Origin of the sequence: Porphyromonas circumdentaria (genome assembly GCF_900167105.1) — a bacterium.
Lineage (GTDB): Bacteria > Bacteroidota > Bacteroidia > Bacteroidales > Porphyromonadaceae > Porphyromonas > Porphyromonas circumdentaria.
The window spans coordinates 1-57,671 of sequence record NZ_FUXE01000009.1 but is presented as its reverse complement, the minus strand read 5'-3'; the positions used below and the strand labels follow the sequence as shown (position 1 = coordinate 57,671).

The following is a 57,671-nucleotide window of genomic DNA, read 5'->3' as shown; positions in this document are numbered from 1 at the left end:
CACAATCGCTTGTTTCAATTCTATTATAGTGCGATTAGTACGCCCTACAAACTTCCCTACCATTACAACTAAATCAGTTTCAATTCTATTATAGTGCGATTAGTACACTCTTGCGATACAGAAGTCTGTATCTATGCTTAGTTTCAATTCTATTATAGTGCGATTAGTACATATAGATAGCTGAAGCGGTTGAAAGGTCAAGAGGTTTCAATTCTATTATAGTGCGATTAGTACCATGCCGTCATAAATAGCAGTAGAGGGGGTCTGCAAGTTTCAATTCTATTATAGTGCGATTAGTACTCATCGACAAGCTTCTTAGAGATAGCCTCAATAGGTTTCAATTCTATTATAGTGCGATTAGTACTGATATAGCTAAGAAACACGCAGAAAGGATTAACAGTTTCAATTCTATTATAGTGCGATTAGTACTTAAGAAAGAAAGAACATACATAGTCATGCTTATATCGTTTCAATTCTATTATAGTGCGATTAGTACTAAAACACCCCATGAAATAATCATGATTGAAGTTTAGTTTCAATTCTATTATAGTGCGATTAGTACAGAGGCAGAACATTTTTTTCGCTCCGCGCTTCGCGGTTTCAATTCTATTATAGTGCGATTAGTACGGTACCCTAAAGATGTGTATGTAACACACTTAGAGAGTTTCAATTCTATTATAGTGCGATTAGTACCTTATATAAGTCTCTGTAAAGTTATTGTCAAAAGGGTTTCAATTCTATTATAGTGCGATTAGTACGTATCTTTTACTTCTCTTAACACAAGTCCCAACCCGTTTCAATTCTATTATAGTGCGATTAGTACTCATTGTCGAAAATCTTGCTAAATACTACAAGAAGTTTCAATTCTATTATAGTGCGATTAGTACCCCGCAAAGTTACAAGAAAAAAAGACGAAAATACAAGGGCTTTAAAAGAAAAAAGTGTTGTTTCTCTTAGTGAAAAATCGTCGATATCTAATTCTATGAAAATGCTTGAGATTCGACAACTTTAAATCCTATTTGAGAATAGCAAATTAGCATTGGACTTCCCAACAATGTCAGAAATCTCTATTATTTCTGGCAAACTTACATACAGTTCTTGTATAAAAAAGTGCCTCGAGAAATTGATGTTTTAGCCCGAGAAGCAATTTTTTAGCGGAGGAGAGTGTTGTTTCATCTCTACTATAAGAGAGATAAAACCTCGGGAGAGGAAAGCTGTCCTACATGGGCAAAATGCAGAGAGTAATAGGTGAGAAGATAGTTTAGGATGCGTCTTCTTTCCGTTACAGAGAAGTGGAAGACTGACATGTTTTTATAGGTAATCCGTTGAAATGTCGGCAAAAAATAAACTTCTTCGGGAGGAATACAAGGGCTTAAAGGAGCACGCTCCACAAAGCGAGCTTCGGCAAGATCAAACCATCCTCGAGGAAAATGAGAGTGATATTGCGAGGGGGCAATGCCGACGAAGTCTAGTAAATGATATAAAAAAGTTAGATGGAAGTTGGCAGTACCCAAATGGCATTCCTCTAATACATCTAAAGAGTGGGTAATATAGGCAAATAACTCCTCCTCTCCAGGAATATCTCTTAAGATATGTGTAAGTACTTCCGATAGAAAATGAGCGATGGAAAGTTTGACGGGATGGCTGAGTAGATTTAAACGTATTCTAGCGTGTTCTGCTTCTTTGATTTCTTGTAAAGCTCTACCTTCTCTATGCTCTGCAATAATCTGCAGTTCGCTCAAAGGTGCTATTAGTCGCCGTAAGTTTTGCGCTTTACCTTTTTTATTCCCAGACCCAAGTGGAATACGGTAGCCCATCATTCCCATACTTTCTGTAAATAAGTGGGCGATACAAAAGTTGTCACTGTAGGGATGTTTTGAGAGGACTATGGCACGAGTGGATAGTAACATAATGAAGCAAAGTTAAGCATCTGTACGAATAAAAAAGCAGAAGATACCTTTGTGTGGTCTCTTCTGCTCTAAAATTTATGGGATTAAAGACTATTCCGCTTCGACCGCAACTTTCGCATTGTGCTCAAACAGTTTGCGCACGTGCACCTCTTCGGCTCCAGTGTCTACCAAGACTTTTTCAAGAGCATTATTATTCTCTGCAATAAAGTACTCTGCCTCTTCATTATAGCCTTTGTTGCGCAGGTTGATACTCTTTAGCTTAGACATATTGATAGCTTCAATAGATGCGATGGCAGAGCTTTTCCCTAAATCCAATATTTCTAAGAGCGTGTTGCTAACAAATAGTTGGAAGAGTTCTTTCTGTTGCGATAGATCCAATGACTCCAACGGATTGTTGAAAAGGAAAAGGAACTTTATTTTGGAGAGTTCCGAAAGATCTATTTGGCACAATTCATTACTATACAGATTAAGGCGTTCCAATCGGGGTAAGTTTTTCAACTCTACTTTATTGATCCCATTGCTGTTGGCATGTAGCTCTTTTAATTGTGGAAGATTTTTTGCGGTTACCTCTGTGAGTCGGTTCTCTACCATATCTATACGTTCTAAAAGAGGTAAGTTCGAGAATTCTACTCGTTCCAACGCTCCTTTGTTGAGGAGTGCTTTGGTTAGTTTTTTTAGAGGAGTTAAATCGAGTCGAGCTACAGATACATTTTGTAGATAGAGTTCTCTTAGCTCCCCGTTGTGCGAAAGGTCTAACTTTTGTAGACGAATGTTCCCATAGGCGCGGAGGTCTACTAACTTTTTCATCGAAGAGATGTCAAGTGCTGCGACATCATTGTTCCCTAAGTGCAGATAGGTTAAATGCTTTAATTTGAAAATGGGCGAAGCGTCCGTTACGAATTGGTTTTTAAGTCCTAATGAGTCAAGGTTGACAAAATGCTCAAGCCCTCTGAGACTTTTGATTTTATCTTTTTCTGCAATCTCTTCTTTAGTATTAAACTCAAATAACAGAGATTTTACTTCTTCAGCTTCTTGAGGTGTTATCTCTCCATTTTTATCTTTGTCTATACTGCTGTATCGCTCTAAAATGAGACGTTTTAGGTTAGCATCTTCAAATTGGATATAGGGGGTATTCCCTTTCTGTACAATAACTTGGCAGTTTAATTGCTTTGTTTTTCCACAAGGACAGTCTACTCGTACTGTAACGATGGCTTCTCCAATTGATTTGGCAGTCACTTTCCCATTTTCTACTGTAGCTATTGTTGGTTTATCGACCGACCAAAAGATTTTATCCTCTTTACCATGGCCAGTTAGCACTAGTGTCTTACTCTCTCCGATTGATAGGGTTAGAGAGGATTCAGATAACTGAAGGGTGCGAGGTTCCTTCTTTTTAGGACCACAAGAAGTAATAAGTCCTACGCAAATTAAGATAGCTGGAAGCACTATCTGAGAGATGATTTGTTTCATGTTTTTGTGATTAAAGGATTAAAAAATATAGTTTGATTTATATGGGATTGGCTTCTTCTAATAGAAGTTCATTCCCATCCCATGTAATATATTCGCCTGTTTTGTACCAGTCCCCCATGACCAATAACCTCTGCCCTGAGGGGAGTAGGTAGTCAAATGGGAGGTGGCGATGTCCGAAAAGGAAAAAATCTATTTCAGGATGCAATGGAGCTTTTCGCTTAACCCACTTTACAAGCCATTCTTCCTCCAATGAAAAGTAGGGGTTATAAGTGGTATGTGCCACCTCTTTTTCTTTTTGTCCGTGGCGACGGCTTTGTAGAGAACATCCAAGGGCAAAGCCCACAGTCCATCGAGGATGAATGGCAGAGAATAAAAACTGTGCAATACGATTACGAAAGAGACGATATATAAGGTCGTTGATTCTTTTTTGGTAACGATACTCTTCATCTCCGTGTGCTAAACGGAAGCGTTTCTCCTTTAGCGTAACCTCGATGGCTTGGTAATGGATTTGCACTCCCAATTCCTTTTGAAAGTAGTCTTTCATCCATACATCATGATTGCCTGTCAGAAAGTGTATCTCCACACCTTTGTCTACCAACTCGGCAATCTTACCCTGAAAGCGCACAAAACCTTTAGGTACCACATAGCGGTATTCGTACCAAAAGTCAAACATATCTCCCAGGAAATAAATGGCCTCCGCATCGTGAGCAATACGATTTAACCATGCTACCAAACGCATTTCTGTAGCGCGGGGGTCGTTGTGGTAGGGAGACCCTAAATGGGCATCACTGGTAAAATAGATCATACTCAATTCGGGGCTTCTCGTTTTGATTTTCGTTTTAATGGGGCAAAGGTAAGGTTTTATTCAGCGAATACATAGTCCCAGAGACACTTGATTCACTATTATGAGGTATTCATGGTGTGGTAATACCCTAAAAATGGTGATTGTGCTTTTTGGGGGGCTACTCTACCTTTGCGATTGGAATTTCAAGTTCAGAAACAAATAAACCACAATGAAAAAAATCGGAATTTACTTCGGTTCGTCTACAGGGACAACCGCAGATGTAGCAAAAACTATTGCAAAACGCCTCAATGTAGCAGACGCTGATATCTTTGATGTAGCAAGCGCAGACGCTGCGTCTATGGCTAACTATGACGTATTGGTATTGGGTGGCTCTACTTGGGGTATGGGCGATCTTCAAGATGATTGGGAAGGATTTTTACCTAAGGCTAAAGGTCAGAACCTTGCTGGCAAGAGCGTAGCTCTCTTCGGTTGCGGAGATTCTTCTGCTTATAGCGATACTTTCTGCGATGCTTTGGCTACAATTAAGGAAGAGTTAGAGGGTACTGGTTGCTCTTTTATCGGTGAGTATGCTCCAACAGATTACGGATATGATGCTACTCGCTGTGAGCAGGGAGGTAAACTCATCGGTCTCTTGATTGACGAAATCAACGAGTCTGACAAAACATCTGATCGTATCGATACTTGGGTAGCTGCTCTTCAGCCTAACCTCTAATAGAAACATTTATCTCTTCGGATAGAGTTATGGAATCATTGTCGTTACACCACCTTGCACAAGATGCAGATATAAAAGTCTTCTCGCATCTTATCTATGAGTTCGAGAAAGGAGTGCGTCATTTAGTTCTTTACACTCTTGCTGAAGAGTATGTCTCTTTTGCAACACGCAAATTGACCAGTAGAGGAATAGATTATTTTTTGCAACCTGTTCCCGAAAGGACAAGCATAAATATCTTTTTTGGTAAGGAGGAGTGCCTTCGCACCTTGAAGAAGTTTCTTAAGGAGCGTCCGCTGAATAATCTGTCACCCGAAGAAGATTTTATTTTGGGAGCTTTGTTGGGTTATGATTTGTGCAGGCAGTGTGAGCGATACTGTCAGAGAGTAGAACTTTCTGTACAGAACCTCGAGAAGAGACAAGCTATTGTAGTTGATCTATAGTAACTATAGTTGTTCGTAGCAGCTATTAGATCGTTTGAATATTTCAGAAACACTTCATCACTTATAGGGGTGGAGTGTTTTTGCTATTTCTACGAAAGACTCAGAAGAGAGTTGCCGTTGCTTTTTGTCCTGAAGAGAGAGGTCGTAAAAAGAGCCTAACCTGCATATCTTCTTCAATGGAATTCTTTTTTTATAGTTAAAAGTAAATATCAGGAAGAGACACTATGATAGTGGTAGTGCATCTCAAAATAAGATGTACCTTTGCGAGCGTTAATGAATCTGCAAGTTTCTAATGATACAATTCGATTATATCGTCGTGGGAGGGGGGCTTGCAGGGCTTTATACCTCCTACAAACTATCTCATCTTGGAAGAGTTGCTTTGGTTGCCAGAGCTTCTCTCGAAGATAGCAACTCCTTTTATGCCCAAGGAGGGGTGGCTGCTGTAACCGAAGAACAAGATACTCCTACCGACCATCTAAAAGATACACTCGTGGCAGGGCGGGGTTTGTGTATTGAGAACTCTGTGAAGATTCTGACCGAGGAGGCACCTCGCAGAATCGAGGAACTTATTTCTTTGGGTATGAACTTCGATACCCAAGATGGGCATCTTGCCTTGGGATTAGAGGGAGGTCATCATCATAAACGTATTCTTCACGCGGGGGGCGATGCTACGGGACGTATGCTTTCCTCTTTTATGATTTCTAAGGTAAAGCAGAACCCCTCTATCTCTATATTGGATCATCACCAAGCCATAAAGCTATCTGTAAGTAATGCTTCGTGTCGAGGGCTTTGGGTTTACAATGAGTTTTTTCATCGGATAGAGTATTTAGGAGCAAAAGCTATAATACTTGCTACAGGGGGGGCTGCCGCTCTTTATCACCCGACTACAAATCCTCCTACTGCTTTAGGGGATGGATTGGCAATGGCTTTATTGATAGGAGCAGAGCTCAGGGATATGGAGTTCATTCAGTTCCACCCAACGGCTCTTTATGCTCCTCAGCATGGTTCTTTTCTTATCAGTGAAGCTGTTCGCGGAGAGGGGGCTTATCTACTGAATGCTCGCAAAGAGCGTTTTATGCTTGATAGACATCCTCTGGCAGAGTTGGCTCCGAGGGATACCGTCGCTTACGAGATATTCCATGAAATGCAACAGGGAGGAGAGAAGCATGTTACTCTATCTCTAAAGCACTTAGATGCAGCTTATATCCGTAATCGCTTCCCTACGATTAGTCGTCGGTGCGCAGAAATTGGGTTTGATTTCACCCAAGAGATTCCTGTTGCACCTGCAGCCCATTATACCGTAGGTGGAATAATAACCGACCTCTACGGGAAAACAAATATCCAAAATCTATTTGCAGTCGGAGAGATTGCATCAACGGGTGTTATGGGAGCCAATCGTTTGGCTTCTAATTCACTCATAGAGTGTTTAGTTTTTGGTAAACGCATTGCCGACTATATAGCCCAAGGCACGCTTTCGTTGCCCCCTTCTTTGGAAGATCCTCCTATGCTTGATGTTACTCTTTACAGTAAGGACGAAGAGCATGATTGGGAGCGTGTAGAGGGAGTTCGTATTATGGATATGCTGGGAGAAGTTCTCATGCAAGAGGTGGGCATCATTCGTTCTCAAACTTCTTTACAAAGAGCTTTGGATAAGATAGACCTATTATTCACTCAGATAGATGCCTCTGAACGAAGAGATTCTCTACAGGCCTATATACACCGCTCTCGTCTCTTTTTGGCACGAAGAATAGTTATGTCGGCTCAGGTAAGGGAAGAGAGTAGAGGGGGGCACTTCCGTTCTGACTATCCAGACACATTGCCTCCAGAAGAGGCTTATCATACAATAATGTCAAAAGATTTAATCAAAAAAATATATATCAGTCGATGAAAGATTTGCTTTTCTCCCGTCCTGCGGAGATGGCTCAAATAGCCCATCTTATAGACCTTGCTTTTGAAGAGGATATTGCTCACGGAGATATCTCGACTCAGTCAATATTTCCTGCCCAAGAAACAGCTACGGCACTTATCACAGCGAAAGAAGTTGGTGTTGTTTCAGGTATTGCAATAGCTCGTATGATTTTAGATAAAATGGGGGATTACTCCATGGAAACGTTTGCTAAAGATGGAGACCTCCTTGATAAAGGGGACAAAGTACTTGCTATAACGGCTCCTTATACTACCTTGCTTTCCTGCGAGCGAACCTTACTAAACTTCATGCAAAGAATGTCGGGGATTGCCACCGAAACACGTAAATATGTATTGGCTACCGAGGGCACAAAGACACATATTTTGGATACACGTAAAACCGTGCCAGGACTTCGTCTGTTAGATAAAATGGCTGTACGTCATGGCGGAGGGCATAACCATCGCATGGGATTGTACGATATGGTTATGCTCAAGGATAATCATATAAAGGCCGTAGGAAGTATAACTGAAGCGGTAAAGATGGTACGCCAAGCTCTCCCCTTGTCTATTAAGGTAGAGGTGGAAACAACAACCCTGCAAGAGGTGGAAGAGGCTTTGCGAGCAGGAGCCGACATCATTATGCTGGATAATATGTCTAACGACCTTATGGCACAAGCCATAACTATGATTGATGACCGTGCTGCGGTGGAAGCATCTGGTAATATGACTATAGAGCGCATACCTTCTGTTGCGGCTCTTGGAGTCAATTACATAAGTGTAGGAGCTTTAACCCACTCCGTAAAGGCGTTGGATTTAAGTATGAATTTTGTAAAATAAGAAAGAGAACCCATCAATAAGGATAAAGAGAGAAAATGATACCGACAACGACGAAAGAGGATTTCTCAGCTTTGTACGAAGAGATAAATGCCCTGAAAAAGCAGCATAACGCTATTGTTTTGGCGCATTACTATGCGCGCCCCGAAGTGCAGGCGGCTGCCGATTTTTTGGGAGATTCACTGGCTTTGTCTCAAAAAGCGGGAACCACAGATGCCGATATTATTGTCTTCTGCGGTGTACATTTTATGGCAGAGACAGCTTCTATTATATCTCCCCAGAAAAGGGTTTTAATCCCCGCTCAAAACGCAGGGTGTACCTTGGCAGAGAGTGCCACTGCTGCGGGATTAGCTACATGGAAGAAGTATCACCCCAATGGCTTGATTGTGAGCTATGTTAATACTTCTGCCGAGGTAAAAGCAGAAACCGACTATTGTGTAACCTCATCTAATGCCCTCAAGGTAATAGAGTCTTTACCCAAAGATTGCCCTATACTTTTTGGACCTGATCGTAATTTAGGGGCTTATATTATGCAGAAAACGGGGCGTACTATGGAACTTTGGCAGGGCGATTGCTATGTGCATCGTCATATAACAAGTGAACTTATACAGGCTTTTCTTGATGAATATCCCGAGGCTGATGTGCTTATACACCCCGAGTCTGTAGCCTGCAATGACGAAGCAATTCTATCTCATCCGCGTTGCTTTGTAGGCTCCACATCGGGTATCTTGGAGCATCCACAGAAAACGGACAAAAAGGAGTTTGTCATAGCTACAGAAGCGGAGGCCATTGTTGAGTTGGCTCGCCGCTATCCCGATAGAACTTTTATCCCGATAGCTCCCGAGCATCGCTGTGAATACATGAAGCTGACCACGCTCGAAGATCTTCGAGATGCTTTGAAATATATGCGCTACGAGGTTACGGTTCCCGAGGAGATACGTTCTAAGGCTTTATTACCCATTCAAAGGATGTTATCCATTCACTAATACCTTGTCTGTATGCTTTAGTTTGGGATTACTCCTTTTACACTGAGAAACCTCTATACCAACGGTATAGGGGTTTTTTGTGGATTTGTCCAAAGCGCGATTATTATTCAGCTCCCGAAAAAGTTCTTCTAACACTCTAAAAAATGGATGGAAACGATCTAAAATTGCTGAACATCTATTCTTTTTTCTATATTCAATCTTAGTATATATATATTCAGATTGCATATATGTATATTTAGCTTGAATATATGTATTTTGAGATTGAATATATAGATTTGCACGAGTCTTTATGAATTTCTTCATGAGACTAAAAGAGTTTTTCCATACGTGTAGGATAACTTTACCATTGATGCAAAAGATAGTAATCGAACTGTTTTCCCATACTTACAGTATAACTTCCCCTCCTGCTTTTAATGTGTGAAGAGTTATAATTACCTTTGCGAAAGGTAAGAAATAACTTGTTTTTCAATGGAAAGGGTAGAGTACAAACCTTTAGCAGAGCGGATGCGTCCGAAGTCTTTAGAGGAGTATGTGGGGCAGCAACATTTGACCGATGCAGATTCTTCTTTGGGGCGTATGATTCGCTCGGGAACAATACCCTCTCTTATTCTCTGGGGACCTCCAGGAGTGGGAAAGACTACTTTGGCCGAACTTCTGGCTCTCTCGGTCGAAGCTCCTTTCTACAAACTTAGTGCCGTGGGGTCGGGAGTTGCCGAGGTACGTAAGGTTTTGGAAGAAGCTGCCCAAGTAACCTCTGGGCTCTTTGCTACTAAGAGTAGACCCTTACTTTTCATAGATGAAATCCATCGTTTTTCAAAAAGCCAGCAAGACTCTCTTTTGGCTGCCGTGGAGCGTGGTTTAGTAACCCTTATCGGAGCTACAACCGAGAATCCCTCTTTTGAAATTATACGTCCCCTTTTATCACGTTGTCAGGTCTTTGTTCTTAATCCTTTGGGAGAAGAGGAGCTTAGGTGTCTTTTACAGAGAGCCATTACAACAGATACACTTCTCAAAGCACGAAGAATAGAGCTAAGGGAAGATGCGCGTCTTATTGCCTACTCTGGCGGAGACGCTCGCAAATTGCTCAATCTGTTGGAGATGCTTGTAAGCTCTTCGCCACAAACGCCTTTAATCGTAGACAATCAGTTGGTAGAGGCTACGGTCGCTCGTCAGCCTATGGCTTTTGATAAAGGGGGCGAATTGCACTACGATATAGCCTCCGCATTTATCAAAAGTATTAGAGGGAGTAATCCCGATGCAGCACTCTATTGGATGGGAAGATTGATAGAGGGGGGAGAGAATCCTCGCTTTATAGCAAGGCGTATTGTGATTTCTGCTGCCGAAGATATTGGGTTAGCCAATCCGAACGCCTTAGTTATAGCCAATGCTGCTGCACAGGCGGTTGATTTTATCGGGTGGCCTGAGGGGCGTATACCGTTGGCCGAAGCTGTTATTTACTTGGCTGCTTCTCCCAAAAGTAATTCTGCCTACATGGCTATCAATAGTACTCTCAAATATGTGCGAGAAACGGGTAATCTGCCTGTTCCTATGCACCTCCGTAATGCTCCTACCGAGCTTATGGAAAGTTTGGGATATGGGGAAGATTATAAATATCCTCACGACTACGATCGACATTATGTGCAACAGGAGTATATGCCCGATAAAGCGAGAGATATTAGATTCTATTATCCTCAATCAACGGGAGCTTCGGAGCGTCATCTAAAGGATTATCTTGATTTTATACAGGGCGAAACTGTAGATGTGAAATAGCAATGAGTAAAAGGAAATTATTAGCATGAGAAGAAAATATTTATCAAGAGGGTTGCTCCGTTTACTGTTGGCCACCTTTCTGACCAGCACCTTTTTTAGTGCCTGTCGTACGGTGCCAGTTTCTGGGCGCAGGTCGCTCAACTTGGTCAGTGAGACCGAAATCATTCAGACTAGCAAGGCACAATATGTTAGCTATATAGCCGAAATGCCCCATAGCAACGACCCTGCTAAAGTGAAGCGTGTGGAGAAAGTGTGTAGAGATATAGCCGATGCGACTACAAAATATCTTCAGAGTAATGGAATGGAGGCTCTGGCCCGACAAATGGAGTGGCAGTTTACACTTATAGCCGACAGACGTGTCAACGCTTTTTGTATGCCTGGAGGAAAGATTGTCATCTATACGGGTATTCTTCCCTTGTGCGCTACCGACGCAGAGTTAGCTACCGTTGTTTCTCATGAGGTCAGTCATGCCATAGCCCAGCACAGCAATGAGCGTTTGAGCACAGAGATTCTTCGCCGTATGGGGGCGAGTATTTTGGGTCAAGCGGTAGGGTCTACCTCGGCATTGACAAAGACTGTTATCCAACAAGCGTATGGATTGGGCTCACAGGTGTTAATCTCTCTGCCTTATAGTCGCACGCAGGAGCACGAGGCAGATCAGATAGGATTGGTTTTTATGGCCATGGCGGGGTATAATCCTCAAGAGGCTATCTCTTTTTGGACCAAGATGTCGCAGCAGGGAGGTTCTAACTCTTTCGATTTACTAAGTACGCATCCGAGTGATGAGAAGCGTATCCAGAAAATTAAGGAGTATATGCCCAATGCCTTGCCTTACTATGAAGAGTATAAGAGGAATAATTCTATAAAAAGTCTTCCCGTAGAGGGGAAGAAAGAAGAGACGAAGAAAAAGGCGCAGTCCCGCCCGCAAACGAAGAAAAACAATCCAAAGAAATAAGTAACTACGACCCAAAGGAGACGAATAAATGAAACCGTACGAACTCTTAGAGAGACTTTTACCAGAGATAAATGCTTTTGAACAACTCTATGCCGATAGGGATACTTGTTCCTTAGATGATTTTGCTGCTTTCCTTTCGGAGCGGGCGAAAAAAGAGAACCCAGCAGAGGAGTATTCTTTTGGCGTAACTGCAAGAGGTACCACGATTGACGCTCTGATAGCACAAGACTTAAGCTTTCTTTTCCGTTATCTGAGAGGGTACTTCAAAAAAGCACTAAGGGGAAGTGCTCTGCTAACCATGGAGGAGTATACTTATTTGGTCTGCTTGTTACAAAATCCTATGATGACTAAAACAGAATTGAATAACATCAATGTGATGGAGAAGACTTCTGGTGCCGAGGTAATCAATAGGCTTTTGAAAAATGGATTAATCTCACAAAGAGTAAACGAGAACGATAGACGTAGCCTTTATGTGTCTATTACCGAGAAAGGGCGGGAAGAACTTGCTCAACTCTTCCCTCAATTGCAACTGGCCGTGAAGATACTCTTCTATCCTTTAACGGATGCACAAAAGAGAGTCTTACATCGGATGCATCATTTATTAGATGCACACAATAGAATGCTCTTTATGGAGCATCACGATGATTCGCTTTTAGAAATGAATAACCTCTTTACAGAGGAGCAAAAAGCGCAATAGTATTAAATACAAACGAACAATTTAATTATTATAAGGAACTATGCTAACAGTCAATCAGAAAAAAAGTTTCGACGTAATTGTTGCAGAACAACATTCTGCTATAACAGTAGGCTCTGGAGATTTGTCCGTACTGGGAACTCCTGCTATGATAGCTCTAATGGAACAGGCATCGGTACAGTTGGTAACTCCTCTTTTAGAGGAAGGTACGTCTACAGTAGGTATCCATTTGTCGGTAGAACACCTAAAAGCTACTCCTATGGGAGCTAAGATTACAGTATCTGCCGAATTGACAGCGATTGATGGTCGCAAATTGACTTTTGCTCTCAAAGCTGTAAACGCAGAGAATGAGACAATCGGCGAGGGTACGTTGGACCGATTTATTATCGACAAAGAACGCTTTATGGCTAAGCTCTCGTAAGAGAGATTGCGCCCCTGAGGCTGGCATTATAAAATCTAAAGACTGTTGCAGAGATCTTATATTTGGCACTCCGCAACAGTCTTTTTGTGTATGATTATATTTCTTATACGTTGAGTAACTTCTTCTCAGGGAAAGGGTAAAAAGCTTCCTTTACGGCTTTATTATATCAAGAAGACGGTCGATAAGTGTACGGTCGTTTTTGAGTCGAGGTACTTTGTGTTGCCCCCCTAATTTCCCCTCAGATGCCAGATAAGCATTGAATGTACCCGAGGGTGCTATATAGATTTTTAGTGGTAGCAAGGTCATGTTATTGTAACTTTTGGCATCATAATCGGAGTTTTCCAAGCGCAACAGCTCATGCAGACGCAGGGCAAAAGCCTCTACATCTTGTGGAGCCTCTTCGAACTCTATAACCCAATCATGCCTTCCTTTGCCCTCTTCGTTGAGAAAAAGAGGAGCAGCAGTATAGTCCCGTACAGTAACGCCGAATTCTTGGGCAACTTTAGAGAGAGCAGCATCTGCATTAAAGACCATAAGTTCCTCCCCAAATGCATTGATGTACGAGGCGGTACGCCCTACAATTTTTATCTTGTAGGGGTGAGTACTTGTAAAAGAGATGGTGTCCCCAAGCATGTAGCGATACAACCCTCCGAGAGTGCTTATAACAAGGGCATAGGTAGTGCCGACTTTGACCCCTTCTAAGGGAACGGCAGAGGGATGCTCTTTGTCCAATTCGCTTAAGGGAACGAATTCATAGTAGATCCCATAGTCGAGCATGAGTAGGAGTGAAGTGTCGGAGGGATCGTTCTGTATGCCGAAAAAACCTTCTGAGGCGTTGTAGGTCTCGCGGTACTGCATTTTGGGAGAGGGAATCAATCGACGATACTCCTCTTGGTAGGGCAGAAAACTGATACCTCCGTGGAAAAATACCTCCAAGTCGGGCCATACGTCAGATAAGCTTTCCTTGCCCGTATACTCCAATACGCCTTTTATAAGGTGCAACATCCACGAGGGAACTCCTGATATGCTCCCTACTCGAGCGTAGGCAACCTCTCGTATAATTTGCTCCATTTTAGCATCCCACTCTTCCATGAGTAGTGTTTGCTTCGAGGGCACTCTGATCATATTACCCAAAGAGGGCATCTTCTCGATGAGTATGGAGCTAAGGTCGCCTTGCGATATGTTCTCCATCAGAGATACGGGTTTTTGACTTCCTCCCAGAGTGAGACCTTTCGTTGCAAAGAAGCGACTGTCGGGTCGGGTCGAAAGATAGAGCCAGAGTGTATCGGAAGCCCCTTTGAAATGGCATGCTTGCAGATGCAGTGCGTTGACGGGAAGTCGTTTGCTCCTACCTGCAGATGTTCCGCTCGATACGGCAAATCTATCGCACCCTCCTTTGACTAAAAGATTACGTTCGCCAGTGAGCATACGCTCTGTATAGGAAGCTATGTTGTCGTATGACACGATGGGAAGAGCCTTTGCATAGTCTTCGGCATTTTTTACAGTGTGGGCATTGTAGCGACGCCCGTATTCGGTGGCTTGCAGGCAACGAAGTACTCTCTTTAGCTGCCTCTCTTGTAGTTGTAAAGATTGGTGATTATACTGCTCTATGCTCTTTATACGCATAGACATAGCCGTGTAAATAAGGCGAGTAAAAGCATCCATGTGAGTTGTTTATTGTTGGTGATTATAGCGGATTGTATCTACTCCTACCAAGCGGTCATAGCGAGCTCCTTGAGGGCGGTAGTAGACAAAACTGGTGTATAGGTTAGAGGTCGGGTAAAAATTACCCTCAGTCTGCTCTCCAGAGAAAGAGAGGTTGTCTGAGGAGGAGAGATAGGTAAAGGATACATAGCCTCCTTTGAGGAAAACTTGCCCCGTGTAGGCACCCAAATTGGCATCGTAGGTTAGCTTCCTTTCCTCCATAGGAAGAGCATCAAAAGCTTCTCCAAACAGATAGAGCTGCTCATTATTATGTAGAGGTGGTGCGTAGTAGTAGAAAAATACTTCGTAGTAGTCGGTATTAACATCGCTTGTTCCTCCCGTTTCAATGGAGCGTATTACGTATTGTCCATCTGCATCTTGATTGAAAAGATAAGAGGTTTGGCTCCTCTGACTCTGGGGGTACAATAGTAGTTGTGTCGCATTTGAGGTCGATACCAAGCGATCTATTCCCATGCCCGATATGTTGTCATTCAGTATTTCATAGGCATAATACTCGTTGCCTGCTGCAAAGAGAGCTCCTTGATTATAATCGTACCGAAGTTGCCCGCCTGTGATACCCGATGGTTGTGACAGATATACAGCGTTGTCATGACGACTGTTTTGTCCGACAACAATTGTCAACTCCTGTATAGGGTTGGTTACTCTGAGCTCTTTTGTCTTTAGTAAAAGATTGACTTGTTGGGTACCTCCATAGCTCTCTTTTTGGGTAATTGGGGTAACAGTAGACTCGATGCTGGCAATAGGCTCTAATAGAGAAAAGGCAACTTCTAAATAGGGATTCTCTGCACTCTCATTAGCTGGAAAGATTTGTAGGATATAGTTGCCCGATAGAATGGGTTGCGAGGGGGCAGAGTTGTCAAGACGTAGGGAGTAGTGGCGGTAGGAAACTTTCGTAGCCTCAGAGAGTTTACTCTCGGTGATCTCTCCGCTAATAAAGCCTTTGATATATTCTGAGGGGGCTAAGCCACTATTCTCCCATTGTGCTGTATAGTGCTTCAGCGTATAAGAGAAGGGGACTAACTCTCCCCCTAAAAAATCAAACTCTATGATAAGAGCCTCCCCGAGGGATGGAGTATAGTAGGGAAAAGGTCGCCATGAGGTTGTCCCCGCCACGGAAACAGTAAGCCCAGCTACCGAATTGTTTAATAGCCGAGTTGGGAAAATCGGATTAGCCCAACTCTTTCCAACGATGATAAAAAGACCTGATAATAAGCCTATCCAGAGGCGACTATACAGCTTCATTCGGCAAATATACTTAATTTCGGCATGCAAAATGCTTATAAAAGCTCTTAAGGAGTAAAGGAGCTTTCTACAAACTTCTCTCTTTTATGAATCACTCTTGCGAATCTGCCAGCGAAAAGATAAAGGCAATAATGGAATGGGTCGCTACTTATGAGCATCTATCTCCCGACAGGATACTTTTGGGAAGTACGGTCATTCCGAAAGAACTACAGGCAGATGTGGTACGACAGCTAACTTATCGGGGAAAAATGCTCTTGAAATACCCCTCGTTGGTATCCAAGAGGATATTTCTTCCTGCTGGCATCTCCTACGAGCAGGCTTCGAGTGAGGCGACAGCTCTTTATAAGCAAAATTATGTGCATGAGGGAGAGATACTTGTCGATGGAACGGGGGGATTAGGAATAGACTTTGTTGCTATGGCAAAGTTGGCTCACACGGCTACTTATATAGAGAGGAAAGGATTTTTTGTAGAAGCGGCTCGTTACAATTTGCCACGCCTATTGGAGGGTAAAAAAGACTTAGTCCTTTCCATCCTACATGCCGATATGAACGATTGTCTTGACAGGGTTGTTCGAGAGGGAACTACATTGTTTTATTTTGACCCCGCAAGGCGTTCCGAAACAGGCCGCAGAACCTATGGCTTGCAGGACATTGTACCTAATCCTTTAACGGTATGTACTCGTCTCAACGAACTCGGCTATCAAGGGCGAGTACTGATTAAGCTTTCGCCGATGGTTGATGTAACGGATACTCTCCGCCAAATGCCGAAAGTTTCATTTATAGAGATTGTCGTATCACAAGGGGAGGTAAAGGAGCTATTGGTCTTTATAGAGCGTTGGGACAGGGAGCGAAGTGAAGGGGAAATACCGATAAAAGTTACTACACTGACCTCAGAGGGGAAGGCAGAACACTTTTTTATCGGTACACTGCAAGAGGAGCGAGGGCAGGCACTCTCTATTGCAACGGAAGTAGGAAAATACTTGTATCTACCACATGCGGGAGCTTTTAAGAGCGGACTTTATAGAACGATAGCCCATAGGTGGAGGGTAAAGAGTTTGCATCCCAATTCACATCTTTACACCTCGGAGCGTCTTTGTATCGACTTTCCTGGCAAGGTATATCAAATCGTGGAAGAGATACCTTTTAGTTCGGGAGTACTGAAGCGGTTGAAAAAATCTATCCCGAGAGCCAACTTTTCGGCACGTAATTTCCCACTTAAACCAGAACAGTTTTATGCAAAGAGTGGAATAAAATCGGGCGATGAAGTACGGCTTTTTGGAACTACAATTTATGACGACACTCTCGTTATACTACGTGTGCAGCCTGTAGAACATACATCCTAATATATACCCCATAACGATACTACGAGAGAGGTGTCGCATGATGTTTTGTAAATGGCTGGTAAACAGGTGTTTTTTGGTGTCTTTGTAGCCCTCAAAAAAAACGTTGTCCACAAGGAAATTTCCGTATATACAAAAATTTCGCCGCGTATATACGGAATTTTTTATAGTTAGAAAAGAGAGAGAAAATTTTTGAGTTGGTCTGTTGCAGAGGTTTCAATATCCTTGTAACTTCCCTCCCAATTTTTCAGCCCTTTGTGCAGGAATAGGATATGGTCTCCGATGTTCTGCACAGAATTCATATCATGAGTGTTGATAACGGTCGTTATCTCAAACTCAAGAGTTAGATCTTTGATGAGTTGGTCTATGGTTCCCCCCGTTTTGGGGTCTAAGCCTGAGTTGGGTTCGTCACAAAAGAGGTATTTCGGGTGGTTAACGATAGCACGAGCAAGAGCAGCACGTTTCATCATCCCCCCACTAACCTCAGAGGGATATTTATTGGCCGCTTGTGCCAATCCAACCTTTTTGAGATACTCCATCGCCTGTCCTTTGCGGTAGCTTAGAGATTTTTTGCTAAAGGCGTCTAATGGGAAACGGACATTTTCCAGTATGGTCATGCTGTCAAATAGTGCGGAGCCTTGGAACATAACCCCCATGTTTTGTCGCAGCGTCTTGGTTTGTTCTTTGGTAAACTGACAGATGTTTATATCCTCAAAGAGTATTCTCCCCGATGTTGGCTCTATAAGTCCGATGAGACTTTTCAGTAGAACGGTTTTCCCCGCTCCACTTCTTCCTATGATTAGATTGGTTGTAGCAGGTTTGAAGACAGCATCAACGCCACGAAGTACAATCTTATCGTCAAAACTTTTGGTTAATTGCTCTACTACAATCATGGTGTGTATATTAAATGAGTAATAAGTTGGTTAGAAGGACATCGGCAAGCAGTATCAATACACTACTCGTTACCACGGCATTGGTACTTGCATGACCAACGGCAAGTGCTCCCCCCTTAACCGTGTAACCAAAATAGCTTGCCCCCGACGTTATTATAAAAGCATACACCAGAGATTTTACGATAGAGTAAACAATGTTATAGGCATTAAAATAGAGTTGCATGCCATACTCAAAATCACTCGCTGTTATGCTTGGGGTAACGAATGTGGCCAGAAAACCTCCGCCAATAGCCGTTGCCATACTGATAATAGACAGTATGGGAATGAAAAGAAGTAGTCCCGTAATCTTCGGTAAGATTAGAAAGTTGGCGGAGTTGATTCCCATCACTTCGAGGGCATCTATCTGCTCCGTTACACGCATGGTGCCGAGCTCGGAGGCGATACTGGAGCCTATTTTTCCCGCTAAAATGAGACACATAATAGAGGAGGAAAATTCTAACAAAACAATTTCACGCGTAGCGTAACCGATTGTGAACCGAGGAATGAACGGAGAGCTCATATTGATGGCCAACTGGATAGTAATTACCGAGCCGATAAAAAAGGAGATAATCACTACAATCCATATAGAGCCTAACCCCATGTCCAATATCTCTCGTATTAGTGATTTGAAGAATATACCCCATCGCACTGGACGAGTAAAAACCTGCTTCATGAGCATAGAGTACTGACCAACGTCAGATAAAGCTCTATTAAAGGGTTGAAGAATTTTTTTCGAATCTATCATTTCTCTGTTTCTGTCTTCGATTGGTTTGAGGTGAATCCTTTAGACATAGTCCATCCCTGTGCAACAAGGGGAATGGCACTGCCATCTTTTGCTACTATATGACATCCTTCCGAAGGGTCTGTAACGTATCCTATCAGAGAAACTCCAGGAAAGTCTTGTATGTAATCACTTGCTGTAATGGGAAGAGTGAATAGTAGTTCGTAATCTTCCCCTCCGTTTAATGCTGCTGTAATAGGGGCTATGTGCATATCTTCTGCCGCTGCAACAGTTTCGTGGTCTATAGGGATACGTTCTTCATATACACGTATTCCTACTTTACTTCTATTGGCTATGTGTAGTAATTCGCTGGAGAGCCCGTCCGAAATATCCATCATCGAAGAAGGTAAGAGATTGCGCTCTGCCAGAAGAGCTATAACATCTCCTCTTGCCTCGGGTTTCAGTTGGCGTTCTATGAGGTATTCTCTCCCTGAAAAATCAGGGGTAAAGAATGGAGTAGGGTCTGCTTGGAAGACCTTTTTCTCGCGTTCTAAAAGGAGTAACCCCATGTAGGCAGCTCCTAAGTCCCCCGTCACACAAATCAAATCGGTGGGCTTCGCTCCATGGCGATACACCACTTTTTCGGGCTGGGCATAGCCGATACAGGTTATACTGATGACCAGTCCATTGAGCGAAGAAGAGGTATCTCCTCCTACCACATCTACTCCATATCGCTGTGCGGCAAGGTATATTCCTTGGTAGAGTTCGTCGATTTGTTCAACAGAAAACTTTGCAGATATACCGATGGATACCGTGATTTGTTCGGGTTTCCCATTCATGGCGAAGATGTCAGAGAGGTTCACCATTACGGCCTTATAACCAAGGTGCTTAAGGGGGACATACATCAAATCGAAATGTATGCCCTCCAATAACAAATCGGTGGTAACCAATTGTTGGGAACCATTAGGGGCAGATAGTACGGCAGCATCGTCGCCAACTCCAAAGAGGGTTGTCTTATTGCCTAACTTTTGCTGCTCAGTAAGGCGTTGGATGAGTGCAAACTCTCCAAGCTCTGATATTTTTGTTGCCATAAGATTTATAAATGTAGGGAAGAGTTTTGGTTAACTTGGCGGATTGTTTTCTCCACAATCTTTTCGAGTTTAGTACTATCCTCTTCTGATAATACTGTCTCTATGGGGATGTAGTATAGTCTACTTTTTAATTGCTGAGGGAGCTTTTCCTTATAGTCTATAATGCGCACAGCATCTTTTTGCGTTAGTACCAATAGCGAAGAAGGGTGGTCACTTAAAAGGGTAGAGAAAGAAGCTAATTCTCGCTCTGAGAAGTGGTGATGATCGGGATAATGTAACGTCTTTATTACATTAAAGCGTTTCTTCAAATCGGCGAAAAAATACTCTGGCTGGGCTATACCAGCTATGGCAATTACTCTCTGCTTTACGTTGCCGTTATTTGCCGCTACCGCCTCTTTGGGAAAGAGGGGAGTAAGATCTCCAGATACAGTACGACTGAAAAGAAGACTTTGATGAGGGTACAGAGATAGGTTACGCTCCATGATTCGGTACTCAATGGGGGGAATTTCCTCTGGACATCGTGTGAGAATTATGCAATCTGCTCTGAGAGCTCCCTCGAGACTCTCTCGTAGTCGGCCTACGGGAAGCAATTTATCCTTTATATAGGGTTTGTTCCAATCTGTAAGAAGGATTGAGAGTGAGGGGAGTACTCTGCGGTGCTGAAATCCATCATCTAAAAGGATTATCTCGGGCTGTTCCTCTTTTGGAAGAGATAGAAGATACTCAATGGCTCTACGTCTATTGCCATCAAGTACCATCATGACTTTTGGAAAGTTGTAGAGTATTTGCCGAGGTTCGTCTCCTATTTGAGAGGCGGTATCGTTAGGAAGAGCTATTACTAAGCCCTTGCTGCGTCTTTTATACCCTCTACTTACAACAGCGATGCGATATTTCGACCCCAAGTGTCGTATCAAATATTCCACCATCGGCGTTTTCCCCGAACCTCCCACCGAGAGGTTCCCAATGCAAATAATGGGGATAGGGTAGCTTTTACTCTTAAGTATCTCTTTGTTGTACAGATAATTTCGCAGCCGAACTCCCACCCCATATAAAAATGAAATGGGATACAGACATCTGTATATGCTGCGATTTTTCATAGAGAAAAAGCTCCGAAGAGGAGCTACCCCTATAGTGGGTAACTCCTCTTCGATATTTATTACATTTTTATGTTATACATCAAACGTGCTTGTACACCTGCATTCTCTCGGTATGATCGTGTCTCTTTAAGGGCTTCGATTTCTTCTTTCGTCAAAACTCTCTCGAGGATGCTTTGAGAGACTGTGTAAGAGAGAGAAGAGAATAGTTCTTCGAAACGATCTCTATAAGTTTTTTCATACTCGATGGTGTAGGAGGTTATCTCGGCAAGTTCTGCAGCCTTTTCGATAGCTTCATCCAAGCCACCTAAGCCGTCTACCAATCCGTGTTGGAGAGCTTGTGAGCCTGTCCAAACTCGGCCTTGTCCTACATTGTCTACTTGCTCTTTCGTTAGTTTACGACCATCGGCAACTCGGGTAATGAATGTATCGTAACCGAGTTCTATATAGCGTTGCATGATTTCTTTTTCATCCTCTCTCATAGGTCTGAAAGCATTACCAAAGTCGGCATACTTCGCAGTCTTAACTCCATCTTCTGTAAGAGATAGTTTTTTTGCTGTTCCTGCAAAGTTGGGGAAGATACCATAGATACCGATAGAACCTGTGATAGTAGTAGGCTCTGCAAATATATAGCTTGAAGCACATGATATGTAGTACCCGCCAGAGGCTGCAAAGTCTCCCATAGAAACAACGATGGGTTTCTTGCTCTTCACAAATTGTACGGCATCCCAAATCTGTTCCGAAACGAAGCTACTTCCCCCAGGAGAGTTTACTCGTAGTACGACCGCATCGATTTCATCTTCATCGGCAATATCAATTAATCTCTGTGCCAATTCTTCTGTTATCGTGCCACGCTCTTTACCCGCCATGATTGCTCCTTCGGCAAAGAGTACTCCTACCTTGTCATTCCCTTTAGGGGTGTAACCCTTAGTTCTATTCATATTGGTAAGAGAGACGAGCTTCATATCGTCATCTACCTCGTCTTTTGCTTTCAGTAGATCCATAACCTCACGTTTGAAAAGAAGGCTGTCAACGAGTTTATTTTCGAGATACTCCTGTTGAGGAAGGAAAACGGGACCTCTATCGGCAAAAGCTTGAAGAGTTGCAACCTCTATTTTTCGTTCTTTAGCTATACCCTCAAGAAGGTTATCCCATAAAGCAGAACTGAAAGAGGTTATTTGCTCTCTGTTGGGTTCACTCAGACGATCCAATAAAAAGGGCTCTACAGCTCCTTTGTAGGTACCTACTTTGAAGACTTGCATTTCCACTCCAAGATTTTCAAGGGCTTTCTTAAAGAATACGTTAGATACGTAGATACCGTTTAGTTCGATCATCCCTTGGGGATTGAGGTATATTTTATCTGCTACAGAAGCGAGATAGTAACCTTTCTGGTTGTAAATGTCTGCATAGGCAATGATGAATTTACCAGAGGATTTGAACTCTTGCAATGCTTTACGAACTTCCGAGATAGAAGCCATTCCCCCGCTCGGAATATTGGCTGTAAGTAGTATTCCCTCAATATTGGGATTATCTTTTGCCTTGCGGATGCTGGCTATAACGTCGGTTAGTGAAAGGGTGCCTTTGTCTGAAGAACCGAAAAGGTCATCAAAAGGAGTTGTAGCTACTTTCTCTTGTAGGTTGCTAAAGTTCACCTCAAGTACCGAGCCACTCTCTATTTTTACGGGAGCTCCTTGGGTAGAAATCGAAGTAGAAGCCACAAACCCGATCAACAGAATAATACTTAGGCAGGATATAATTACAGATCCTACGAAGAAGGCCAACACTGCGGCCAGGAACATCTTAAGAAAATCTTTCATATTTTTTATTTGCAAATACTCTACAAAAATAAGAAAAGCAACGTAATAATACTACTTTACACGTGTGAAAAGCCTTGTATCCTATTTATTAAGGTCTTTTTATCCCCTTGGGCATCGATTTTTCTGGCTTCTGTTAGCGATGAGTTTTTCCGATATAGAAAGCCTCTTAAACAGAGGAGGAAAAGAAGAGAAATAGGTTACGACTGCCTTTTACGCTGCTGTTTGGTTAGTAGCGTTTTATACCTTTTCCTCTCTTTCTCATATCCCAGAACTCCCGATAACTCTACTAATTGTGCTAATAGGGGGATATCTTCGGGGTGTTCTGTCTGTAGCCGACTTAATACGTCATAGGCTTTTTCTTGTTTGTTGATGTCTATGTAGACAAGCCCCAACTGCATGGACAGCTCCAAGTGTCGGTAAAAGTTTTGATATGCCTCTGTTAATAGAGCCAAGGCCTCTTCATAGGAGCCCAAAAGACGTAATACTTTGGCTTTACGCGCCAGTGCTTTTGGATTTTTCGGGGTCAGAGCCAGAGCCTTTTCATAGGAGCGTAGAGCGGCTTGATATCCTCCTATTTCCTCTAAGCATTGGTCACCCATCTCGATATACTCTTCGGAAAAAGAGGTGAGAGTATCCTCCATTTTATTATCTGCCAAGGATTGTTTTTTTAGGGTCTGAATCACTCGCTCTACTTGATAGAGCTTATTGATGAAAAGACGTCTAAAACGAGGAGAGTCGAGCATGTTTTTGGATTGGAGTGCCTCCGATAGAGTAGAGATAGAGTCTACCAAACGCCCCTCATTAAGCGCATTTATAGATTGGAGGTACAACGATAACGCTTTGCTCTCCTCCAATATTTCTTGGAATAGCTCCTCATTACCTGCTTGCTGGTAATACTCTATTATTTCGGGACGGATAATGATATCATACTTCCTAAAGGGTCGAGTGAGCCTCATACCCTCAAGAGAGCGACAGCGGCTTAGGGCTACATAGGCCTGTCCTGCTGCAAAAGTTCCGTTGCAAAAGTCTACTGTTACGTGTTCGAAGGTTAGTCCCTGGCTCTTATGTATAGTGATAGCCCAAGCTAATTTGAGTGGAATTTGCGTAAACCTGCCGATTGTTTCCTCTTCGATGGAGTTGGTTTCGGGGTTGAGTATATAGCGTTTGTTTTCCCACGTAAAACGTTGTACAAGGCATATTGCTCCACTTTCGAGCTGAACAGCTGCGTTACCTGTTTCTTCATCAAATTCCAAGAATTGTCCCAAGGAACCATTTACCCACTGATGTTGTGGATCATTGGCCACAAACATTACTTGTGCCCCCTCTTTGAAGACCAAAGTCTCCTCAGTGGGTAGGGAGCCCTCGGGGAATTCGTCTTGTACAGTTCCTTTGAAGGTATATTCATCTCCGACAAGGCGTTTCAAATGTTCTTCGTTGATTGCCTTAGCTCTGTCTCGTCGGGTCGTCAGAGTTATATTGAAGTCTTCTTCAAAAAGAGCAGAAGAGGGGTTCTCCTCGGAGAGTAGGGTATGCTCGTTGAGTTTTTTTACTTCTTGGTCGGAGGCCTGCCCAGTACGTATTTGGTCTAAAATAGCAACAAATTCTTTGTCCTTTTGGCGGTACACTTTCGTTAATTCTACGATAATCGGTTTATTTGCGATAAAAGCATTGGCTCCGTAGAAGAAGTTTGTGTGATAAAATTTGCTTAGTATCTCGGCATCTTGTGACGTAACAACTGGTTCTAACTGGAAGAGATCGCCGACAAAAAGTATCTGTATGCTGCCGAATGGCATAAACATACGCCCCCTTATTATTCTTAGAATAAGGTCGATAGCATCTATAATATCGGAGCGTACCATAGACACCTCGTCGATGATGATTAACTCTAAATTGCGTATGAGCTTTCGTTGCTCCTTGCGAATTTTCTTGAGCGTTTCCTTCACTATTTTATCTCCAGGCGGAAGAGGCCCAAAGGGTAATTTGAAAAAGGAGTGTATAGTTTGTCCGCCAGCATTTAGGGCAGAGATGCCTGTGGGGGCTAAAACGACATGTTTTTTCTTGATTGTTTGGCTAATATGTTTAAGAAGAGTACTCTTCCCCGTTCCAGCTTTGCCCGTCAAGAATATGCTCCGCTCCGTCTCGCGTATCAGTCGGAGCAAATAAACCATCTCCAAATTTTCGGGATCTGGAATAGTGATAGTAGGCTTGGCAGACATAGTTTCCTTGCTTTATTGTTACTCTTTATACACTGTAGGGTCTGTAACTCCCGCCTTTATAAAAGCCTCTTTACGCTCTTGGCAGGTGGCACAGCGACCACACTGTATAGCTCCGCCTTCATAGCAGCTCCATGTATCGGTATAGTCAATTCCTATGCGACTGCCGATAGATACAATTTGATCTTTGTTCAGATGGGTGTAGGGAGCGCAGAGCTGTATTCGGTTGCTTGTTCCCTCCTCGATACTTTTCATCATGGGCTCAATAAAAGAGGCGCGACAATCGGGGTAAATGGCGTGATCTCCAAAATGATTGGCGATAAATATCCTGTCTAAGTTACGACTCTCGGCAAGCCCCGCAGCAATACTTAGCATGATACCATTACGAAACGGGACTACAGTCGATTTCATATTCTCTTCTGTATAAACTCCTTGAGGTATCTTACCACCGCTTAGAAGTAGATCACTGCGAAAATAACGCCCCATGAAATCAAGGGGAATCGTAATGTGGGGGATAGATAGTAGACGGCAATGCCGCTCGGCACATGGAATTTCCGATGCATTATGCTTAGAACCATAGTCAAAAGTGAGAGCAAGAGCTATCTCTTCTTTGTAATCGTATAGCAGAGTAGTACTGTCAAGACCTCCAGACAGTACTATCAAACCATCTTTTTTACCGTTGTGTAGCATCTCTATATCGTGGTTGGAACAGAATGAGAAAACTCAGAGTGGGGAGGTAACGGATACGTGTCGCAACCTCTTTCCCTCTGAGTTTTCTTTATAGGAGTGCAGGCTTGTCTTTAGTAAGCACGAGCAAAAAGAACTCTGCACTTAGAGGGTTTCCCCGTTACCATACAAACACCAGGGGTAGGGTCTCCGTTTAGAGGAATACAGCGTATAGTAGCTTTTGTTTCTTCCTTTATGCGAGCCTCTGTTTCTGGCGTACCATCCCAGTGTGCCAATATAAAGCCTCCTTTTTCTATCTCTGTTTTGAACTCTTCGTAGGTCTCTACGGTACGAGTGTTTGCTTCGCGATAGTTAAGGGCTTTTTGGTAGATGTTTTCTTGAATATCTTTGAGTAGTTGCTCGATGTGGTCGCAGATACCTTCCAGAGGTACGGTCTCTTTGGTCAATGTGTCTCGACGAGCAACCTCTACGGTACCCTGTTCCAAGTCTCGAGCTCCGATAGCTAAGCGAACGGGCACTCCCTTGAGTTCGTACTCTGCAAACTTCCAACCGGGTTTTTTATTATTGCTGTCATCAAATTTGATGCTGATGCCACGCTTGCGACACTCCCCAAGAACGGGGGCTATCTTATCGTGGATTTCCTTGAGGTTCTCATCCGTTTTGTAGATAGGTACCACCACTACTTGCAGCGGAGCCAGTGTGGGAGGTAATACCAATCCGTTATCGTCGGAGTGTGACATAATCAGAGCCCCCATAAGGCGGGTAGAAACCCCCCAAGAGGTAGCCCATACGTACTCTCTCTTACCCTCTTTATTCAGGAATTGTACGTCGAAAGCTTTTGCAAAGTTCTGCCCCAAGAAGTGAGAAGTCCCCGATTGTAAAGCCTTACCATCTTGCATGAGAGCTTCTATGGTATAAGTGTCGATAGCTCCTGCAAAGCGTTCGGTCTCGCTTTTAACACCACAAATTACAGGTACGGCCAGTACTTTCTCGGCAAAGTCTGCATAAACGTGTAGCATCTTACGTGCTTCTTCTACAGCTTCTGCCTCTGTTTCGTGTGCTGTGTGTCCCTCTTGCCACAGAAATTCTGCTGTGCGGAGAAAGAGACGGGTGCGCATTTCCCAACGTACTACGTTAGCCCATTGATTGCAGAGTATCGGTAGGTCTCGATAGCTTTGTATCCAATCTTTATAGGTACTCCAGATAATGGTTTCTGATGTCGGACGTACGATGAGTTCTTCCTCCAACTTAGCCTCTGGGTCTACTATCACTCCGCTCCCGTCGGGTGCGTTCTTTAGCCTATAATGTGTTACTACGGCACACTCTTTGGCGAAGCCTTCTACGTGATCAGCCTCTCTACTGAGGTAGCTTTTCGGTATAAAAAGAGGGAAGTAGGCATTCACGTGCCCTGTTTCTTTGAAACGACGATCCAACTCTTGTTGCATCTTTTCCCAGATAGCATAGCCATAAGGCTTGATTACCATACAGCCACGCACCGCGGAGTTCTCTGCCAAGTCTGCTTTTGTTACCAAATCTTGATACCACTGTGAGTAGCTTTCACTACGAGGGGTTAGCTCTTTGATTTCTTTAGCCATAAATGTACTTAGTTACTATAGACTTACTTATATCCCACAAAATTAGTAGAAAGAAGCGAGAATATGTAATACTGTTTTTGAAGTAGTTCGCCAACTGAGCCATTTTTGATATTCTTTTTCCTCCAGACGGTTAGTAAAAACCATTTATTTTACGCCTGATAGAAAAGCGATAAGAGCCGATTATTTGAAAAAAACTCAGGCGTAGTTAGCCAAACTAGTGCAGAATGCTCTAAGAGGGTAGGCTCCGAAAAGGTCAAACCTTATTGTCAAGACTAAAACAGAGATGGCACAAGAATATAGTTAAGTTACTTATAAAAAGCATTTTAATAGGGACTATAAGATCAAAAAGTTAGGAGTAATTCTTTATTTGTAGATTGCAAATATATATATTCAATCTAAATATATATATATTCAATCTTAGTATATATATTTGCAGCCTGCAAATAGAGATTTCTTCCTGTGCAAAACGACTTTTTGTCGGGAGCTTTTGAACTTTACCACAGGAGTAAAGGAAGTTAAGAACAGAGTATCCCATAGTGGGAGCCTTTAATTCTCTTGATTTTATGGATACTCAAATGTCATAGTTGTGATACTTTTTACTTTCACTCTGCGACAGGTGGAGGCGATTAGCTGCATAGTGACGCGCTTTTCTCTGAAAAGTTATTGTTGTAGAACGGTAAGAGAATAAAAAAGCTTAATATGCTGCTTGCCTTATTACCATATAGGGGGAAAAAGCTATTTTTGCCTACCAAATAACTACCCTATAAGGAGGAAGACCGAAAAACGTAATAGTTAAAGAGAACGTAGGAGTGAAAGACAAAAAGGACCGCATCAAGAGTCTCTATAGAGATTTCAAGGATTATGCTCGCAGACATCCGTTTAAGGTTATTGTGGGTATAGGTGTTTTGTTGATTTTGTACTCCTTGCTTTTGGGTGATAATAACCTATTTATTCGCCAGAAGTATGCTCAAAGAGTCAAAACGCTCGAGAGGAGACTCTCGCAAGCGGAGCAGAAATTCCGTAAGGACAGTGTGCAGCTTAACTGGAATCTTGTGGATAAAACAGAGTTGGAGCATGTGGCTCGGACCAAATTTAACTTCAAAAAACCAGAAGAGGTTGTTTTCTTTCTCGTGGATAGTGCAACCTTAAAACCTGCAGAGTAATAAAGTATTTGATTATGTTCTCCAAGCAATGCAATAGGCTCTACGTCGCAAGCACTCTTTTACTTCTCTTAGCCCTTCTGCTTCTTATTATCTTTGAGATGTCTTGGGCGCGTTATATCTTATTGCTGGGTGCTCTGGGGTACCTGCTTTCTGTGGTTTCTTTCCGCCCCAAAAAAGCGTCGCTTCGTCTCAATAGGCTTATTCGTATGGGGCATTTTTCTGGATTGCTTTGGTTGGCAAGTGCTATTGCTCTGCTTTTTAATAGTTCCCTTTGGGCTATTTTTGCAGGCGTTGCTTGCTTGTTTATGCTCTACAGCAATATAATGATAACCTTCTCTAAAGAGGCAAAGAAGAGTAGATGAAAAATAAAACTTCGGTACGAAAAAGACGTCAACTAGTAGCCAGATGGAAGTGCGATCGCACGACTTCTGTCCTTGAAGCTATGGGTAAACTCTTGCCAGATAGTAGTCGCACATCTCATAAACAATACCTCCGAGATCGTTGTCTGAAATTGAATGGCGAGGTATGTACATCTTCTCTCACCGAAGTAAATGAGGGAGACCTCCTTGAACTCTTTAGTGTCGGCTTTTTGCCACCTCTCTTTACTCCCGAGATAAAGCTTCTTTGGGAAGATGATTACTTTATTTTGGTGCAAAAAGAGGCGGGGTTACACACCATATCTACACGTGAAGGAGAGAAAAGGACAGTTTTTCGTCTTGTGGCAGATTACTACAAGGCGGGCAATAGTACGGAGAAGATTTTCCTCCTGAATCGTTTAGATAGAGAAACGCCTGGTTTGATACTTTTTGCTCGTAATAGAGAAATTCAGCAAGAGGTGTTGGAGAATTGGGGTAAGTATGTGTTAGCCCAATCTTTTACGGCATTAGTCGAGGGGGTAATCCCCAATGAAGAGGGAGAGCTGACCTCTCTTTCCGAAGCTTCTACCAAAATGTCGCAGAGTAAGGTGCCTAATAAAAAGAAGAATACGTCTCATGCCGAGGCTCCACGTCGCTCTCGTGTTTCTTACCAAGTTTTGGAGCGCGGTCAGTGGCGTACTTTACTTTATCTTACATTGCATGGTCGTTACAATGGTATTAGAAGCCAACTGAGTGAAAAAGGTAACCCTATAATGGGTGAAAAAAATAAGGGGTGTTTGCTGCGAAGTACAAAAGAACTTGCTATCACCCAAAGTGAAATGCTCTTTTTGCACCCAGTGACGGGGAAAAGACATCATTTCAAGTTAGAAACTCCCGAGTATATTTACAGCCTTTTAAAGGGGAGATTAACCAGCAGCGAACGTGCTGCAATACAGGAAAAAGAGACTCCTGTAAGTGAAAAAGCATTTAATTTAAGCTCTATAAAACCAATAAAAAGAACGTAATGAACAAGAGAACTATTTACCGATTAGGTTTCTTTTCTCTTCTTTTCACCCTGTTTCTGAGTAGAGGGTATGAAATGAAGGCGCAAATGCACCTTGATGTGCTTTCGTGGAAGGCAACTCTTGAAGACAAGGGGACCGCTGAAAAGAAAATTATTGTAACAGCCAAAATTAAAGATGGTTGGCACCTTTACGATCAAAACATGCCAGAGGATGGCCCTAACTCTACAGAGTTTACATTCTATAAGTTACAAGGGGCGAGAAAAGTGGGCGGTTTTGTTGCCGATCGTAAAGCTACCGAACAGTACGATAAACAGTTCGAAATGACACTTCGCTTCTTCGACAAGCAAGTTTCTTTTGTACAGAATATCGTTGTTACCGACCCTGAAAAGTTCTATATAGAATTAGGGGTTACGGCCCAAGCATGCGATGATCAAGCTTGTTTGCCGCCTGCAACCGAAGAGTTTACTTTCAAGCGTACGGACCTTAAGTCTACTGCTGCCGATACTTCTGTGCCAGAGGATGCAACACAAGCAGGAGAGGGTACTACTCAAGAGGCTTTGGAAAATGTTGAAGATGCCGCTGCTGTTTCTGCGACAGAGGGAGCTATGTCCGAAGTTTCTTCAGACAAATTATGGACTCCAGTAGTCGATACATTGAAAGCTTATGGAGATGAGACATTGAAACAAACAGACTCTTCTCTGCTCGAATTGCTCCTTTTCGGATTTTTGGGCGGTCTTGTGGCTCTCATTACTCCTTGTGTGTGGCCAATGATTCCGATGACGGTGAGCTTCTTCTTGAAGAGAACTAAGGATCGTAAGAAAGCGATTAAAGATGCCATTATATACGGATTGGGTATTGTTGTTATCTACCTCGTTTTAGGGTTGTCTGTAACTCTCATTTTCGGCGCAAGTATGTTGAATAACTTGGCGACGAATGCGGTATTTAACCTTATCTTCTTTGCCGTTTTAGTACTTTTTGCCATCTCTTTCTTTGGAGCTTTCGAGTTGGTATTGCCCGCTAAATGGACTAATAAATTGGATAGTAAGTCCGACTCTACAACGGGGGTGTTGAGTCTCTTCTTTATGGCATTTACACTCGTGTTGGTATCATTCTCTTGTACAGGTCCTATTATCGGTACATTGCTTGTACAAGCTGCCTCTATGGGGGATATACTCGGTCCTGCTGTGGGTATGTTCGGTTTTGCCGTAGCTTTGGCTCTTCCGTTCTCCCTCTTTGCCATCTTCCCCAACATGCTGCAGAATATGCCTAAGAGTGGAGGCTGGTTAAACTCTGTAAAGGTTGTGATGGCTTTCTTGGAGTTGGCACTTGCACTCAAATTCCTCTCTATTGCAGACTTGGCATACGGATGGGGTATCTTGGATAGAGAGACGTTCTTGGCACTCTGGATTGTTATATTTGCTTGCCTCGGATTGTACCTTTTGGGTAAAATCACTTTCCCTCACGACACTCCATTAGAGAAGGTGGGGGTAGGACGCTTCTTCTTAGCACTGATTTCACTCTCGTTTGCCGTTTACATGGTACCTGGGCTTTGGGGAGCTCCTCTTAAGGCTGTGAGTGCTTTCTCTCCTCCTTTGTCAACGCAAGACTTTAACCTCTATGATGGACAGGTACATGCTAAGTTCGACAGTTACGAAGAGGGCATGCGTTATGCGAGGGCAAATAACAAGCCTGTGCTTGTAGACTTCTCAGGATTTGGTTGTGTAAACTGCCGTGAAATGGAGAACTCTGTATGGATCAATCCTAAGATTAAGTCGATATTGGAAGAAGATTACGTACTCATCACTTTGATGGTAGACGATAAAACTCCTCTTCCAGAAGTTATCGAGGTAGAAGAGATGATCGGGTCTACTCTTAAGCGCACCAAGCTTCGCACTATAGGTGATAAGTGGAGCTACCTACAGAGAAGCAAGTTTGGAGCTAATGCTCAGCCTTTCTATATTCCTTTGGATCATGAAGGAGTACCTGTAGGTCCTTCTTACCAACATGACCTTGATGTAGAGAAGTATCGTACCTATCTAAGTGATGGTATTAAGGAGTTTAAGGCGCGTCAGGCTGGAAAGCCAGCTCCTGTAAGTCATGATACTAATAAAAAAGAGGTACAAGTGGCAGAATAATATAGATTGATGATGGAAGGCTGCTTTTTGTTGGCGACAACGGGAGCAGCCTTTTTTTTATACCATACGCAACAAAAGGACTTTATTCCTATTAAGCAGTTTAATAGTATGAATGCAAAAACAGATAAAGTAGAGGCTTTTGCTCGCTTGCTCGATGTCTTAGACACATTGCGCGTACAATGTCCGTGGGATCGAGAGCAAACCAATGAGACGTTACGTGCCAATACAATAGAAGAAGTGTATGAGCTTTCGGAGGCTTTGATACAGAAAGATATTTTTAATACAAAGAAAGAGTTGGGCGATGTCTTGTTGCACATCTTGTTCTATGCCCGCATTGCTCAGGAGCAGGGAGCATACGATATTGCCGATGTGTGCAATACTCTTTGTAATAAACTTATATTCCGTCATCCTCATGTGTATGGAGAGAGCAATGTAAAGTCTTCCGATGCTGTAACACAGCAGTGGGAGCAAATCAAGCAGAAAGAGAAAGATGGGAATAAAACGGTCTTATCTGGAGTGCCGACAGCTCTACCCTCTGTTGTAAAGGCATATCGTATTCAAGACAAAGCACGTGCCGTGGGCTTCGATTGGGAGGAGCCTTCGCAGGTGTGGGACAAGGTCTCGGAGGAGATACAAGAGGTGCAACAAGCGATACGCTCCAGCGACCCTGCAACCATTGAGGAGGAGTTTGGCGATTTGCTTTTTGCCGTAATCAATGCTGCTCGTCTGTACAATGTCAATCCCGATAATGCTTTGGAGCAGACCAATCGGAAGTTTATCGACCGCTTTGGATACATCGAAACGGTGGCTCGAGAGCGAGGCAAAGATATTAAGCAACTTACTTTCGAAGAGATGGAGACTCTTTGGTGTGAGGCCAAAAAGAAATAGTTCTAATCGTACCCTAACACATAGTAAAGCTATCTATGTACTGCCCGATATGCCAAAAAGAAGGCTCTCAACCGATAGGTGTTGCCAAAGATTATTTGGTCTCTCACGAGAGTTTTACCTTGGACCAATGCCCGCACTGTGGCTTTATCCGCACTGCCGATGCTCCGAAGGGAAAGCAATTAGGTTTGTACTATAAAAGTGCGGACTATATCTCACACAGCGATACTCAGAGAACTTTCTTTGACCGTCTCTATCATAGAGCGCGTAAAAGAATGCTTGCTGTTAAGAGAAAACTTATAGAAAGACAGCTCGTAAGTCTTGGAGAAAAAGAGCCTCCCATTGCTCTTTTAGATATAGGGTGTGGTACGGGATACTTCGCTCGATATATGCAAGAGCATGGTTATCATATTACAGGAATAGAGCAAGATGCCGATGCGAGAGATTTTGCTCAGAGGAACAATGGATTTTCTCCCTATTCGTCTCTCTTAGAAGCTCCTTTAGAAGAGGGGAGTTTTGACTTGATAACTCTATGGCATGTATTGGAACATATAGAAACATTGGAGGAGCATCTTGAGAAAATAAGTAGGATAATAGCTCCTAAAGGTTTGCTTGTTGTGGCACTTCCCAACCCTTGTAGTTGGGATGCACACTACTATAAAGAGGCATGGGCAGCATGGGATGTACCTCGTCATTTATGGCACTTTTCTCCCGACAATATACGACAGTTACTGCAATGCTATGGCTTTACACAGAGGGCTGTACGTCCTATGTTTTTAGATGTCTTTTATATTGCTTTGCTTTCAGAAAGGCAGAGAGGAATTCCGTTTCTATGGGCTGGTGTGAAAGCTATCTTTATCGGTTTGGTAAGCTTCATGAAAACTTTATTTTCTTCTCGTGAGGCAAGCTCTTTAATTTATTTCTTTACACGAAAATGAAGCACTATTTAGCCCTATTTGCTTTACTATCTTTTGCTATAACTCTCTGGGGGCAGGAGAATAAGGAACAATGGAATGCTGACTTAGGGGTAGAAACTTTCTTTAGAAATAATGAGTACTCCGCCCCCTATGGCACAGGATATACACTACCAGGGTATAAGCTGACGGCAAAAGCTTCTTATGAAAAGAGATTCTCTTTCGGATTGGCTCGACTTGAGGGAGGGATACATACCATGGGATATTGGGGTGCTACAACCTATCCTAAAGGAACATGGTTTGCGGAATTACCGCACTGGACAGAGCAGTCGGAACAACAAAAATGGGGGAGAATAATACCCCTTGTTGGACTTGTCTTTGCTCCTAATGATAAGCTTACCCTACGCATGGGGTTAATTGACAAGAAAGACAATCACGGTTTAATAACCCCCTTATATAATCCAGAACTTCGTTATACTGCCGATCCCGAGCAGGGAGTACAGTTGAAAGTAGAGTATCCATTCTTTCAAGGGGATGTTTGGATTGATTGGCAGAGTTTTATTTTTAGAGCAGATAGACATCAGGAGGCTTTTACTGCAGGATTGACAGCTTCTACCCCTCTACTTAAAACCTCTTTATATTGCTTGGAGGGAAAGCTTCAAGCTACTGCTACACACCGTGGGGGTGAGATAAATTGGCTTCGCTCCGATACGGTGCATACTTATTCTGCCCTAACACTGGGGCTCAAACACTCTTTTTATCTTTTTCCCTCTGCACCAGAGAGAGAACTTTCGTTAGAAACCTTTTTTTTGCTCTCTTCTATGCGTACAGCAGAAGCCAATAATCCTGTAGGTAAAGGTGTATATGCTCTTTTAGACTTTACAACCCGACGAATTTCTACCTCTTTTTCTTATTGGCGAGGATGGCATTTTGTCGCTCCCATGGGGGGGCCTTTTGTTAATAGTAGAGCCTTATGGGAAGGACCTTATACAACTGATGCCTTGAGTACTTCATTTTTTTCACTCAAAGCACACTATGCCTTTGTGAAGAGCAGGGTCCTTTCGTTGGGAATTCAGGGGCAAATATGGTATCATTTGCAACCTTTACCTCGAAAGAGTAGCTTGAGTCATGCTTTAGAACTCTATTTTTCGTTTGTTCCCCAGTGGAAGTGGTAACTCCATCGTATCATCTTATTGCATTTATAAGCATTGGACATCCTTGTTCATGTGTAGGACTTTGTGTCGATACGCAAGTTACTATTCTTAGGTTTTTCTGTCAGTAGACTTTTACTATTTGGAATCCATTCATGAAAAAGGGTCATAGATTTTCTCTCGAAATCTACGACCCTTCTCTGAGTTATACTATAATTTTTTCTAAGACTATTTGTCGGATCAGAAGAGTATCACCTTGCCAGCGTAGCGATGCCCCCACACGTCTACAGCCAAGTAAACGTAGGTCCCCTTGGGAAGTTGAGCTACTGACAAAGAGCATGCTCCCTGCTCAATATCGTTACGGAGTACCACAGCCCCCTCAATATTGTATAGTGTGATATTGCTCAATGAAACATCGCTCCAATGGAGAGTCTCCCCTTGGTAAGAGACTTTCAGTGTAGAGCCAGTATCTGAAGGTTGGTCAATAGAGGTAGGTTTTTTGCACTCATCGATTCCTTGTGTTTTATAGATAAAGTCTTTGTGTTGGAAGCAACGCAAGGCTCCACGAGTGTAGTAGGAGAGTTGTTGTTGTATATTCTTTGTACCCTCTGCCATTGCTTGAAGCTCTTTGTACATAGCATTGCCAGGGTTGGGGAGCACTCCAATCTGTTCGAGGATGGTAGCATTCCACTCTTTGGGTTGATCCTTTTGGTTGTCTAATCTAAAGTGATATACCTGTTGTTGGAGTTCTCTACCGTTGATTACTACCATTTTAGTAGACTGTAGGGTTATTGTGAGTATTACCTCTCTCTCTTTGCCCGTTGTTGGGTCTTGCACTTTCTCTTTGGAAGAGGCGATAGGGCTACCCACTGTTGTATTACCAAGGTTTATAAGGGGGTATAAGCTTCCCAGAATAGTGAGATAAGCCATTCCATAGGTAGTACATTCGATTTTTTGTTCAAAAACCAAGTCGGGCGTTACGGCACTCTTCTCGAAGACTTCGCTACGTATCACTTTGCTATTTTTATACTTGAAGTAAGGAGTCCATTCCTCTTTTATTACCTCTGCCTTGGTGTATCCGATACCCGATGGATTTTCGTAGTACCAAACGGCTCCCATGCTAGCAAAGGCTTCGCACTTTCTTGGGTAAGCGGGTGTTATGTAGTCGCACTTTTCTGTTGAGAGTTGATACGAGATGCGTCCATCAGAGTAGCAACGAAACGAGGTAGGCGTGTAGGGATCTGCTGCCATTTTGTGCATAAATGTGTCGTGCAGCTTAAAATCGACAATGTCATCCATGCTAATGTCTCCCTCTAAGCCCTTTTGACTTTTGGGAATAAGCCCCACGAACTGGAGCACGTCGGCATCTAAAGTCATTTCACCTGTGTGGAAACGGTAGGTTTGTTTAATCAGTTTTTTACCATCGATCTCGACTGTTTCTTTGTTTACCACGGTGATTTTTCGAGTATTGCCCCCGCCTGTTACTTCAATGAGAGTGTCTCCTACATTGGCATCTAAGTCGTAACGCAAGAGGCGGTGGTAGGTTACTGTACCATCATTATTACTCATTTTTCTTAGTTCATAGGCTTTGCCTCCCTCGAAAAACCAGTAACGAGTTTCTGTTTTAGAGGGCATTTCGGCATCGTCTGTGTAGGTTTTGAAACTTACTTCAAATACTTTTTGCCCATCCACAACAGTCTCCTTCTCGATGGTTACCTTTATAAAACCAAATCGGTCGTAAGGATAGGTACCCCAGTCTATGGATTGGGTAAGCTCTTTATAGTGCCAAGTGGCACCAATCTCAGGGTGTAATGGCAGGGAAGTTTCTTGTGCAGAGACGTAAAAAAGACCCCACACCATCCCTAAAAGAAGTGTAAGTAATTTTTTCATAGGAAATAAATATTTATTTATACTTGCTTGCAAATGTATTTGATAGAAATTGATTTTGCAAATAGTAAAGTACAAAAAGACCCTTTTACGAAGTCGTAAAAGAGTCTTGTCTTAAATGTATGAAATTTTAAGCGTTGCTTTTAGCCGAAATTCTATGCTTGTATTTCGTCGATATTTACCAGTTTATTGACGATGGCATAAATGGTAAGCCCACTTGGACTGTGGATTTTTAGCTTCTTGGCAATGTTGCGTCGGTGGGTAATTACGGTGTGAATAGAAATAGAGAGCTTGGAGGCAATTTCTTTGTTTGTAAGTCCCTTGGCAACAAAGGCTACGACATCTTTTTCTCTGGGAGAAAGTAAGCGTTCGTTTTCGTCGTCCAAATCCTCTTCCTCTGGTAAGGCTATTGTCGAAAGTATTTGTTGTATGAATGCCTCTGGCTGCTCCTCAAGATTTAGTGTAGCATCGTATCCCGTCAGATAACCTGAGTACATATTGTTTACACATAGGGCTATAAGCTTGCTTCTGTGTGCAGACTTCCATTGTACCTCTGCATGAAACCCAAAAGCTATGGGATTAGCAAGGATAATGTCTGGAGAGAAAAAATTGATAGAGGTCATTAAACTCTCCATATCCATCGTATTTGTTAGTTGTACACGAAACCTATTATTCCGCTTTAGTATTGCCTCGACTCCGAGCCTAATAAAAGGATTGGGCTCTATGATTAGCAGTTTGTATACACTCTGTAGCATGGATTCTTTTATTCGTCAAAATCTTTTTATTTATCTACCCAGCAAAACATGGGAGTTAAGTGCTTAGGCTTCTTTTTTTTCCATCTTTCTAATGAGGGGGACAAATAGGTTGTCTTCAATGAAGTTATGGGTTGCCAAATCTTCCTCTGTAGAGAAAATTTCATGCAATACGGCTGTCAACTCATATCCATTGCCTCCAGGGTAGTACTTTATGAGAATGTTCTTGAGTTCGCTAATCTTAGCCTCAATCTTATCGTGTCTCTTGCTGAATATATCTATCTTGTAGTTATTGGCATCTTTGCTCTTATCTACCAGATTCGTTACGTAGGGGAAAACAGTTTTATCTTCATACCCCATGTGTTTGTGCACTTCGTCAACGTATTCGTCAAAGAAACGGTTAATTAAAAGTACTATATCCCGAGGGCCTCCCTCGATAGCTTTACGCAGTTGCTCTCGTATGAGCGGAAGTCGGTAGTCCAAAAAGTAATGGTGCGAGCGTTTGAGATAGTCGATAAGAGTAGGAGCTGAAAGCTCTTCTAACTCTGAGACTTCGGGGGTCGATGCATGAAAAGCTACAGCATTGATTACGGCCAAAAGCGTGGGAGTGTGAACGTTGTGTTGGTTACATACTTCACGAATTGATTGCTCTCCAAAGCCCAACGGAATACCAAATCGGGTGATTACGAGTAGTAGATCATAATGACCGCAGATGAGGTCACTCATGAGTGTATCTGCTGTATATCGATGAATTTTATTTTTGTTCATAGAATTATAGTTTAATTACTTCCCGCAAAGGTACATAAGCCTTATCACACTAACAATAAGCGACCATACCTATAACTAATGAGATACTTTTAGAGATTTCTTTCTGGTTGTTTTTTAGCTTGGGTTTATGATAGAATTTCTTTGGAGGCTGTATGGTTTCCTTTTTATGTGCGTTGGCAGAATTAACGTTAGAGTGGGCTATGCCTTTGGAAAGCCTCTCTGTTACGGTGTCAAAACTTCAAACGGCGTAAAAACGTCTTATACAATCTTCTATCTTACCTATTGAAAAAAGGAAAAGGTGTTTGACAAAAAATTATTTCTTCCTAAGCATTTCTTTATTTGTAGATTGAATATATATATATTCAGATTGAATATATTTATTCTTAAGTTGAATATACATATATGCAGATTGAAAATAAAGAATTGCTCGTAACCTTTTGATTTTATGGTATAAAGGATTTTCTCTTTTAGGCGTTATATATTGACCTTTTATGCTGTGTTTATCTGGAGGGTAACTGTAACAAATCTTGAGTGAATAAAATTAAAAATACGATGATGGAACGAGGGGGAACTTTATTACACTCTATTTCATGGATAGAAAGTATTTTTTTATATCGGATAAAAGGAATACCTTTACATGAGATAGAGTATTTTCTACCAAGGAATACCTCCCTAAAACATGTTGATACAGTAAACCATATGTGCGGAATCGTAGGATATATCGGCCATAAAGAGGCCTACCCCATACTTATCGGGGGCTTGAAACGTTTGGAATATAGAGGCTATGACAGTGCTGGAATAGCTTTACTTAGCAATAAGGGGGCTTTGAATGTATACAAGGAGAAAGGTAAGGTCTCTAACTTAGAAGAGCGTACCTCATCTTCCGATTTAACGGGGGCTTTAGGCATAGCACACACGCGATGGGCTACCCATGGGGAACCTTGTGAGAGAAATGCCCATCCTCATTATTCTGCCACCGAGGAGCTGGCCATTGTTCACAATGGTATTATTGAGAATTACAGAGAGATAAAAAGCGACCTCATTGATAAGGGGTATAAATTTATCAGCGACACTGACACGGAGGTTTTGGTACAGTTGATAGAGTACACAAAGAAGACTTATCAGTTACCTCTCTTTGAGTCTATTCAAAAGGCTCTGCAAAATGTTATCGGAGCCTATGCCATAGCCGTGATAGATAAGACAGTGCCCGAGCGTCTCATTGCAGCCCGTAAGAGTAGTCCTCTCGTAATAGGAGTGGGAGAGGGCAATCAGGAGTTCTTTATTGCCTCAGATGCGTCGCCGATAGTTGCCTATACACGCAATGTTATCTTCATTGAAGAGGAGGAAGTGGTGGAGCTGATTCCTGGAAGAGCTCCCCGTATAGAAACAATAGATAGACAAGTCGTACAACACAACCCTCAGGAGGTTAGCTTTGACATCGGGATGATTGAAAAAGATGGTTACGATCATTTCATGCTAAAGGAGATATTTGATCAGCCTCGATGCCTTGAAGATTGTATGAAAGGTCGTGTCAATAGCGAACTGCAAGAGGTGCTCCTTTCCTCGATACTCGATCATAAAGAAAAGCTAATGCAAGCTAAAAGAGTTATCATATTGGGTTGCGGTACTTCTTGGCATGCAGGGCTTATCGGGAAGCAACTTATAGAGGGGCTTGCGCGTATTCCCGTAGAGGTAGAGTACTCTTCGGAGTTTCGTTACAGAAATCCCGTGATTCAGCAAGATGATTTGGTGATAGCCATCTCTCAATCGGGAGAAACGGCCGATACTTTGGCGGCGATTAAGTTGGCAAAAGAGCATGGAGCTTATATCTACGGTGTATGTAATGCAATAGGTTCTTCTATCGCAAGAGCTACGGATACGGGTACCTATATACACGTTGGTCCCGAGATTGGTGTTGCTTCGACAAAAGCCTTTACGGGTCAGCTCACCGTCTTGGTGATGCTTGCTCTCTGCTTGGCAAAAGAAAAAGGAACTATATCGGAAGAAAAATATAAATCTCTGGTTCAGGAACTCACTGTAATACCAGAGAAAATAAAGAAGGTTTTTGAGCAGAGTACACGCATTAGAGAAATATCTCTGATATTTACCTACGCCAAGAACTTTATCTATTTGGGTCGAGGTTTGAACTACCCCGTAGCTTTGGAGGGAGCTCTAAAACTAAAAGAGATATCCTACATACATGCCGAGGGCTATCCTGCTGCAGAGATGAAGCATGGACCTATCGCTTTGATAGATGAGGAAATGCCTGTGGTAGTTATAGCCACCAAAGATGAGATTTACGACAAAGTGGTAAGTAATATACAAGAGATAAAATCTCGTAAAGGGCGTGTATTGGCAATTGTTTCCGAGGGAGATGAAGAAATCCGTAAGATAACCGACTATACGATAGAGGTTCCCAAGACTTTGCCCGAGCTAGATCCCCTTATTTCCGTAGTTCCTTTGCAGCTACTCTCTTATTACATTGCTGTTAATAAAGGGAAAGATGTAGATCAGCCTCGTAACTTGGCTAAGTCTGTAACGGTAGAGTAGTAAGAAGCAGAAAGGATAAACAGAAGGCGGCTCGGGGGACTTATGTAAAGTGTTCCGTTGCAGTTTTTCTATAGTATAAAATCAAAACAAAAGAACATAGTATTTATGAACAATTATTGGAATCAAAACAATCAAACTCCACCTCCTTATGGAGAGGCTTATGGGGTAGAAACAGCAAGTCCTGACTATGTGGTTTCTACCGAGAATGTGAATAAACTGTTCCGCAATGTATTCGTATGGATGGCTGCTGCCCTGGGGGTAACGGGTTTAACAAGTTACTTGGTGGCTTTTACTCCTCTGTTCTATTCTTTAGCTGCAACGCCATTGCTCTTTTGGGGACTAATTATTGCCGAATTAGGGTTGGTGTTTTTTCTCTCGGCTCGTTTGCACAAAATCTCGTTTGCGACAGCGAGTCTCTGTATGACGGCTTATTCGATTCTTAATGGGCTTACCTTGAGTTTTATATTTGCCGTTTACACAGCCTCTTCTATTATCAATACTTTCTTTATTGCTGCTGGTACTTTTGTGGCAATGGCTCTTGTGGGTACTTTCACCAAGAAAGATCTTTCCTCTTGGAGTCGTTATCTCATAATGGGAGTACTGGGCTTAATCATTGCCTCGGTGGTAAATATCTTCGTTAAATCAAGCACCTTTGAGTGGGTTATATCCATTATAGGGGTACTTATTTTTACAGTACTTACCGCTGTAGATACCAATAAGATTAAGAATATGCTAAGGGAGCATGATGGTGTTTGGGATGGAGAGACATTGAGAAAAGTCGCTCTTATGGGAGCTTTACAGCTTTATTTAGATTTTATAAATCTCTTCTTATATCTTCTTCGCTTCTTGGGAAGAAGAAACTAATGCGAGCAGTTTTTCTGCCGTTTGATAGAAGGTGGTTCTTTTTCTTCGAATAGCTTTCTATGAAAACATAAAAAGGGAGTTGTCTTTTGGCAACTCCCTTTTTGGAAAAAGAAACTAACTAAAAAATGATGAATGAAAAAGAAACGTTTATAATATCTGTATCAGAGCCATCCTCTCTGGAGTAGTTCTCTCTTTCGTCAAGAACTTTTGAGAAGAGTGTAGCTCATGTTTTTTTTGTTTAGTTGGCACGCTTTGCCTTTTTCCCCTGTCCGCGATTGGGGTTTTCTGAGGCTTGCATTGCCGATTCTATCTGTTTGCGTGTAAAGTGTCCTATAAAAGATATCGCTACGTACTCCTCGGGTTCATCGACCAAAAGATATAGGTCGTGGGCTTCGTTTCCCTTCATTTTAGCAACAAAGCGCATGGTGCGTTGTCCCTCTTTGACGAAGAAAAGTTGTTCATACTGCTTTTGGGTAGGTTTCAGTATGGGCGCAAACATAGAGCGTATCAAGGATATATTTTGAGCGTCAGATGCTGTGAAAATGTAGATCGAGCTGACCGATTGAATCAAGCCTTGTAGAGAGGGAGCTCCCCCCTCTTTACTTCCGAAGCGGAGGGTCGATTGTGAAAGCATCGAGGGAGATAGATAAACAACTGTGATACCGTCGGTCTGCATTAGACGGTCAAAGTCTATATCCTTGTTGTCCTGTGCCAATAATTGATTGGAGGCAAATAGGGTTAGTAAAGTAGCCAGTAGGGAGGCTATAGTTAAGCGCGGACTATTCATAATAATCTTATTTTGTGTCAATTTAATTCGTAGAAGGGTAGAGTTCTAATGTCTCCCAACCATAGGGATTTCGTTCCATGAAAGGTTCTAATTGTTGGTAGGAAGCCTCTATAGCTTCTGATGCTTGATTGATGGCAGACTGAGCTTTTACATAGTTGTCATTTCCACACTCAAAGCAGTCATTCAGTAGCGAGAAAACGCGTTCGGCGTGTATATCCACCTCCTCTTGAGCGATATAGGTATTGTCTCTGAAAGAGGGTTCTTCTGAGGTACGCATTAACCGTACTATCCCGAGTGTGAGGAGTAATGGAAAGGCTGCAGCAAGAGCGTAACGTTGAGCTTTCGATAGCGATCCCCATGTCTTTTTTCTTTTAGCAGGTAGGTTTTCTGCGTGCAGTTGTTTCGCTCCTGCAAAAAGCATCTCGATAGCTTTCAGATCGGCTTGATAGATACTCTCTGATGGTTCGTCTAATAAACAGAGATATAGCATAAGCTCCTCCTCGGGTGTGGTATTCCCAGAGTAAAACTTATCCAAAAACTGAGGTAGTTGTTCTCTTGAGATCATTGTAGTCAATTGATATTCTGTTTACTAATTTTCCTTTTCAAATAAATGACGTGCCTCTTTTCTTAGGCGAGAGAGCGCACTGCGTACGGTAGACTCCTGAAGTCCCAATTGCTCTGCCGTTTCTCCATTGGAGAGCATCTCGTAGTGTCTCAGACGAAAGATACTTTTTTGGGGTTCCTTGAGAGAGTTTACCCACTCTTCTAATCTTTTTTCTGTGCTTTTTCCTACCAATTCTTCATGAGGATTGGCAGAGTTGTCTATGCTGTTTTGTAGTGTCCATTGTGCTACCTCCCCAGTATCTCGAAGCCTTTCGGAGGCACTCTTGAGTTTGTCTAAACAGCGATTGCGGGCTAAGCGTACTACATAGGCTTGGGGCGATACTATCTCGTCCAACGAAGCTCTCTGTTCCCAAAGCTTTAGGTATATATCTTGTGTGGTATCGGCAGCCATTTCCCGATCGGAGAGTAATGCTACGCACACGGAAAGGATCACCTTTCGTAGAGGCAGGTATGTGCTGTTAAATGTGGTAGCATCCATTGAGAGGGGGTATTACTTCTTTGAGTCGGGAGTTATCTGCACATGGCTTTTAATGGCAAAAAGCCCCTTGAGTTGTATTGCACAGTAATTATTTCCTGTTACTGATATTATATAAAAGGCTCTATCCTCTTCTTTTTCCCCTTCTTGGGAAAAAACTCGGACGGTCTCCTCCCCCTCTTTTACGAACGTTATCAGTTCGCTTTTCGGAAAGGAGGAAGTAGTAAAAAGTTTTTTAAGAAGTGCTTGATCGGATAGGGAGAATGTTTCTAAAGAGTCGATTGAAATTAGGGAGAAACTGCCTGACATTCCGATAGATTTATCGAAATCTTCATGCTCTCCTGTGAGAGAAATACCGTTTAGGATAGAGTTTTTCTGTTGCAGGAAATCTGTTTGCGAAAGGTTAGCAAAATTTTCTGCTTCCGAAGAGACTATTTCTATGCCTTTTATTTGTGTGCAATCGTTGAATATCTTAGAAAGAGAGTCCTCTTTCTCGGTTTGTGCACGGAGCTGTAAACAGCTTAGAGCTCCTATTAAGGTGAAGATTAAAAATCGAATCATCTGCGATCGTAGTAAAAAACTATCGGGAACAAGTGGGCGCAACTACTATGCACCTCTACAACTTGCTCTACAACAAATTAGACGACCGACCTATTGTTTTGTTGCAAAGGATATAAAACTTTTTAGGGGATTTCCTTTGAGAATTATTTTTGACTTTTGGTGAAGCCCTTATTGTGACATTGTTAGACTACACAATGCTACGAATCATGTAATGTCCCGTAGATGTACTTTTTTAATAATATAGGAGTGTAAGGAGTTGATCTGGTACAAAGAGTTTACAGGCAATCTCTTGTATCATAGGCGCAGTTATGGTGTTTACGCGCTCTTCTATGGTGGAGAGGCTGTCATACTTGCGGTAGAAGAGAAGACTTTTGCCCATAGAGAGGAAAGCAGTCTCTCGAATATCAGAAGCAATAGCAAGTTGTCCCATTATTTGACGTTTAGCTGCTGCCAATTCCTTGTCGGATATAGGCTCTGTACAGAGACGCTCCAACTCTTGAAAAACAAGGGTTTTGGCAGCCTCTCTATCCTTATGAGCACAGCCAAAGTAGATGGTAAATACACCTGCGTTGGAGTAGGGGGTATAGTTGCTATCGACCGAATAGACGTAGCCTCTCTCTTCGCGCAGGCTCATATTGAGTCGGGAGTTCATTCCTGGGCCCCCTAATATATTGTTTAGAAGAGTAGTCACCAGTCGCTCCTTTTGGTGCATGGAGTAGGCATACCCTCCTATAATACAGTGCGTTTGATGTGTGCTAAATCGATGCGAAAGATAGAACGTTTTGGGTTTGTCTCCCACAGTGTGTAAAAGAGAGATTGGGCGCAGAGGTAATTGACTCTCCATGATGTGAGACGAGAAATAGGTATCGCAAAAAGCTAATACGTAGTCTATGTCTATTTTTCCTCGGAGGCAAAGCACCATGTTTTCGGGGCGATAATGTTGTTGTATAAACTTGCGTGCAGCTTGTGAGTTAATGCGTTCTACCGATGGGATGGTACCCAATATGTTGTGCCCCAATGAAGAACCTCTAAAAAGGAGGTCTTCGAACTCGTCGAATATCTGCTCGGCTGGAGAATCTTTATAGCTGTTTATCTCCTCGATGATTACCGATTTTTCTCGCTCAAGCTCCTCCTCAGGGATGCGACTGTGGAGTACTACATCTGTGAGCAGGTGGAGCATGCGACGTAAGTATTGCTCCTTGAACGCAGCATAGACAAAAGTTTCCTCTTTGGTGGTATAGGCATTGATGTCTGCCCCTACCTCTTCGGCTCTTTGGATAATATGCTTCGAGGTGCGGAGGCGAGTACCTTTGAACATCATGTGTTCGACCAGATGTGCCATCCCGAAGTAGCGTTGGGGATCATTTTGCGCTCCAACACGTACTATGTAGCCAGCGTATGTGATGGCACTGTTGTCGGGATAGTAGGCTATGGTTAGCCCCGAGGAGTGTTGATATAGTTCGTAATGCTCTTGCATAGAAGTGAGGGGGAGTAGAATCTATGTTGGAAAAACTTTTTTATTCCTTTGGAAAAGAGCGATGTGATGTTCTCTTTAAGTCCTTATAGGGGGTGTTTTTGAATCCTTTCTAAAGAGAAAGCAATGTTTTATTCAAAAGAAAAATCGCCACTTCTTCCGAAAAAGAAAAGGTGGCGACCTTTATTATTGGCTTTTGAGCAGTTAGCTATTTCGTACCTCTCTGGAGCGAAACGCTTTGTGTGCTACACCGTGTAGAGTATTACTCTGCTTGTGGAGCTTCTGCCTCTGCTGCTTCGGGAGCCTCTTCTGCAGGAGCTTCTGTAGCTTCTTCTGCATTCAAAGCTGCTTCTTCTTCAGCTTTAGCCTTGGCTTCGGCAGCACGCTTTTCAGCTAATTCTGTTGCCTTTGCCTTGTTGATTTCTTGTTCTGCAGCAAGACGGGTCTTAGCCTCTTCACGTTTCTTCGCATCGCGAGATGCAACTACTTCGTTGAGTTTGTCCATTTTGCTCTTACGCCACTCTTCAAAACGACGATCTGCAGTTGCTTGATCGAAAGCACCCTTCTTGACACCTTCGTTGAGGTGCTTTTTGAGGAGTACTCCTTCGCGAGAGAGAAGGCTACGAACCGTGTCTGTAGGTATAGCACCTACGCTCAACCAGTAAAGAGCTCTTTCGAAATTCAAATCTACTGAAGCAGGATTTGTGTTCGGATTATAAGAACCTATCCTTTCAATAAATCGTCCATCTCGTGGAGCCCTGCTGTCTGCGATAACGATCTTGTAGAAGGCATAGCCTTTGTGACCGTGACGCTGCAATCTAATCTTAGTTGCCATTTGTTACGTTTGAATTAATAAAACTCTTTTCTTGTTTCTGCGTGCCTCTACACACATTGGTTACAAAGGTATATATTTTTTCTTGGATCCCATTATACCTATAACTCAAAAAAAGGAAAAACATCGACTACCTTTTGTGTACCTCGTCAAAGTCTTTTATACATTCTTCCTTGTTGAAGATATGATCTGCGAGATAGCTCGGAGTGACTTCTGCTTCTTTCTGGAGGATAAGTTAAACATAGGTCCAAAGAAGTACATATCCCCAGAGAAGGACCGCAAGAAGAATACCTGCGATTTTTAAGAATTTCTTCACTGTATGAGAAAATAGTTAATTGAGTGAAAAATGTTGTTGGGATAGGCGGCTTATTTGCTGTTTTTGTACCCCCACTTTTGGAGTAATGGTAGGAGGGTATTGCGTTTGTCTCCTTGCAGAATGATAAGTCCCTCTTTGGCACTTCCGCCACATCCGAGAGATTGTTTAAGTCGAGTAGACAATTCTTTAAGGTCTTCTTCTGTACCAACAAATCCTGAAATAACGGTTGCCTCCTTGCCTTCCCGTCCCGCTCGTTCGTAGCGGATGCGTAGTACTTGTTGCTCTGGGGCAAGGGTTTCTACCTCTACCTCTTCTGGAATAGGTGTAAAATGGGGATCGGTGCTGTACACCAATCCCCCAAAGTCGTTGAATTGCTTCTTTTTGCTCATCAGTATCTGAAGCTACTACCACCCAAAAACTCTCTTAGTAGAGAGGTGCCAGGTAGTTTGTTTATCTGAATGTGGTTTATCATACGAAGGAAGCGCAGTAGGCGTTGTGCCTCACTGTACTCTGGCACCATGGGGGGAACTTCTAAGAGCAGAGGCTCGGCAAAACTTCTCAGAGCTGCGAGCTCGTACACCATAGCACTATTGAACATGGCATCGGCATTTTCTTGGAACGGGAATACCCATTTGTCCTCTCCCTTACGTACGGAGTTCCAGCGTTTGAGGGTCTCTATCGCAGAGTAACCTCTGTAGCGGTAGTCGCGTACCATGCGGCGAAGTAGTCTGTTGTCCGTAGTGGGAACTCGGTTGTGCGCATCAAGGCCGATGGTGGTTAGAGCACTTACGTAGACACGGAATAGTGCCTCTTGAGGGAAAGAGGGTAGTAAATCAGGGTTTAGAGCGTGGATCCCCTCTATGAGGAGAATATCTCCATCTTTTAGTATCAGGTGGTTGCCAGAAAAGACACGTTGCCCCGTTTTGAAGTCAAAGGAGGGGATTTCAACTTTTTTCTCCTTTAAGAGAGAGAGAAGATCTCTGTTGAAAAGTTCAAGGTCTAAGGCATACAAGGATTCAAAGTCATACTCCCCGTTCTCGTCTAGGGGTGTTTTCTCCCTATCTACAAAATAGTCGTCCATAGAGAGCATGTGAGGTTTAAGATAGCAGGTGCGTAGCTGTGTGCAGAGACGTTTCGTAAAAGTAGTTTTTCCCGAAGATGAGGGCCCCGATATCATTATAACGCGTACCCCGCTGGAGTATCGATTGGCAATCTCTTGGGCTATTTTGGCAATCCCCTTTTCTTGCATTGCTTCTGATACGTGGATTATATCTGCTATTTCGTTCCGTCTGATAGCTTTGTTCAAACTTCCAATATGCTCAATATCCAACATGGCCAAAAGTTGTTCTTGCTCCCTTATCACTTCTCGCATCTTGGGTTGTGTACTTACGGGAGCCAGTTTCGATAGGTTGTTAGCATTGGGGATGCGCAGGAGAAAACCATCCATGTGTCTTTCCAAACCATACAGGTATACGTATCCTGTAGAAGGAGCCAAGGAACCATAGTAAGTATCGGGATACCCATCCAACTCTAAGTAAGTCGTGTAGGGTAGACGTGCTGTTTCTATTAGATCGGCTTTGTCTTTTTCTCCTATGGACCTGAATAGTTCGATAGCTTTGTCGGAAGGAACAGTACGGGGAACGAATGGAAGATCAGCTTTTATTATCTCGTCAATACGGCTACGTAGCTTCTTTAATTCCTCATCGGTTATGGGGGTTGCTCTTTTTATTGAGCAGTAGTAGCCGTTAGCAAGAGAATGCTCTACAAAAAACTTGCTTCCAGGAAGAATATCCGCTATTGCTTTACTTACAATAAAGCTTAGTGTACGTACATAAGTACGCATGCCACTTCCGTCAGTTATGTCTACAAAATGGAGTGTTGCTGGTTCGTAAAGTCTATCTGTAAGGCTGAGAGTGTTATTATTCACTCTGCAGTTAATTGGCTTAAATCCAAGTTCTTTTTCATTTTGTTGGGCTAATTCTAGAAGGGAAATTCCTTGAGGAACGAGTTCTTCCTTTCCGAGGTTTGTATAGGTAACTAATATTGTATTCATAGCTTTTTGAGCATTTTCAACTATATTTGTCTCCAAAAATAGGGAAAGAATAAAAGATAAGCAAAACGGATGGAGTACGGTATTTTGGATTTGATTAGGCTGATTGGATCTCTCGGACTTTTTCTTTATGGAATGAAGATAATGAGTGAGGGGCTGCAAAAAGTAGCTGGGGACAGGATGCGAGGAGTCCTATCTGCAATGACCTCCAACCGTTTTTTAGGAGTTTTTACGGGGATATTTGTTACGGCTTTAGTACAGTCCTCCTCTGCTACAACCTTAATGACTGTTAGCTTTGTGAACGCAGGGTTGTTGAACTTGGCTCAGTCTATAAGTGTCATTATGGGTGCCAATATTGGAACAACGGTTACTGCTTGGATTATCTCTTTGTTGGGATTTAAGGTTGATATTAGTGCTTTTGCCGTTCCCCTATTCGCTGCAGCAATACCTCTAATCTTTTCTAAACGGACCAAATGGAACTCTTGGGGAGAGTTTGTAATTGGTTTCTCTTTACTTTTTTTGGGATTGCAGTTTTTAAAGAGTTCCATGCCCGATTTACAGGGTAATCCCGAGGCTTTGGCTTTCTTACAGAAATATACCAATATGGGCTTTGTTTCTGTGTTGATATTCCTTTTTATTGGAGCTATAATGACTGTGGTAGTACAGTCTTCCAGTGCTACGGTCGCTATAACCCTGATTATGTGTTCGAAGGGGTGGATTCCTTTTGAAATGGCTACGGCGATGATTCTCGGTGAGAACATTGGTACTACTATTACGGCTAATTTGGCCGCACTGAACGCCAATGTTGTGGCTAAACGTACAGCGTTTTCTCACTTCTTGTTTAATGTCTTGGGGGTAATTTGGATTCTTTGTGTTTTCTTCCCTTTCACCAATTTTGTTGCAGATGTTGTGGCAAAGGGTGGCACAGATCCTCGCTCTCTATTTTCCTACATAGGAGAACTGTCCAACACCTATTCTCCTGCCGATTTAGCTCTTATAACATCAGACGCACCTTTAACTAATGCTGGTCTACAAGCTGTACAGAAGCAACTCTTGAGTATGGCAGGTTCAATATCTGTAGGTCTTGCGTTATTTCATACGATTTTTAACGTGGCGAATGTTTTGGTGATGGTGTGGTTTGTTAATGTCTACGTATACATTTGCGAGCGAGTGATACGTCCTCGTAGGTCTCAGACAGAGGAAACACCTGAAACTCACCTGCGTTTTATTTCTTCTCGTATGCTCTCTACAAGTGAGCTTTCTCTATTACAGGTTCATAAAGAGATTGCCTCTTATGGTCGCAGAGCTTTAGATATGTTGGAGATGGATAAAACTCTTATTGTAACCAAAGATAAGGAGGAGTTTGAACAGGTCTTTAATCGTATAGAAAAGTTTGAGAATATATGTGATCGAATAGAGGTTGAAATTGTCAATTATCTGAATAAACTATCGGATGGCGATTTAAGTAGTGAAACCAAGGAAGAAGTTCGTATCATGATGCGTGTGGCAACTGAGATTGAAAGCTTAGGAGATACCAGTTTTAACATAGCAAGAACACTGAAGAAACAGAGCTTGAATGGTTGTGTATTTAGCCCTCAGTTAGAGGAAAACTTACTGCATCTTCACGAAATAGTATTGCGATCTGCCCAATACATGGTAGAGGTGCTTGAAATGTCGAGTCCTTCGATTGATGCTGTACACAAAGCGTACAATATAGAGAATGAGATAGATCATAAGAGGGATCTCTTGAAAGCCAAAAACATGCAAGATTTGGATAATCATGTGTATCCATATCAAGAGTCTGTATACTATCTTGACGTTATTGATGAGTATGAGCATTTTGGAGATTATGCTCTCAATGTGGTACAAGCTGTCGCCGAAAAAAAAGTGTGAATAAAAAACTCTCCCATATATGTCTGTAGAAATACGAATAGTACAAAATCGGGCTGAACTCAAGAAGTTCGTTCAGTTTGGGAATGATTTGTACAAGAAAAATCCATATCAGATTCCTTTGTTGATAGAGGACGAATTAAATACATTGGACAAGGATAAAAACCCCGCTTTTGAATCTTGTGAAGCCGTATATTTCTTGGCCTACAGGGAAAAACAAATAGTTGGCCGTATAGCTGGAATCATAAATCATAAAGCGAATGAAACATGGAATCAAAATAATGCTCGTTTTGGTTTTGTAGATTTCATAAATGACAACGAGGTTGTAGAGGCTCTTTTTTCGGCTGTGGAGGCTTGGGCACGTAGTCGTAATATGGATATGCTTCATGGACCTATGGGATTCACCGATTTAGATAGGCAAGGTATGCTTGTCGAAGGTTTTGATCAATTGGGGACTTTGGCCACGAATTATAACTATGCCTATTATCCCAAGCAGTTAGAACGTTTAGGATTTATAAAAGATCAAGATTGGAAAGAGTTTAAAATCCAGATGCCTGACTCTATTCCAGAAAAACATCTTCGTATAGCTGATATAGTGCGAGAAAAGTATGGTTTGAGAGTTGTTAAGTTCAAATCAAGAAAAGAACTACCTTCCTATATAGGTCCGATTTTTGAAACCTTAAATAAGGCCTATGCCAACTTATATGGTTTTTCTGAACTTAGTCCCGCTCAGATTGATTTTTATGCAAAAATGTATATTCCTCTTCTTCGCTTAGATTTTGTTACTGTTATTGAGCGGAAAGAGGATAATAAGGTTATTGGCTTTGCTATAGCCTTACCCAATTTGAGTAGTGCTTTGAGGAGAGCAGATGGAAAGCTATTTCCTTTTGGTTTTATGCACCTCCTAAAGGCCTTAAAGGGGAGAGTCAAGGTCGTTGATTTGTACTTGGTAGGAGTTTTGCCAGAGTATATGAACAAAGGTATTAACGCTCTTCTTTTTAATGACTTGATTCCTATATTCAAGAGTAATGGTGTTGTGTATGCCGAGAGTAATCCTGAATTGGAAACTAATATGGCTGTTCAGATGCAGTGGAATTATTTTGAAAGAATACATCATAAAACGCGTAGAGCTTATATAAAACAATTGTAGTCTATCCCATGAGCTTTGATGCCCCTAAAATAGAATATAACGAGGCTGACTTTACAACCCTTTCTTGGGATGAGCATATTCGTCGTCGCCCTGGAATGTATATTGGCAAGTTGGGAGATGGAAGTCTTCCTGATGACGGAATTTATGTGCTTCTGAAAGAGGTTATAGATAATTCTGTTGACGAGTTTGTTATGGGGCAGGGAAAGACTATAGAGATAACTATTGCTGATGGGGAAGTTACCGTTCGAGATTATGGGCGAGGTATACCATTGGGAAAGTTGAACGATGCTGTCTCTCGTATGAACACGGGAGCTAAAATAGATTCTCAAGCCTTTAAAAAGTCGGTGGGTTTAAATGGAGTTGGGCTAAAAGCAGTAAATGCTCTTTCTCAAAAATTTGTTGTGCAGTCTTTTAGGGATGGATTTACAAAAAAAATATCCTATTCCTCAGCACAAATACAAGAGGAAGAGCCTTCTTTCCCATCGGAAAAGCCCTCTGGAACACTTGTTTCCTTTATTCCAGACCCGAAATTGTTCAAGAATTATGCTTATAGGAATGAAATCGTCATTTCTATGGTGCGTAACTACACTTTTCTTAATGCAGGTCTTACCATTATCTACAATGGAAGGAAGTATCAGAGCAAAAATGGCCTAAAAGATCTTCTTTCGGAAGATTTAACGGGAGACCCTTTATATCCTATCATTCACCTTGAAGGTGAGGATATAGAGGTAGCGATAACCCATGTTAATCAGTATGGAGAAGAATTTTATAGTTTTGTAAATGGGCAGAATACCACACAAGGAGGAACTCATTTGAGTGCTTTTAGAGAGGCTGTAGCCCGTGTGATAAAGGAGTTTTTTTCAAAGAATTTTGACTACTCAGATATTCGTTCTGGAATGGCTGCTGCTATCAGCCTAAAAGTTGTTGAGCCAACTTTTGAAAGTCAAACTAAGACCAAACTGGGGTCAAAAGATATGGTTCCAGATGAACCTCAGTATAAAAATGAGCCTTTAAAGGGAGTCAGTATACAGCGTTATATAGGAGATTTTTTGAAAGATAGACTGGATGATTTTCTTCACATACATAGTGCTATCTCTGAGGTGCTTTTGAAAAAAATACAAGATAGTGAGCGTGAGCGAAAGGCTATCAGTGGAGTAGCTAAGCTGGCTAGAGAAAGGGCTAAAAAGGCTAATCTTCATAACAAAAAACTCCGAGATTGTAGTGTCCATTTTAATGATTCGAAAGCAAAAGATCCAGAGCGAACGTCAATATTCATAACAGAGGGGAATTCCGCTAGTGGTTCTATAACAACAAGTCGAGATCCAAAGTATCAAGCTGTGTTTAGCTTAAGAGGAAAGCCGCTGAATTGCTTTGGTTTGACAAAAAAGATTGTCTATGAAAATGAAGAATTCAATCTCCTGCAAGCTGCTTTGAATATTGAGGATGGCATGGATGGATTACGTTATAACCGCATTATTATAGCTACTGATGCCGATGACGATGGTATGCACATCCGTCTTTTAATGCTCACTTTTTTTCTTCAGTTTTTCCCAGATTTGGTGCGTAAAGGGCATGTTTTTGTCTTGGAGACGCCTCTTTATAGAGTTACTCTTCCACCAGCTGAGGTGCATCTGCGTAGAAAAAAGAGAGGAGTGTCTTTAGAGGAGTATACTTACTATTGTTATACCGAAGAGGAAAGGGATGAAGCTTTGTCTATACTTGGGAAAAAAGCAGAGCTTACTCGCTTTAAGGGATTGGGAGAGATATCTGCAGATGAGTTTAAAGGACTCATCTCTGAAGAAAATATTAAGCTTAAACAAGTGACCTTGCGCCGAGAAGATACTTATAAGCATCTGCTTGATTTTTATATGGGTAAAAATACACCAGAGCGACAGGACTTTATTATAGGAAATCTGCTTGTAGGCGAAGAATAAATGATATGACGAAAAAAAAAGCTCTTTTTGCTGGAACATTTGACCCTTTTACAAAGGGACATGCCGATATCGTTCGTCGAGGGTTATTACTTTTTGATCGTGTGGTTATCGCTATAGGTGTTAACCCTAATAAGAGTACATACTTTTCGCTTGAAAAGCGGCTGGAGCAGATTAGATGTTATTACCAGTATGATGATAGAGTGGAAGTAATTGCGTATACAGGATTGACCGTGGACTTAATAAAAGAAACGAAGTCTATTGCACTATTGAGGGGAATTCGTTCCTTCCTCGATTATGAGTACGAGAAGAATTTGGCAGATTTGAACAGTCATTTGACAGGAGTGGATACCGTTTTTCTTTTAACAGATCAGTCTCTTTCTCATATTAGTAGTAATGCTGTAAGAGAACTCTTGTCCTATGGAAAAGATGTTTCTTCAATGCTTCCAGAAGGCTTCCTTCTCCTTTAGTCTTATTGTGTGTCTGTTTTGGCGGAGAACTTTTTGCTTCTGTTTTTCTTGTATTCCTTTGATTTAGGGTGCTTTTTGTAGGTGCTTTTTGGCTTTGTGCAATCTTTCTCTCTTGAAAAAAGATGTTTTTTGTGATGTTTTTTTCCCTTTTCTTGTTGTTTTTTTATATTTAGTTGCTTATTCTAAAGAATATGTTATCTTTGCGTAGTGATTGTAGTGTGGATTGAAATAGAAAATTATAGTAAACGCTAACAATGAATAGTAAAATGATGAAGGTAAAGTACTTATTGCTCTCTATAATGGGAGCTACAGCACTCTCCGCGAGTGCTCAACAATCTACGACACCTGAGACTCAAATTTTGCCAGCTCGCAAGACGGCTTTTGACCGTTCCGCGGGTCACTGGTTCTTGACTCTACAGGGTGGTGTAAATGCACAGTTTTTGGAAGAAAACGAGTCTCAAGACATCGTAAATCGTCTCCGTGTGATGCCAACTCTTTCTTTAGGAAAGTGGCACAATCCCTATTTTGCAACCCGTTTGCAAGTTTTTGGGGGGCCAACCCCTACTTACTACAAGGAGGTTTCTGGGGAGGTTAAGGCCCTAAATACCGCCATGGCTGGAGCTCACTTTGATTTTATGTTTGATGTAGTAAACTTCTATGCAAAGTATAATCCTAAACGAGTATTCCATTTGATTCCTTGGTTCGGTGTGGGATATGGTTTCAAATACTATAACGATTTTGCTGATTTAGCTGATATGATTCAGTTTAATGAACCCTTCCGTCACTCAGCAACTGCGAATGCTGGTTTGATGATGAGTTTTCGCTTGGCAAAACGTTTGGATTTGGTTCTGGAAGGGCAGGCTATATATTCTAACTTGAATATTGTAAAGCAAGAGATAGATTATAAAGCCCCCATTATGCCCTATTCAAATATCTACAACGGATTGACAGGTGTCGTTACTGCAGGTCTCAACTTTAATCTCGGTCGTGTTGCTTGGGAGTCCGTAACTCCTATGGATATGGATCTTATTAATGACCTAAACGGACAAATTAACCGTTTGCGTTCTGAGAATACAGAGTTGAGAAAACGTCCAGTTTCTTGCCCAGAATGTCCTGAAGTTACTGCAGAGACGGAAGTAGTTACTGAAAACGTTTTAGGTGATAAGGCGATTGTTTTCAAGTTTAATAGCGCAACTATTGACAAAGATCAACACATTGTTTTGCAGGATATCGCTGACTTTGTTAAAGATGGCAACAAAGCTATTGTTGTAATAGGCTTCGCAGATACAACAGGTGATATTAATTACAATATGCATTTGTCAGAACGTCGTGCAAAAGCAGTTGCTGAGGCTCTGGTTAATAAGTTCGGGGTGTCTTCTGATATGATTTCTGTTGAGTGGCAGGGAGAAACAGAGCAATTTAATCCTCGTGCTTGGAATCGTGTTGTCATCGTTCGTTCTAAGTAATTGTAGTACTAACATTGAAAATGATAAATATCAATATGAAGGCAAAAGTATTAATGCTTGCTCTCGTGGGAACTTGCGTTCTCTCTTTTGGGGCAAAAGCTCAGGAGACTTCTCAGAAGTCTGCTCATAAGACTATTTTTAATCGCGACAAAGGATCAGATCATTGGTTCATTGATATACAAGGAGGTGTGGGAATGCTCCCATTTGGGGAAGCAAATAATGCTGCTGAGTTAGTAGACCGCATTTATCCTATTCCAACACTTGCTGTTGGAAAGTGGCATGAGCCTTGGTTTGCAACACGTGTTCAGCTTACAGCCTGGAACATGAAAGGGTTTGAAAACCCTGCAGCTCCTGTCGCTTATCACAATTTGTTTGGAACACTCCAATACGAATTTATGTTTGACGTAGTAAACTATTTTGCAAAGTACAACCCTAAACGAGTTTTTCATATGATTCCTTTTGTTGGGGTTGGAGGTGCTTATAAGTATCATACTACAGATTCTAAGGGCGTTGTAGACAACCGTTTTACTAAACATGATCCTTCTTTCTCTGCAAATGCAGGTTTGATTTTCAAGTTTCGACTCGGTCGTCGCGTAGATCTTAACATTGAAGCACAGATGTTAGCTTCTAAGATTAATCTTGCTGGTTCTCAATTGGCAGCTAATGGGGCTGATTTGATGGCTTTTGCTACGGCTGGTTTAGGATTTAATCTTGGTAAGCCTGAGTGGACAGAGATCGTTCCTATGGATTGGGGATTGGTCAATGATCTCAATGGGCAAATTAACAACCTTCGTGCAGAAAATGCGGAGTTGAGCAAGCGTCCTGTTTCTTGTCCTGAATGTCCAGAACCTACTACAGAGACTGTAACAAAGACAGTTCTCCGTAATGTGGTTTACTTCCGTATCGGTAGTGCGAAGATTGATCAGAATCAATATATCAACATCTACAATACTGCTGAATATGCGAAGAATAACAATAGCAAGATTTATCTTGTTGGTTATGCAGATGAAAAGACGGGTACAAGTGGTTTTAACATGTCTCTATCTGAAAAGAGAGCTAAGGCTGTTGCTAAGGTACTTGTTGACAAGTATGGAATTTCTGAGGACATGATTGTTGTTGATTACAAGGGGTCTACAGAGCAACCATATGAAGTTAACGAATGGAATCGTATTGTAGTGATGACTGCTGCGGAATAAGAGATTCTCATTTAACTAAATCTTAGGGATGCCGTATCGTAGGTTTTCTACGGTACGGCATTTTTTATATAGAACTTAACTTTAGAGGAAAGTAATAAAATTCTTGTTGTCAACTGAAGAGATTTATGGAGACTACCTTTTTGTAATAAAAGAAGAAATTTAGAAAGGAGATTTGATTAGAGCTTTTAAAGCTCGTTTTAGAAGGTATAGCAACTTACAAACATTCCGACTAATACGAGACTATGAAGAAGATATAGAACTAAGTAGAGAGGATATTTTACAAGAAAACATGGAGCTATAAAATACAACCGCCAAACCCTCTAAAAGAAAGTTTGGTAGTGTCCGAAAAAGTGTGTAAGAGTAGTTGTTCCTTTTTTACCACAGGGGCATGCCCCTGTGGTAAAAACTTTGTGGTTTTCTTGTTATTATCCATTTATTTAATCCTCCACTCTTGGAAGTAGGGCAACCTCCTAGCATAAGTCCTTTCAGTCATCTCTCGGGCAACAGATCCTAAGAGGAATAGGACGGCATCAGCCGAGGGTAAAGCCCCGCGCATACGTAACGTACGCTTATAGCTACGATTAAGACGCTCCACCCAGTTCGTCGAGTAAATCATACGACGAACCTCCTCAGGAAATCTCAG

General features: G+C 42.1%; 50 protein-coding genes and 1 CRISPR repeat array (1 of these 51 running past the window's edge). Of the genes, 25 read left to right on the top strand and 25 right to left on the bottom strand.

What is annotated here, in order from left to right:
* A CRISPR array of direct repeats spans positions 1 to 887; the repeat unit is 30 nt; unit sequence GTTTCAATTCTATTATAGTGCGATTAGTAC; it reaches 836 nt to the left of the window's first position.
* Between the two features lie 294 nt (positions 888 to 1,181).
* From recO to B5D06_RS05220, 3 genes are all read right to left on the bottom strand, one after another.
* The gene (gene recO, locus B5D06_RS05230; protein WP_078736960.1) at positions 1,182 to 1,910 is read right to left on the bottom strand and encodes a DNA repair protein RecO; all 729 of its coding nucleotides are present in this window, start codon (positions 1,908 to 1,910) and stop codon (positions 1,182 to 1,184) included.
* A 90-nt stretch (positions 1,911 to 2,000) separates the two neighbouring features.
* Complete coding sequence (locus B5D06_RS05225; RefSeq protein ID WP_078736959.1) at positions 2,001 to 3,377, bottom strand: hypothetical protein; 1,377 nt, start codon at positions 3,375 to 3,377, stop codon at positions 2,001 to 2,003.
* A gap of 37 nt (positions 3,378 to 3,414) precedes the next feature.
* On the bottom strand, positions 3,415 to 4,182 hold the full coding sequence (locus tag B5D06_RS05220; RefSeq protein ID WP_078736958.1) for a UDP-2,3-diacylglucosamine diphosphatase: 768 nt from the start codon (positions 4,180 to 4,182) through the stop codon (positions 3,415 to 3,417).
* Positions 4,183 to 4,390: 208 nt separating this feature from the next.
* On the opposite strand from B5D06_RS05220, the gene B5D06_RS05215 reads away from it, so the two are divergent.
* From B5D06_RS05215 to B5D06_RS05170, 9 genes are all read left to right on the top strand, one after another.
* The gene (locus tag B5D06_RS05215) at positions 4,391 to 4,894 is read left to right on the top strand and encodes a flavodoxin (protein WP_078736957.1); all 504 of its coding nucleotides are present in this window, start codon (positions 4,391 to 4,393) and stop codon (positions 4,892 to 4,894) included.
* A 29-nt stretch (positions 4,895 to 4,923) separates the two neighbouring features.
* A complete protein-coding gene (locus B5D06_RS05210) occupies positions 4,924 to 5,334 on the top strand; it encodes a DUF2023 family protein (protein ID WP_078736956.1) in 411 nt (136 codons plus the stop codon).
* Positions 5,335 to 5,626: 292 nt separating this feature from the next.
* Positions 5,627 to 7,222, top strand: coding sequence for an L-aspartate oxidase (nadB, locus tag B5D06_RS05205; RefSeq protein ID WP_078736955.1), 1,596 nt, complete (start codon positions 5,627 to 5,629; stop codon positions 7,220 to 7,222).
* Positions 7,219 to 8,076 carry a carboxylating nicotinate-nucleotide diphosphorylase gene (nadC, locus tag B5D06_RS05200; protein ID WP_234989558.1) on the top strand — a complete coding sequence of 286 codons (858 nt, stop codon included), beginning with the start codon at positions 7,219 to 7,221 and terminating at the stop codon, positions 8,074 to 8,076. The genes nadB and nadC overlap by 4 nt, the downstream gene beginning before the upstream one ends.
* Before the next feature lie 35 nt (positions 8,077 to 8,111).
* Positions 8,112 to 9,059, top strand: coding sequence for a quinolinate synthase NadA (gene nadA / locus B5D06_RS05195; RefSeq protein WP_078736954.1), 948 nt, complete (start codon positions 8,112 to 8,114; stop codon positions 9,057 to 9,059).
* A gap of 468 nt (positions 9,060 to 9,527) precedes the next feature.
* Positions 9,528 to 10,829: a replication-associated recombination protein A gene (locus B5D06_RS05185; RefSeq protein WP_078736952.1), complete on the top strand. Its 1,302-nt coding sequence runs from the start codon at positions 9,528 to 9,530 to the stop codon at positions 10,827 to 10,829.
* Positions 10,830 to 10,854: 25 nt separating this feature from the next.
* Complete coding sequence (locus B5D06_RS05180; RefSeq protein ID WP_078736951.1) at positions 10,855 to 11,784, top strand: M48 family metallopeptidase; 930 nt, start codon at positions 10,855 to 10,857, stop codon at positions 11,782 to 11,784.
* Between the two features lie 28 nt (positions 11,785 to 11,812).
* Positions 11,813 to 12,481 carry a MarR family winged helix-turn-helix transcriptional regulator gene (locus B5D06_RS05175; RefSeq protein WP_078736950.1) on the top strand — a complete coding sequence of 223 codons (669 nt, stop codon included), beginning with the start codon at positions 11,813 to 11,815 and terminating at the stop codon, positions 12,479 to 12,481.
* 40 nt (positions 12,482 to 12,521) lie between these two features.
* Positions 12,522 to 12,899 carry a thioesterase family protein gene (locus B5D06_RS05170; protein WP_078736949.1) on the top strand — a complete coding sequence of 126 codons (378 nt, stop codon included), beginning with the start codon at positions 12,522 to 12,524 and terminating at the stop codon, positions 12,897 to 12,899.
* A 150-nt stretch (positions 12,900 to 13,049) separates the two neighbouring features.
* On the opposite strand, the gene B5D06_RS05165 is transcribed toward B5D06_RS05170, so the two are convergent.
* Both B5D06_RS05165 and B5D06_RS05160 read right to left on the bottom strand, forming a co-directional pair.
* Entirely contained in the window at positions 13,050 to 14,564 is a 1,515-nt protein-coding gene (locus tag B5D06_RS05165) for a GH3 auxin-responsive promoter family protein (RefSeq protein ID WP_078736948.1), read from the bottom strand.
* 9 nt (positions 14,565 to 14,573) lie between these two features.
* Positions 14,574 to 15,866 (bottom strand): type IX secretion system plug protein, encoded by a 1,293-nt coding sequence (locus tag B5D06_RS05160; RefSeq protein WP_078736947.1) that lies wholly within the window; start codon positions 15,864 to 15,866, stop codon positions 14,574 to 14,576.
* 86 nt (positions 15,867 to 15,952) lie between these two features.
* Between B5D06_RS05160 and B5D06_RS05155 the strand changes: the two genes are divergently transcribed.
* On the top strand, positions 15,953 to 17,209 hold the full coding sequence (locus B5D06_RS05155) for a THUMP-like domain-containing protein (protein WP_078736946.1): 1,257 nt from the start codon (positions 15,953 to 15,955) through the stop codon (positions 17,207 to 17,209).
* Positions 17,210 to 17,376: 167 nt separating this feature from the next.
* Here B5D06_RS05155 and B5D06_RS05150 read toward each other — a convergent pair whose 3' ends face one another.
* The 8 genes from B5D06_RS05150 to proS all read right to left on the bottom strand — a co-directional run bounded on the left by B5D06_RS05150 (position 17,377) and on the right by proS (position 27,356).
* On the bottom strand, positions 17,377 to 18,099 hold the full coding sequence (locus B5D06_RS05150) for an ABC transporter ATP-binding protein (protein WP_078736945.1): 723 nt from the start codon (positions 18,097 to 18,099) through the stop codon (positions 17,377 to 17,379).
* Between the two features lie 10 nt (positions 18,100 to 18,109).
* Positions 18,110 to 18,883 carry an MlaE family ABC transporter permease gene (locus B5D06_RS05145; RefSeq protein ID WP_078736944.1) on the bottom strand — a complete coding sequence of 258 codons (774 nt, stop codon included), beginning with the start codon at positions 18,881 to 18,883 and terminating at the stop codon, positions 18,110 to 18,112.
* Entirely contained in the window at positions 18,880 to 19,950 is a 1,071-nt protein-coding gene (gene thiL / locus B5D06_RS05140) for a thiamine-phosphate kinase (protein ID WP_078736943.1), read from the bottom strand. The genes B5D06_RS05145 and thiL overlap by 4 nt, the downstream gene beginning before the upstream one ends.
* 5 nt (positions 19,951 to 19,955) lie before the next feature.
* Entirely contained in the window at positions 19,956 to 21,047 is a 1,092-nt protein-coding gene (gene lpxK / locus B5D06_RS05135) for a tetraacyldisaccharide 4'-kinase (RefSeq protein WP_078736942.1), read from the bottom strand.
* A gap of 59 nt (positions 21,048 to 21,106) precedes the next feature.
* Positions 21,107 to 22,861 carry a signal peptide peptidase SppA gene (gene sppA / locus B5D06_RS05130; RefSeq protein WP_078736941.1) on the bottom strand — a complete coding sequence of 585 codons (1,755 nt, stop codon included), beginning with the start codon at positions 22,859 to 22,861 and terminating at the stop codon, positions 21,107 to 21,109.
* Between the two features lie 197 nt (positions 22,862 to 23,058).
* Positions 23,059 to 25,077, bottom strand: a complete 2,019-nt coding sequence (locus tag B5D06_RS05125; protein ID WP_078736940.1) for a DEAD/DEAH box helicase — start codon at positions 25,075 to 25,077, stop codon at positions 23,059 to 23,061.
* 18 nt (positions 25,078 to 25,095) lie between these two features.
* Entirely contained in the window at positions 25,096 to 25,764 is a 669-nt protein-coding gene (gene queC / locus B5D06_RS05120; RefSeq protein WP_078736939.1) for a 7-cyano-7-deazaguanine synthase QueC, read from the bottom strand.
* Between the two features lie 110 nt (positions 25,765 to 25,874).
* Positions 25,875 to 27,356, bottom strand: a complete 1,482-nt coding sequence (proS, locus tag B5D06_RS05115) for a proline--tRNA ligase (RefSeq protein ID WP_078736938.1) — start codon at positions 27,354 to 27,356, stop codon at positions 25,875 to 25,877.
* Between the two features lie 809 nt (positions 27,357 to 28,165).
* Here proS and B5D06_RS05110 point away from each other — a divergent pair.
* From B5D06_RS05110 to B5D06_RS05080, 7 genes are all read left to right on the top strand, one after another.
* Positions 28,166 to 28,519 (top strand): septum formation initiator family protein, encoded by a 354-nt coding sequence (locus B5D06_RS05110; RefSeq protein ID WP_078736937.1) that lies wholly within the window; start codon positions 28,166 to 28,168, stop codon positions 28,517 to 28,519.
* 14 nt (positions 28,520 to 28,533) lie between these two features.
* On the top strand, positions 28,534 to 28,881 hold the full coding sequence (locus tag B5D06_RS05105) for a hypothetical protein (protein ID WP_078736936.1): 348 nt from the start codon (positions 28,534 to 28,536) through the stop codon (positions 28,879 to 28,881).
* The gene (locus tag B5D06_RS05100; protein WP_078736935.1) at positions 28,878 to 29,900 is read left to right on the top strand and encodes a pseudouridine synthase; all 1,023 of its coding nucleotides are present in this window, start codon (positions 28,878 to 28,880) and stop codon (positions 29,898 to 29,900) included. The genes B5D06_RS05105 and B5D06_RS05100 overlap by 4 nt, the downstream gene beginning before the upstream one ends.
* A 74-nt stretch (positions 29,901 to 29,974) precedes the next feature.
* On the top strand, positions 29,975 to 32,035 hold the full coding sequence (locus B5D06_RS05095; RefSeq protein WP_234989559.1) for a protein-disulfide reductase DsbD family protein: 2,061 nt from the start codon (positions 29,975 to 29,977) through the stop codon (positions 32,033 to 32,035).
* Positions 32,036 to 32,143: 108 nt separating this feature from the next.
* A complete protein-coding gene (gene mazG / locus B5D06_RS05090; RefSeq protein WP_078736984.1) occupies positions 32,144 to 32,923 on the top strand; it encodes a nucleoside triphosphate pyrophosphohydrolase in 780 nt (259 codons plus the stop codon).
* Between the two features lie 35 nt (positions 32,924 to 32,958).
* Positions 32,959 to 33,858, top strand: coding sequence for a class I SAM-dependent methyltransferase (locus tag B5D06_RS05085; RefSeq protein ID WP_078736933.1), 900 nt, complete (start codon positions 32,959 to 32,961; stop codon positions 33,856 to 33,858).
* Positions 33,855 to 35,009, top strand: coding sequence for a hypothetical protein (locus B5D06_RS05080; RefSeq protein WP_078736932.1), 1,155 nt, complete (start codon positions 33,855 to 33,857; stop codon positions 35,007 to 35,009). The genes B5D06_RS05085 and B5D06_RS05080 overlap by 4 nt, the downstream gene beginning before the upstream one ends.
* A 216-nt stretch (positions 35,010 to 35,225) precedes the next feature.
* Here B5D06_RS05080 and B5D06_RS05075 read toward each other — a convergent pair whose 3' ends face one another.
* The 3 genes from B5D06_RS05075 to B5D06_RS05065 form a co-directional block, all read right to left on the bottom strand.
* Complete coding sequence (locus B5D06_RS05075) at positions 35,226 to 36,875, bottom strand: hypothetical protein (protein ID WP_078736931.1); 1,650 nt, start codon at positions 36,873 to 36,875, stop codon at positions 35,226 to 35,228.
* Positions 36,876 to 37,027: 152 nt separating this feature from the next.
* Positions 37,028 to 37,627 carry a response regulator transcription factor gene (locus B5D06_RS05070; RefSeq protein WP_078736930.1) on the bottom strand — a complete coding sequence of 200 codons (600 nt, stop codon included), beginning with the start codon at positions 37,625 to 37,627 and terminating at the stop codon, positions 37,028 to 37,030.
* A 63-nt stretch (positions 37,628 to 37,690) separates the two neighbouring features.
* On the bottom strand, positions 37,691 to 38,392 hold the full coding sequence (locus B5D06_RS05065; RefSeq protein WP_078736929.1) for a hemerythrin domain-containing protein: 702 nt from the start codon (positions 38,390 to 38,392) through the stop codon (positions 37,691 to 37,693).
* A 699-nt stretch (positions 38,393 to 39,091) separates the two neighbouring features.
* Here B5D06_RS05065 and glmS point away from each other — a divergent pair.
* Both glmS and B5D06_RS05055 read left to right on the top strand, forming a co-directional pair.
* On the top strand, positions 39,092 to 40,942 hold the full coding sequence (gene glmS, locus B5D06_RS05060) for a glutamine--fructose-6-phosphate transaminase (isomerizing) (RefSeq protein ID WP_078736983.1): 1,851 nt from the start codon (positions 39,092 to 39,094) through the stop codon (positions 40,940 to 40,942).
* 105 nt (positions 40,943 to 41,047) lie between these two features.
* Positions 41,048 to 41,806, top strand: coding sequence for a Bax inhibitor-1/YccA family protein (locus B5D06_RS05055; protein ID WP_078736928.1), 759 nt, complete (start codon positions 41,048 to 41,050; stop codon positions 41,804 to 41,806).
* 238 nt (positions 41,807 to 42,044) lie between these two features.
* On the opposite strand, the gene B5D06_RS05050 is transcribed toward B5D06_RS05055, so the two are convergent.
* The 8 genes from B5D06_RS05050 to B5D06_RS05010 form a co-directional block, all read right to left on the bottom strand.
* Positions 42,045 to 42,593 (bottom strand): DUF4252 domain-containing protein, encoded by a 549-nt coding sequence (locus B5D06_RS05050; RefSeq protein ID WP_078736927.1) that lies wholly within the window; start codon positions 42,591 to 42,593, stop codon positions 42,045 to 42,047.
* Between the two features lie 22 nt (positions 42,594 to 42,615).
* Positions 42,616 to 43,158, bottom strand: a complete 543-nt coding sequence (locus B5D06_RS05045) for a hypothetical protein (protein WP_078736926.1) — start codon at positions 43,156 to 43,158, stop codon at positions 42,616 to 42,618.
* A 24-nt stretch (positions 43,159 to 43,182) separates the two neighbouring features.
* Positions 43,183 to 43,695, bottom strand: a complete 513-nt coding sequence (locus B5D06_RS05040; protein ID WP_078736925.1) for an RNA polymerase sigma factor — start codon at positions 43,693 to 43,695, stop codon at positions 43,183 to 43,185.
* Between the two features lie 12 nt (positions 43,696 to 43,707).
* A complete protein-coding gene (locus B5D06_RS05035) occupies positions 43,708 to 44,253 on the bottom strand; it encodes a hypothetical protein (RefSeq protein ID WP_078736924.1) in 546 nt (181 codons plus the stop codon).
* Between the two features lie 232 nt (positions 44,254 to 44,485).
* Positions 44,486 to 45,730, bottom strand: coding sequence for a M16 family metallopeptidase (locus tag B5D06_RS05030; RefSeq protein ID WP_078736923.1), 1,245 nt, complete (start codon positions 45,728 to 45,730; stop codon positions 44,486 to 44,488).
* A 259-nt stretch (positions 45,731 to 45,989) separates the two neighbouring features.
* The gene (locus B5D06_RS05025) at positions 45,990 to 46,562 is read right to left on the bottom strand and encodes a 30S ribosomal protein S16 (protein WP_078736922.1); all 573 of its coding nucleotides are present in this window, start codon (positions 46,560 to 46,562) and stop codon (positions 45,990 to 45,992) included.
* 363 nt (positions 46,563 to 46,925) lie between these two features.
* Positions 46,926 to 47,264 (bottom strand): translation initiation factor, encoded by a 339-nt coding sequence (locus B5D06_RS05015; RefSeq protein ID WP_078736920.1) that lies wholly within the window; start codon positions 47,262 to 47,264, stop codon positions 46,926 to 46,928.
* A complete protein-coding gene (locus tag B5D06_RS05010; RefSeq protein WP_078736919.1) occupies positions 47,264 to 48,928 on the bottom strand; it encodes a nucleoside kinase in 1,665 nt (554 codons plus the stop codon). The genes B5D06_RS05015 and B5D06_RS05010 overlap by 1 nt, the downstream gene beginning before the upstream one ends.
* 69 nt (positions 48,929 to 48,997) lie before the next feature.
* On the opposite strand from B5D06_RS05010, the gene B5D06_RS05005 reads away from it, so the two are divergent.
* The 6 genes from B5D06_RS05005 (at position 48,998) to B5D06_RS04980 (ending at position 57,028) form a co-directional block, all read left to right on the top strand.
* Positions 48,998 to 50,818, top strand: coding sequence for a Na/Pi cotransporter family protein (locus tag B5D06_RS05005; protein ID WP_078736918.1), 1,821 nt, complete (start codon positions 48,998 to 49,000; stop codon positions 50,816 to 50,818).
* A gap of 19 nt (positions 50,819 to 50,837) precedes the next feature.
* A complete protein-coding gene (locus B5D06_RS05000) occupies positions 50,838 to 51,965 on the top strand; it encodes a GNAT family N-acetyltransferase (RefSeq protein ID WP_078736917.1) in 1,128 nt (375 codons plus the stop codon).
* Positions 51,966 to 51,973: 8 nt separating this feature from the next.
* A complete protein-coding gene (locus B5D06_RS04995; RefSeq protein WP_078736916.1) occupies positions 51,974 to 53,899 on the top strand; it encodes a DNA topoisomerase IV subunit B in 1,926 nt (641 codons plus the stop codon).
* A gap of 5 nt (positions 53,900 to 53,904) precedes the next feature.
* Positions 53,905 to 54,366 (top strand): pantetheine-phosphate adenylyltransferase, encoded by a 462-nt coding sequence (gene coaD, locus B5D06_RS04990; protein WP_078736915.1) that lies wholly within the window; start codon positions 53,905 to 53,907, stop codon positions 54,364 to 54,366.
* 266 nt (positions 54,367 to 54,632) lie between these two features.
* Complete coding sequence (locus B5D06_RS04985; RefSeq protein ID WP_317041736.1) at positions 54,633 to 55,832, top strand: OmpA family protein; 1,200 nt, start codon at positions 54,633 to 54,635, stop codon at positions 55,830 to 55,832.
* Between the two features lie 35 nt (positions 55,833 to 55,867).
* Positions 55,868 to 57,028 (top strand): OmpA family protein, encoded by a 1,161-nt coding sequence (locus tag B5D06_RS04980; RefSeq protein WP_078736981.1) that lies wholly within the window; start codon positions 55,868 to 55,870, stop codon positions 57,026 to 57,028.
* Between the two features lie 433 nt (positions 57,029 to 57,461).
* On the opposite strand, the gene B5D06_RS04975 is transcribed toward B5D06_RS04980, so the two are convergent.
* Positions 57,462 to 57,671 (bottom strand): transposase (locus B5D06_RS04975; RefSeq protein WP_200804984.1); only part of this gene is annotated, 210 nt, incomplete at its 5' end.

Coding starts and splice junctions, on each gene's coding strand:
- B5D06_RS05035 (WP_078736924.1), bottom strand. CDS start 44,253: ATGATTCGATTTTTAATCTTCACCTTAATAGGAGCTCTAAGCTGTTTA.
- B5D06_RS05085 (WP_078736933.1), top strand. CDS start 32,959: ATGTACTGCCCGATATGCCAAAAAGAAGGCTCTCAACCGATAGGTGTT.
- B5D06_RS05180 (WP_078736951.1), top strand. CDS start 10,855: ATGAGAAGAAAATATTTATCAAGAGGGTTGCTCCGTTTACTGTTGGCC.
- B5D06_RS05025 (WP_078736922.1), bottom strand. CDS start 46,562: ATGGCAACTAAGATTAGATTGCAGCGTCACGGTCACAAAGGCTATGCC.
- queC (WP_078736939.1), bottom strand. CDS start 25,764: ATGCTACACAACGGTAAAAAAGATGGTTTGATAGTACTGTCTGGAGGT.
- recO (WP_078736960.1), bottom strand. CDS start 1,910: ATGTTACTATCCACTCGTGCCATAGTCCTCTCAAAACATCCCTACAGT.
- B5D06_RS05050 (WP_078736927.1), bottom strand. CDS start 42,593: ATGAATAGTCCGCGCTTAACTATAGCCTCCCTACTGGCTACTTTACTA.
- B5D06_RS05170 (WP_078736949.1), top strand. CDS start 12,522: ATGCTAACAGTCAATCAGAAAAAAAGTTTCGACGTAATTGTTGCAGAA.
- B5D06_RS05150 (WP_078736945.1), bottom strand. CDS start 18,099: ATGATTGTAGTAGAGCAATTAACCAAAAGTTTTGACGATAAGATTGTA.
- B5D06_RS05005 (WP_078736918.1), top strand. CDS start 48,998: ATGGAGTACGGTATTTTGGATTTGATTAGGCTGATTGGATCTCTCGGA.
- B5D06_RS05185 (WP_078736952.1), top strand. CDS start 9,528: ATGGAAAGGGTAGAGTACAAACCTTTAGCAGAGCGGATGCGTCCGAAG.
- lpxK (WP_078736942.1), bottom strand. CDS start 21,047: ATGAAAAATCGCAGCATATACAGATGTCTGTATCCCATTTCATTTTTA.
- coaD (WP_078736915.1), top strand. CDS start 53,905: ATGACGAAAAAAAAAGCTCTTTTTGCTGGAACATTTGACCCTTTTACA.
- nadA (WP_078736954.1), top strand. CDS start 8,112: ATGATACCGACAACGACGAAAGAGGATTTCTCAGCTTTGTACGAAGAG.
- glmS (WP_078736983.1), top strand. CDS start 39,092: ATGTGCGGAATCGTAGGATATATCGGCCATAAAGAGGCCTACCCCATA.
- B5D06_RS05095 (WP_234989559.1), top strand. CDS start 29,975: ATGAAGGCGCAAATGCACCTTGATGTGCTTTCGTGGAAGGCAACTCTT.
- mazG (WP_078736984.1), top strand. CDS start 32,144: ATGAATGCAAAAACAGATAAAGTAGAGGCTTTTGCTCGCTTGCTCGAT.
- nadB (WP_078736955.1), top strand. CDS start 5,627: ATGATACAATTCGATTATATCGTCGTGGGAGGGGGGCTTGCAGGGCTT.
- B5D06_RS05015 (WP_078736920.1), bottom strand. CDS start 47,264: ATGAGCAAAAAGAAGCAATTCAACGACTTTGGGGGATTGGTGTACAGC.
- B5D06_RS05105 (WP_078736936.1), top strand. CDS start 28,534: ATGTTCTCCAAGCAATGCAATAGGCTCTACGTCGCAAGCACTCTTTTA.
- B5D06_RS05045 (WP_078736926.1), bottom strand. CDS start 43,158: ATGATCTCAAGAGAACAACTACCTCAGTTTTTGGATAAGTTTTACTCT.
- B5D06_RS05220 (WP_078736958.1), bottom strand. CDS start 4,182: ATGATCTATTTTACCAGTGATGCCCATTTAGGGTCTCCCTACCACAAC.
- B5D06_RS05160 (WP_078736947.1), bottom strand. CDS start 15,866: ATGAAGCTGTATAGTCGCCTCTGGATAGGCTTATTATCAGGTCTTTTT.
- sppA (WP_078736941.1), bottom strand. CDS start 22,861: ATGAAAGATTTTCTTAAGATGTTCCTGGCCGCAGTGTTGGCCTTCTTC.
- proS (WP_078736938.1), bottom strand. CDS start 27,356: ATGGCTAAAGAAATCAAAGAGCTAACCCCTCGTAGTGAAAGCTACTCA.
- B5D06_RS05065 (WP_078736929.1), bottom strand. CDS start 38,392: ATGAACAAAAATAAAATTCATCGATATACAGCAGATACACTCATGAGT.
- B5D06_RS04995 (WP_078736916.1), top strand. CDS start 51,974: ATGAGCTTTGATGCCCCTAAAATAGAATATAACGAGGCTGACTTTACA.
- B5D06_RS05030 (WP_078736923.1), bottom strand. CDS start 45,730: ATGCAAGAGCATTACGAACTATATCAACACTCCTCGGGGCTAACCATA.
- B5D06_RS05165 (WP_078736948.1), bottom strand. CDS start 14,564: ATGGATGCTTTTACTCGCCTTATTTACACGGCTATGTCTATGCGTATA.
- B5D06_RS05175 (WP_078736950.1), top strand. CDS start 11,813: ATGAAACCGTACGAACTCTTAGAGAGACTTTTACCAGAGATAAATGCT.
- B5D06_RS05070 (WP_078736930.1), bottom strand. CDS start 37,627: ATGCTACAGAGTGTATACAAACTGCTAATCATAGAGCCCAATCCTTTT.
- B5D06_RS05080 (WP_078736932.1), top strand. CDS start 33,855: ATGAAGCACTATTTAGCCCTATTTGCTTTACTATCTTTTGCTATAACT.
- B5D06_RS05010 (WP_078736919.1), bottom strand. CDS start 48,928: ATGAATACAATATTAGTTACCTATACAAACCTCGGAAAGGAAGAACTC.
- B5D06_RS05125 (WP_078736940.1), bottom strand. CDS start 25,077: ATGTCTGCCAAGCCTACTATCACTATTCCAGATCCCGAAAATTTGGAG.
- B5D06_RS04980 (WP_078736981.1), top strand. CDS start 55,868: ATGAAGGCAAAAGTATTAATGCTTGCTCTCGTGGGAACTTGCGTTCTC.
- B5D06_RS05210 (WP_078736956.1), top strand. CDS start 4,924: ATGGAATCATTGTCGTTACACCACCTTGCACAAGATGCAGATATAAAA.
- B5D06_RS05075 (WP_078736931.1), bottom strand. CDS start 36,875: ATGAAAAAATTACTTACACTTCTTTTAGGGATGGTGTGGGGTCTTTTT.
- B5D06_RS05100 (WP_078736935.1), top strand. CDS start 28,878: ATGAAAAATAAAACTTCGGTACGAAAAAGACGTCAACTAGTAGCCAGA.
- B5D06_RS05055 (WP_078736928.1), top strand. CDS start 41,048: ATGAACAATTATTGGAATCAAAACAATCAAACTCCACCTCCTTATGGA.
- B5D06_RS05040 (WP_078736925.1), bottom strand. CDS start 43,695: ATGGATGCTACCACATTTAACAGCACATACCTGCCTCTACGAAAGGTG.
- B5D06_RS05215 (WP_078736957.1), top strand. CDS start 4,391: ATGAAAAAAATCGGAATTTACTTCGGTTCGTCTACAGGGACAACCGCA.
- thiL (WP_078736943.1), bottom strand. CDS start 19,950: ATGGCAACAAAAATATCAGAGCTTGGAGAGTTTGCACTCATCCAACGC.
- B5D06_RS05225 (WP_078736959.1), bottom strand. CDS start 3,377: ATGAAACAAATCATCTCTCAGATAGTGCTTCCAGCTATCTTAATTTGC.
- nadC (WP_234989558.1), top strand. CDS start 7,219: ATGAAAGATTTGCTTTTCTCCCGTCCTGCGGAGATGGCTCAAATAGCC.
- B5D06_RS05155 (WP_078736946.1), top strand. CDS start 15,953: ATGAATCACTCTTGCGAATCTGCCAGCGAAAAGATAAAGGCAATAATG.
- B5D06_RS05145 (WP_078736944.1), bottom strand. CDS start 18,883: ATGATAGATTCGAAAAAAATTCTTCAACCCTTTAATAGAGCTTTATCT.
- B5D06_RS04985 (WP_317041736.1), top strand. CDS start 54,633: ATGATGAAGGTAAAGTACTTATTGCTCTCTATAATGGGAGCTACAGCA.
- B5D06_RS05000 (WP_078736917.1), top strand. CDS start 50,838: ATGTCTGTAGAAATACGAATAGTACAAAATCGGGCTGAACTCAAGAAG.